The 55,901-nt window shown below is 61.7% G+C and carries 56 protein-coding genes and 1 tRNA gene (2 of these 57 only partly in view); 26 read left to right on the top strand and 31 right to left on the bottom strand.

Features of this window, described 5'->3' with window-relative positions; translation table 11 throughout:
• From FKB36_RS07040 to FKB36_RS07025, 4 genes are all read left to right on the top strand, one after another.
• Window positions 1-1,409, top strand: partial view of a DHH family phosphoesterase gene (locus tag FKB36_RS07040; protein ID WP_261597350.1) — the 3' portion only. Its footprint begins 427 nt before the window's first position; 1,409 of the gene's 1,836 nt are visible here — the last part of the coding sequence; the start codon falls outside the window, past its left edge; it ends in the stop codon at window positions 1,407-1,409.
• A gap of 231 nt (window positions 1,410-1,640) precedes the next feature.
• Window positions 1,641-2,252 (top strand): hypothetical protein, encoded by a 612-nt coding sequence (locus tag FKB36_RS07035; RefSeq protein ID WP_261597349.1) that lies wholly within the window; start codon window positions 1,641-1,643, stop codon window positions 2,250-2,252.
• A gap of 276 nt (window positions 2,253-2,528) precedes the next feature.
• Complete coding sequence (locus FKB36_RS07030; RefSeq protein WP_261597348.1) at window positions 2,529-2,780, top strand: DUF7123 family protein; 252 nt, start codon at window positions 2,529-2,531, stop codon at window positions 2,778-2,780.
• Window positions 2,781-2,809: 29 nt separating this feature from the next.
• On the top strand, window positions 2,810-2,995 hold the full coding sequence (locus tag FKB36_RS07025; protein WP_261597347.1) for a hypothetical protein: 186 nt from the start codon (window positions 2,810-2,812) through the stop codon (window positions 2,993-2,995).
• A gap of 45 nt (window positions 2,996-3,040) precedes the next feature.
• On the opposite strand, the gene FKB36_RS07020 is transcribed toward FKB36_RS07025, so the two are convergent.
• Window positions 3,041-3,640: a hypothetical protein gene (locus FKB36_RS07020; RefSeq protein ID WP_261597346.1), complete on the bottom strand. Its 600-nt coding sequence runs from the start codon at window positions 3,638-3,640 to the stop codon at window positions 3,041-3,043.
• Between the two features lie 201 nt (window positions 3,641-3,841).
• On the opposite strand from FKB36_RS07020, the gene FKB36_RS07015 reads away from it, so the two are divergent.
• On the top strand, window positions 3,842-4,072 hold the full coding sequence (locus FKB36_RS07015; RefSeq protein ID WP_261597345.1) for a hypothetical protein: 231 nt from the start codon (window positions 3,842-3,844) through the stop codon (window positions 4,070-4,072).
• 3 nt (window positions 4,073-4,075) lie between these two features.
• On the opposite strand, the gene FKB36_RS07010 is transcribed toward FKB36_RS07015, so the two are convergent.
• The 5 genes from FKB36_RS07010 to FKB36_RS06990 form a co-directional block, all read right to left on the bottom strand.
• Entirely contained in the window at window positions 4,076-4,870 is a 795-nt protein-coding gene (locus FKB36_RS07010) for a CheR family methyltransferase (RefSeq protein WP_261597344.1), read from the bottom strand.
• Window positions 4,871-4,899: 29 nt separating this feature from the next.
• A complete protein-coding gene (locus tag FKB36_RS07005) occupies window positions 4,900-5,391 on the bottom strand; it encodes a chemotaxis protein CheW (RefSeq protein ID WP_261597342.1) in 492 nt (163 codons plus the stop codon).
• Between the two features lie 12 nt (window positions 5,392-5,403).
• Complete coding sequence (locus FKB36_RS07000) at window positions 5,404-7,884, bottom strand: methyl-accepting chemotaxis protein (RefSeq protein ID WP_261597340.1); 2,481 nt, start codon at window positions 7,882-7,884, stop codon at window positions 5,404-5,406.
• Between the two features lie 3 nt (window positions 7,885-7,887).
• Complete coding sequence (locus FKB36_RS06995) at window positions 7,888-8,769, bottom strand: ParA family protein (RefSeq protein WP_261597339.1); 882 nt, start codon at window positions 8,767-8,769, stop codon at window positions 7,888-7,890.
• 205 nt (window positions 8,770-8,974) lie between these two features.
• Window positions 8,975-9,622, bottom strand: coding sequence for a M48 family metalloprotease (locus tag FKB36_RS06990; protein WP_261597338.1), 648 nt, complete (start codon window positions 9,620-9,622; stop codon window positions 8,975-8,977).
• 402 nt (window positions 9,623-10,024) lie between these two features.
• On the opposite strand from FKB36_RS06990, the gene FKB36_RS06985 reads away from it, so the two are divergent.
• On the top strand, window positions 10,025-10,384 hold the full coding sequence (locus tag FKB36_RS06985; protein ID WP_261597337.1) for a hypothetical protein: 360 nt from the start codon (window positions 10,025-10,027) through the stop codon (window positions 10,382-10,384).
• Window positions 10,385-10,482: 98 nt separating this feature from the next.
• A complete protein-coding gene (gene ade, locus FKB36_RS06980) occupies window positions 10,483-12,039 on the top strand; it encodes an adenine deaminase (RefSeq protein WP_261597336.1) in 1,557 nt (518 codons plus the stop codon).
• A 107-nt stretch (window positions 12,040-12,146) separates the two neighbouring features.
• Here the strand turns inward: ade and FKB36_RS06975 are convergent, their stop codons facing one another.
• The 3 genes from FKB36_RS06975 to FKB36_RS06965 all read right to left on the bottom strand — a co-directional run bounded on the left by FKB36_RS06975 (window position 12,147) and on the right by FKB36_RS06965 (window position 14,289).
• A complete protein-coding gene (locus FKB36_RS06975; protein WP_261597335.1) occupies window positions 12,147-13,241 on the bottom strand; it encodes a TerC family protein in 1,095 nt (364 codons plus the stop codon).
• Window positions 13,242-13,373: 132 nt separating this feature from the next.
• The gene (locus FKB36_RS06970; protein ID WP_261597334.1) at window positions 13,374-14,120 is read right to left on the bottom strand and encodes a heparan-alpha-glucosaminide N-acetyltransferase; all 747 of its coding nucleotides are present in this window, start codon (window positions 14,118-14,120) and stop codon (window positions 13,374-13,376) included.
• Between the two features lie 10 nt (window positions 14,121-14,130).
• The gene (locus FKB36_RS06965; RefSeq protein WP_261597333.1) at window positions 14,131-14,289 is read right to left on the bottom strand and encodes a hypothetical protein; all 159 of its coding nucleotides are present in this window, start codon (window positions 14,287-14,289) and stop codon (window positions 14,131-14,133) included.
• 135 nt (window positions 14,290-14,424) lie between these two features.
• Between FKB36_RS06965 and FKB36_RS06960 the strand changes: the two genes are divergently transcribed.
• Window positions 14,425-15,282: a methanogenesis marker 8 protein gene (locus FKB36_RS06960; RefSeq protein ID WP_261597332.1), complete on the top strand. Its 858-nt coding sequence runs from the start codon at window positions 14,425-14,427 to the stop codon at window positions 15,280-15,282.
• Here the strand turns inward: FKB36_RS06960 and FKB36_RS06955 are convergent, their stop codons facing one another.
• The 3 genes from FKB36_RS06955 to FKB36_RS06945 are packed head-to-tail and all read right to left on the bottom strand — an operon-like array spanning window position 15,283 to window position 17,446.
• Entirely contained in the window at window positions 15,283-15,978 is a 696-nt protein-coding gene (locus tag FKB36_RS06955) for an HAD family hydrolase (RefSeq protein WP_261597331.1), read from the bottom strand.
• Window positions 15,942-16,949 carry a hypothetical protein gene (locus tag FKB36_RS06950; protein ID WP_261597329.1) on the bottom strand — a complete coding sequence of 336 codons (1,008 nt, stop codon included), beginning with the start codon at window positions 16,947-16,949 and terminating at the stop codon, window positions 15,942-15,944. The genes FKB36_RS06955 and FKB36_RS06950 overlap by 37 nt, the downstream gene beginning before the upstream one ends.
• Window positions 16,946-17,446: a hypothetical protein gene (locus tag FKB36_RS06945; RefSeq protein ID WP_261597328.1), complete on the bottom strand. Its 501-nt coding sequence runs from the start codon at window positions 17,444-17,446 to the stop codon at window positions 16,946-16,948. The genes FKB36_RS06950 and FKB36_RS06945 overlap by 4 nt, the downstream gene beginning before the upstream one ends.
• Window positions 17,447-17,766: 320 nt before the next feature.
• On the opposite strand from FKB36_RS06945, the gene FKB36_RS06940 reads away from it, so the two are divergent.
• Complete coding sequence (locus tag FKB36_RS06940; protein ID WP_261597327.1) at window positions 17,767-18,372, top strand: helix-turn-helix domain-containing protein; 606 nt, start codon at window positions 17,767-17,769, stop codon at window positions 18,370-18,372.
• 519 nt (window positions 18,373-18,891) lie between these two features.
• A complete protein-coding gene (locus FKB36_RS06935; RefSeq protein ID WP_261597326.1) occupies window positions 18,892-22,941 on the top strand; it encodes a HEAT repeat domain-containing protein in 4,050 nt (1,349 codons plus the stop codon).
• A gap of 147 nt (window positions 22,942-23,088) precedes the next feature.
• Here the strand turns inward: FKB36_RS06935 and FKB36_RS06930 are convergent, their stop codons facing one another.
• From FKB36_RS06930 to FKB36_RS06920, 3 genes are all read right to left on the bottom strand, one after another.
• Window positions 23,089-23,898 carry a hypothetical protein gene (locus tag FKB36_RS06930; RefSeq protein ID WP_261597325.1) on the bottom strand — a complete coding sequence of 270 codons (810 nt, stop codon included), beginning with the start codon at window positions 23,896-23,898 and terminating at the stop codon, window positions 23,089-23,091.
• Window positions 23,899-24,292: 394 nt separating this feature from the next.
• Window positions 24,293-24,499 (bottom strand): hypothetical protein, encoded by a 207-nt coding sequence (locus FKB36_RS06925; RefSeq protein ID WP_261597323.1) that lies wholly within the window; start codon window positions 24,497-24,499, stop codon window positions 24,293-24,295.
• A 657-nt stretch (window positions 24,500-25,156) separates the two neighbouring features.
• Window positions 25,157-25,241 (bottom strand) — tRNA-Leu (locus FKB36_RS06920).
• A gap of 514 nt (window positions 25,242-25,755) precedes the next feature.
• Here FKB36_RS06920 and FKB36_RS06915 point away from each other — a divergent pair.
• On the top strand, window positions 25,756-26,259 hold the full coding sequence (locus FKB36_RS06915; protein ID WP_261597322.1) for a regulator of amino acid metabolism, contains ACT domain protein: 504 nt from the start codon (window positions 25,756-25,758) through the stop codon (window positions 26,257-26,259).
• Here FKB36_RS06915 and FKB36_RS06910 read toward each other — a convergent pair.
• From FKB36_RS06910 to FKB36_RS06890, 5 genes are all read right to left on the bottom strand, one after another.
• Entirely contained in the window at window positions 26,252-26,737 is a 486-nt protein-coding gene (locus FKB36_RS06910; RefSeq protein WP_261597321.1) for an HDIG domain-containing metalloprotein, read from the bottom strand. The two genes, FKB36_RS06915 and FKB36_RS06910, sit on opposite strands and share 8 nt — an antisense overlap.
• Window positions 26,730-27,251, bottom strand: a complete 522-nt coding sequence (locus FKB36_RS06905) for a transcription factor (protein WP_261597320.1) — start codon at window positions 27,249-27,251, stop codon at window positions 26,730-26,732. The genes FKB36_RS06910 and FKB36_RS06905 overlap by 8 nt, the downstream gene beginning before the upstream one ends.
• Window positions 27,252-27,365: 114 nt before the next feature.
• On the bottom strand, window positions 27,366-28,442 hold the full coding sequence (locus FKB36_RS06900; RefSeq protein WP_261597319.1) for an ATP-grasp domain-containing protein: 1,077 nt from the start codon (window positions 28,440-28,442) through the stop codon (window positions 27,366-27,368).
• Window positions 28,439-28,972, bottom strand: a complete 534-nt coding sequence (locus FKB36_RS06895; protein ID WP_261597318.1) for a tRNA (cytidine(56)-2'-O)-methyltransferase — start codon at window positions 28,970-28,972, stop codon at window positions 28,439-28,441. The genes FKB36_RS06900 and FKB36_RS06895 overlap by 4 nt, the downstream gene beginning before the upstream one ends.
• The gene (locus tag FKB36_RS06890) at window positions 28,969-29,250 is read right to left on the bottom strand and encodes a MarR family transcriptional regulator (RefSeq protein WP_261597317.1); all 282 of its coding nucleotides are present in this window, start codon (window positions 29,248-29,250) and stop codon (window positions 28,969-28,971) included. The genes FKB36_RS06895 and FKB36_RS06890 overlap by 4 nt, the downstream gene beginning before the upstream one ends.
• 120 nt (window positions 29,251-29,370) lie before the next feature.
• On the opposite strand from FKB36_RS06890, the gene FKB36_RS06885 reads away from it, so the two are divergent.
• Entirely contained in the window at window positions 29,371-29,763 is a 393-nt protein-coding gene (locus FKB36_RS06885) for a hypothetical protein (protein WP_261597316.1), read from the top strand.
• On the opposite strand, the gene FKB36_RS06880 is transcribed toward FKB36_RS06885, so the two are convergent.
• The 4 genes from FKB36_RS06880 to FKB36_RS06865 all read right to left on the bottom strand — a co-directional run bounded on the left by FKB36_RS06880 (window position 29,760) and on the right by FKB36_RS06865 (window position 33,842).
• Window positions 29,760-30,476, bottom strand: a complete 717-nt coding sequence (locus FKB36_RS06880; protein ID WP_261597543.1) for a UPF0280 family protein — start codon at window positions 30,474-30,476, stop codon at window positions 29,760-29,762. The genes FKB36_RS06885 and FKB36_RS06880 overlap by 4 nt on opposite strands.
• Window positions 30,473-30,871, bottom strand: coding sequence for a 4Fe-4S dicluster domain-containing protein (locus tag FKB36_RS06875; protein ID WP_261597315.1), 399 nt, complete (start codon window positions 30,869-30,871; stop codon window positions 30,473-30,475). Before FKB36_RS06875 ends, FKB36_RS06880 begins: the two co-directional genes overlap by 4 nt.
• Window positions 30,868-32,376 (bottom strand): homocysteine biosynthesis protein, encoded by a 1,509-nt coding sequence (locus FKB36_RS06870; RefSeq protein WP_261597314.1) that lies wholly within the window; start codon window positions 32,374-32,376, stop codon window positions 30,868-30,870. The genes FKB36_RS06875 and FKB36_RS06870 overlap by 4 nt, the downstream gene beginning before the upstream one ends.
• Window positions 32,377-32,543: 167 nt before the next feature.
• Entirely contained in the window at window positions 32,544-33,842 is a 1,299-nt protein-coding gene (locus FKB36_RS06865) for a PEGA domain-containing protein (protein WP_261597313.1), read from the bottom strand.
• A 226-nt stretch (window positions 33,843-34,068) separates the two neighbouring features.
• Between FKB36_RS06865 and FKB36_RS06860 the strand changes: the two genes are divergently transcribed.
• The 5 genes from FKB36_RS06860 (at window position 34,069) to FKB36_RS06840 (ending at window position 39,615) form a co-directional block, all read left to right on the top strand.
• Window positions 34,069-34,779: a Nif3-like dinuclear metal center hexameric protein gene (locus FKB36_RS06860; protein WP_261597312.1), complete on the top strand. Its 711-nt coding sequence runs from the start codon at window positions 34,069-34,071 to the stop codon at window positions 34,777-34,779.
• Window positions 34,776-35,093 carry an SWIM zinc finger family protein gene (locus FKB36_RS06855; RefSeq protein WP_261597311.1) on the top strand — a complete coding sequence of 106 codons (318 nt, stop codon included), beginning with the start codon at window positions 34,776-34,778 and terminating at the stop codon, window positions 35,091-35,093. Before FKB36_RS06860 ends, FKB36_RS06855 begins: the two co-directional genes overlap by 4 nt.
• A gap of 60 nt (window positions 35,094-35,153) precedes the next feature.
• Window positions 35,154-37,901, top strand: a complete 2,748-nt coding sequence (gene alaS, locus FKB36_RS06850; RefSeq protein WP_261597310.1) for an alanine--tRNA ligase — start codon at window positions 35,154-35,156, stop codon at window positions 37,899-37,901.
• Window positions 37,891-38,523 (top strand): ArsR/SmtB family transcription factor, encoded by a 633-nt coding sequence (locus FKB36_RS06845; protein WP_261597309.1) that lies wholly within the window; start codon window positions 37,891-37,893, stop codon window positions 38,521-38,523. Before alaS ends, FKB36_RS06845 begins: the two co-directional genes overlap by 11 nt.
• 492 nt (window positions 38,524-39,015) lie before the next feature.
• Window positions 39,016-39,615 (top strand): DUF2179 domain-containing protein, encoded by a 600-nt coding sequence (locus FKB36_RS06840; RefSeq protein ID WP_261597308.1) that lies wholly within the window; start codon window positions 39,016-39,018, stop codon window positions 39,613-39,615.
• A 354-nt stretch (window positions 39,616-39,969) separates the two neighbouring features.
• Here FKB36_RS06840 and FKB36_RS06835 read toward each other — a convergent pair whose 3' ends face one another.
• Together FKB36_RS06835 and FKB36_RS06830 are read right to left on the bottom strand one after the other, a co-directional pair.
• Window positions 39,970-40,686, bottom strand: a complete 717-nt coding sequence (locus FKB36_RS06835) for a metallophosphoesterase (RefSeq protein WP_261597307.1) — start codon at window positions 40,684-40,686, stop codon at window positions 39,970-39,972.
• Entirely contained in the window at window positions 40,683-43,301 is a 2,619-nt protein-coding gene (locus FKB36_RS06830) for an ATP-dependent helicase (RefSeq protein ID WP_261597306.1), read from the bottom strand. The genes FKB36_RS06835 and FKB36_RS06830 overlap by 4 nt, the downstream gene beginning before the upstream one ends.
• Window positions 43,302-43,842: 541 nt before the next feature.
• On the opposite strand from FKB36_RS06830, the gene hxlB reads away from it, so the two are divergent.
• From hxlB to FKB36_RS06815, 3 genes are read left to right on the top strand one after another with little or no spacing between them, the layout of a single operon-like run.
• The gene (hxlB, locus tag FKB36_RS06825) at window positions 43,843-44,442 is read left to right on the top strand and encodes a 6-phospho-3-hexuloisomerase (RefSeq protein ID WP_261597305.1); all 600 of its coding nucleotides are present in this window, start codon (window positions 43,843-43,845) and stop codon (window positions 44,440-44,442) included.
• Window positions 44,443-44,450: 8 nt separating this feature from the next.
• Window positions 44,451-45,557 (top strand): pyridoxal phosphate-dependent aminotransferase, encoded by a 1,107-nt coding sequence (locus FKB36_RS06820; protein WP_261597304.1) that lies wholly within the window; start codon window positions 44,451-44,453, stop codon window positions 45,555-45,557.
• A gap of 7 nt (window positions 45,558-45,564) precedes the next feature.
• Window positions 45,565-46,602 (top strand): M42 family metallopeptidase, encoded by a 1,038-nt coding sequence (locus FKB36_RS06815; RefSeq protein WP_261597303.1) that lies wholly within the window; start codon window positions 45,565-45,567, stop codon window positions 46,600-46,602.
• Window positions 46,603-47,035: 433 nt separating this feature from the next.
• On the opposite strand, the gene FKB36_RS06810 is transcribed toward FKB36_RS06815, so the two are convergent.
• Window positions 47,036-47,263 (bottom strand): ferredoxin, encoded by a 228-nt coding sequence (locus FKB36_RS06810; RefSeq protein ID WP_261597302.1) that lies wholly within the window; start codon window positions 47,261-47,263, stop codon window positions 47,036-47,038.
• 125 nt (window positions 47,264-47,388) lie between these two features.
• Between FKB36_RS06810 and sugE the strand changes: the two genes are divergently transcribed.
• Entirely contained in the window at window positions 47,389-47,718 is a 330-nt protein-coding gene (sugE, locus tag FKB36_RS06805) for a quaternary ammonium compound efflux SMR transporter SugE (RefSeq protein ID WP_261597301.1), read from the top strand.
• Window positions 47,719-47,753: 35 nt separating this feature from the next.
• On the opposite strand, the gene FKB36_RS06800 is transcribed toward sugE, so the two are convergent.
• Together FKB36_RS06800 and FKB36_RS06795 are read right to left on the bottom strand one after the other, a co-directional pair.
• Window positions 47,754-48,350, bottom strand: coding sequence for an HD domain-containing protein (locus FKB36_RS06800; RefSeq protein ID WP_261597300.1), 597 nt, complete (start codon window positions 48,348-48,350; stop codon window positions 47,754-47,756).
• Window positions 48,351-49,010: 660 nt separating this feature from the next.
• Window positions 49,011-49,748 (bottom strand): class I SAM-dependent methyltransferase, encoded by a 738-nt coding sequence (locus FKB36_RS06795; protein WP_261597299.1) that lies wholly within the window; start codon window positions 49,746-49,748, stop codon window positions 49,011-49,013.
• A 131-nt stretch (window positions 49,749-49,879) separates the two neighbouring features.
• Between FKB36_RS06795 and FKB36_RS06790 the strand changes: the two genes are divergently transcribed.
• The 5 genes from FKB36_RS06790 to tsaA all read left to right on the top strand — a co-directional run bounded on the left by FKB36_RS06790 (window position 49,880) and on the right by tsaA (window position 53,303).
• Window positions 49,880-50,317, top strand: coding sequence for a formylmethanofuran dehydrogenase subunit E family protein (locus FKB36_RS06790; protein ID WP_261597298.1), 438 nt, complete (start codon window positions 49,880-49,882; stop codon window positions 50,315-50,317).
• 6 nt (window positions 50,318-50,323) lie between these two features.
• Entirely contained in the window at window positions 50,324-51,073 is a 750-nt protein-coding gene (locus FKB36_RS06785) for a metal ABC transporter ATP-binding protein (protein ID WP_261597297.1), read from the top strand.
• Window positions 51,066-51,896, top strand: a complete 831-nt coding sequence (locus tag FKB36_RS06780; protein ID WP_261597296.1) for a metal ABC transporter permease — start codon at window positions 51,066-51,068, stop codon at window positions 51,894-51,896. The genes FKB36_RS06785 and FKB36_RS06780 overlap by 8 nt, the downstream gene beginning before the upstream one ends.
• Before the next feature lie 67 nt (window positions 51,897-51,963).
• On the top strand, window positions 51,964-52,896 hold the full coding sequence (locus FKB36_RS06775) for a metal ABC transporter substrate-binding protein (protein WP_261597295.1): 933 nt from the start codon (window positions 51,964-51,966) through the stop codon (window positions 52,894-52,896).
• 2 nt (window positions 52,897-52,898) lie between these two features.
• The gene (gene tsaA / locus FKB36_RS06770) at window positions 52,899-53,303 is read left to right on the top strand and encodes a tRNA (N6-threonylcarbamoyladenosine(37)-N6)-methyltransferase TrmO (RefSeq protein ID WP_261597293.1); all 405 of its coding nucleotides are present in this window, start codon (window positions 52,899-52,901) and stop codon (window positions 53,301-53,303) included.
• A 138-nt stretch (window positions 53,304-53,441) separates the two neighbouring features.
• Here the strand turns inward: tsaA and FKB36_RS06765 are convergent, their stop codons facing one another.
• Together FKB36_RS06765 and FKB36_RS06760 are read right to left on the bottom strand one after the other, a co-directional pair.
• Entirely contained in the window at window positions 53,442-55,337 is a 1,896-nt protein-coding gene (locus tag FKB36_RS06765; protein WP_261597292.1) for a heavy metal translocating P-type ATPase, read from the bottom strand.
• 521 nt (window positions 55,338-55,858) lie between these two features.
• Window positions 55,859-55,901, bottom strand: partial view of a class I SAM-dependent methyltransferase gene (locus FKB36_RS06760; RefSeq protein ID WP_261597291.1) — the end only. The gene runs 800 nt beyond the window's last position; only the last 43 of its 843 coding nucleotides appear in the window; its start codon lies beyond the right edge, outside the window — the gene reads right to left on this strand; the stop codon is at window positions 55,859-55,861.

The raw sequence follows: 55,901 nt of genomic DNA, 5'->3' as shown, positions 1-55,901 counted from the left end.
CCGCTGCGTTCGTCGAGGCGGGCGTCCGCGCGTATCCCGAGGTGGAACTCGGGGATATCGTCGCTCTCACGGGCGAGGTAATGCAGCGCAATAACCAGCTCCAGATCGAGGCCTCGTCCGTGACAGTCATGGAGTCGGAGGATGCGGCCCGGGTCAGGGAGCGCATCGACGCGGCGCTCGATGAGCGGGCGGAGCCGGTAGACCTCCCGTTCCTGGTGGAGAGCGAGGTTCTCGAAGCCCTGAGGCCGCAGATGCGGAAAGTGGCAAAGGAGATAAGGAAAGCCGTCCTGACCGCGCGGCCGATCATCCTCCGGCACCATGCGGATGCGGACGGTATCTGCGCCGCCGTTGCTGTCGAGCAGGCTGTGACCGCGCTGATCCGGGAGAGCGGCGGTGACTTCGACGCAGAGTACTTCCTCTTCAAGCGCTCGCCATCCAAGGCTCCTTTCTACGAGATAGAGGATATCACGCGGGATCTCGACTTCGGCCTCAAGGACAACGCCCGCTACGGGCAGAAGATGCCGATGATCCTCCTGATGGACAACGGATCGACCGAGGAAGATATGCCGTCGCTGAAGGTGACCCGGATCTTCGATCTCCCGGTGATGGTCGTCGACCACCATCACCCCGACGAGATCGTGGACGATTACCTGATCGGGCACGTCAACCCCTACCATGTGGGCGGCGATTACGGGGTCACGGCCGGGATGCTCGGGACAGAGGTCGCCCGGATGGTCAACCCGGCGGTCGAGGACCAGATCCGGCACCTGCCGGCGATCGCGGGTGTCGGCGACCGGAGTGAAGCGCCGGAGCGTGCCCGCTACCTCGCGGTTGCTGCGCCCGAATACTCGGAGGATGATTGCCGCAACATCGCGCTCGCACTCGACTACGAGCAGTTCTGGCTCCGGTTCAGCGACGGGAGAGAGATCGTCAAGGAGATCCTGAACCTCTCCGGCAACCCCGAGCGCCACGAAATGTTCGTCAACCTGCTTGTCGAAGAGGCGAATCACGCGATCGAGGAGCAGCTCGAGGCCATCATGCCTCACGTCGAGAGCCGGATGCTCGCAAACGGCGCTCATCTCTTCATGCTCGATGTGGAGCTCTTCGCTCACCGGTTCACATTCCCGCCGCCCGGGAAGACTTCCGGGGAGGTGCATGACCGGCTGGTCCGGGCGCACCCGGGAGAACCGATCGTCACGCTCGGGTTCGGGCCGGACTTTGCTGTCCTGCGTTCCCGTGGCGTCATGATGAACATACCCCGGATGGTGCGCGAGCTCCATAGCGAGATCTCCGGTGGGGGAGTGAGCGGCGGCGGCCACCTTGTCGTCGGGAGCATCAAGTTCGTGGAAGGGATGCGCGATGTGGTGCTCGAAAGCCTGATCCAGAAGATTGGTGAAGCACCAATCTGATCGCTACTTCTTTAGTTGCGGCCCGAAAGCCGGCTCAATCCGGGATTAACCGCATTCAGGGCCATCAGAAGCCGATACAGCATTGCCGCTTCATTCTCTTCTCAGAGCATCGCCGCTATGAAGCGATGCCTGCTGTCGCCACATTGCGGGGCGCATCGGGTGGGTAACCGTCGGTGCAATTTTGATGATGACCGAAATATAAAAATAGGTATATTTCCCATGTGGGCTCTCATGACAGGAAATCTACGGGCGTGGAGAGCACTCCTGGCCGTGCTGCTTCTGGGGGCAGCGGTCGTCATGCTCCCCGCAGCAGCCCAGAGCACGACAGCCACGGAACCGTTGACCTGGACGCTCGCTCCGACACCCGGCGAGACCGTGACGGAGGAGACTCCGGAGGAGATCCCCGACGACGAGACGCCCGATCTTACGCCGGACGAGAGCGAGACGCCCGAGGAGACTCTGGCCGGGATAGCGGAGGATGCGACACCCGAACTTACACCGGACGAGAACGAGACGCCCGAGGAGACTCTGGCCGGGATAACGGAGGATGAGACTCCCGAACTTACGCCGGTGGAAAACGAGACTCCCGAAGAGACTCTGGCTGTGACAGGCAACAATACGACCAACGAGACCGGTCCTCCTGTCGTAGTCGAGACGGACGAGGCAACGCCGGAGATGACGGCGGCAGATACCGCCACGACCGAGTTACCGACGTTCACGCCGATCCAGGCGGCACAGGTCAACGGGAGTGCGACACAGGCCGCCCCCCTCTCGCTCGCCGGGGCCGTCCTGGCTGTTCTCGCCGCTGCGCTCGTCGTCGTCTTCGGGCGGAACCGGAGGTGACGGCGGTATGCCGGGAGAGCAGTCGCCCGGTGCCGTTCGAGACCCGGGGGGGGCGGGGCTGCCGGGAGCACCCCACCCCCTTCCGGTTCCCGCGCTCGCGGAAACCATGCTCCGTTCTCGGGGCTGCAGCTGGTGCTCCCTGCCTGCCCGATCGGCACGACGATGCTCAATTATATGCACTGATTAGTATATCTGCTGTATTATTTTTTGGGCACAAATAGGTAGTTATAAATATTGATCTGGTCAAAAAAGACATGCTCACGAGGGAAACAGTCGATGTCGACAAAAGATCGTATTAAAGAGAAATATAGCGACACCCAGCGAAGGATCCTGTACCACCTCAAGACAGGACTGCGAGCCGGGAAATCTTACTTCAAATCCAAGTACATCGCAACCGATCTTGGTCTTTCCGCAAAAGAGGTCGGCATCAACCTTGCTATCCTCTCCGAGATCTGCGATGAGTTGGATATCCGGCGCTGGAGTTATTCGAACAGCACGACGTGGCGTGTCACCTCCCGTGCATCATAATTTTATCCTGGAACGCTCTATTCTACGATATGAAGATCATTGAGTTCGAAGCACCCATTGAATTTGTAGCCAATATCAACGAGCACAAAGACTGCCTCATGTCCCAGGACAAGAACCACGAGAACCCGGAGGTGCTCTGGTTCAACATCGATGTCCCCAAGGGACATGGCGTGCAGGCAGGCGACCGGGTCAGGGTGACCGTCGAAAAGATCTAAAAGGTTCCACAACTGCAACTGCTTTTCGCCGGGGCATCCCCGGTCTCACCCGAGAGGAGTGGAGAAGTATTCGGGGAGCGTCTCCAGGGTAATGCGGTAGGAGTCCACATCGTCCACGCTGACGATGAGGTAAAAGTCCTTTCCTCCCCTCTCGACGTTTTTGATGATGCTGCCGGGATAGTGCAGGTCGGCCCCCTCGACGACGGTTCCGCTCTCAAACTCCACAAGTGCCATCCTGAAATGCGCCGCCTGGGGTCGTACCGTCGAGGAGACACTGCAGTTAAGCCTCCACACCGCGTAGGGCACATGGAAGACCTCGGTGATGCCGCCTCGCCCCTCCTCGATGTAAGCGAACGGGATGATCTTCTGAGTGCCTTTCCATGGGGGGTCGGAACCACCGTAAAGCGTGAGGTTGCCGGGGAGACGGCAGAGGGGGTAGTCCCATACCCCGGTCGCGTAGGAGAGCCTGGTTGGTTCGAACGGCGCGCCAGGTGTCTGTGTGGGGGAGATGGTGACGGGAGGCGTCGGGTCCGGGATCTCCGGTGCCTCCGGTCCGGCCTCCGCTATGGGCGGCCGAACGAGCAGCACCAGCATGGAGACGATAACCAGGGCAGCAAGAATGCTGAAGACGTCGCCTCTATCCACAGATTAAAGTGGATGTACGGGGTAAAAAGCTCTTCGGGTTTGACCTTGCCCGGAGATCGAAGGAGAAGGTCCTTTGTGGGCTGGATTGACCAGATTTTTCAGAACCTGTCTTCATGATAGAGCGTCTAAAACGGAACCGTTAATAAGAAGCCGCGACCACAATCCTCTGATAGCATGGATGTCACTGAGGTGCGCACATGGGTGATATTTTACCTGATCTCCTTCGTGGTGCTCCTTGCGGCGACCTTCATCACAACCCAGAGCGGTAGCCAGCTCTGGATCAGCCTGATGCTCATCATCATCGTCGTCGGTGTAAATTTTTACCTGCTCTTCTCCGAATTGAAGCGTTATCAGGCCCGGAGGGCCTTCATGCATCGGATGTCGCAGTTTGAAGAGGACGAGACGGACGTGGAATCCGGCTACCTCTGGTGATGCTCAGGCAGCCTTGCGCAGTACCTTCTGCACGGCGTTGTACGGCACGAAAAGGTGCTCCACCTCTCTTGCCAGGTACTCGGTCTTTCCTATGACATAGTAACCATCGACGGCAAGTGCAGAGTGAAATAGATGCGTAAGGTCGTTCTTCTGCTTCTCGGTGAAGTAGATGGTGACGTTGCGGCAGGTGACGGCGTCGAGGTACCGGGAGATGGGGACGCCAGACATCAGGTCGTGCTCCCGGAATTTAACCAGGTTTTTGAGATGGGGGCGAACTTCGAACGTGCCGTCTTCGTGCGCGATGAAGTGCTTTCGGAGCCTCCTCTCATCGACGTTCTCGAGCGTCTTTCTGTCGTAAATCCCGGCCATGGCCTTCTGCAGAACCCCGGTATCGATATCGGTCGCGTGTATCGTTATTGTGACATTTTGATGAAGAGCCATCAGTTCGTGCGCGAGGATGGCGAGGGAATAGGGCTCCTCGCCCGTGGAGCAACCGGCACACCAGATCCTGATTGCGTTCTTGCGGCGGGCGAGATCCGGCAGTATCTCCCGGCGTATCACTTCGAAGACCTCCGGGTCACGGAAAAATTTGGTGACGTTGATGGTGAGTGCGTTCCTGAGCAGGTCGTGTTCCTGGGGATTTGCGAGAAGGTACTTATGGTAAGCCTCGAAATCTGCGGTGTTCGTCAGGCGCATCCGCGAGAGGATGCGCCGTTTGATGTAGTCCTCTTTGTAGTTCGAGCATTTGATCCGGATCAGTCTCTCGATGCTCTGCTGGAGCGATGCGAATTCGTCCATGGGATTACCTGTTTGTGCCGGGTGCTGATTCACAGAGACGTTCTAGTGAGTTGCGTGTCGCCGCCGAGTTCGTCGATTACTTTCTGGACATCGAGCCATATGATGAGGGTCTGGGCCTTCCCGTCCTCTTCATCCCCTATCTTGATGATTGCTTTGACGTAACTGCTGATAGACGACGTGATGCCGTCGCTGATACGCTCGATCTGGTCATCTCTGACCGATACGACACTGTGAACGTCGTCGACGATGATCCCTACGTTCGACCCGTTCGTCACGTCCGGCATCAACACGACGATCTTTCGGTTCTCGGCCTCCTCCGATGCAGGGAGCCCGAGAAGATCACGGAGATCGATGATGTTCGTGATCTCGCCTCGGAGGTTGATGATGCCCGCGAGGTACTCGGGAGCACGGGGGAGGGGAGTGATCGGCATCATCTCCACGATCTCTCTTGCAATCTGGATATCCAGTGCGTAGTGCTCTGCCCCGAGCTGAAATTCTACCACATCTACGGATGCTGCCATCTTCTCCTCCGTTCAGTTGATCTTGAACTGCTTCATCACCGTCTCGAGTTGTCCGGCCATGCCTGCCAGTTCGTGTGAAGCACTTCCGACTTCCTCGGTCGATGCGCTGACCTCTTCGGCGAGTGCCGCCATGTCCTCGGTGCGGTTCAGGCTCTCCTTGGTCATGTGGGTGGACTCGTCCATCTTCTGCATGACGTTGTTGGTGGAGTTCGCCTGGTCCTCGGTAGCCCTGGTTATCTCGGAGATGCCGCCGGTGACCACCGCCACGCTGTCGACGATCCGGTTCAGGCTCACGATAACCTTGTTGACGCTCTCGATGCCTGCCTGGATCTCCTGGTGAGACGCCTGCATTGAGTCGGTGGTCTTCTCGGTGCTTGCCTGGATTGTCCGGATCAGGTCCTCGATGTCCTGGCTCGCGCGCTTGGACTCTCCGGCGAGATTCCTGATCTCGCCGGCGACCACAGCGAATCCGCGGCCGTGCTCCCCGGCACGGGCGGCCTCGATCGCAGCGTTCAGCGCGAGAAGGTTGGTCTGGTTTGCGATGTCGGCGATCAGTTTGACGATGTTGTTGATCTCCCGCATCTGGTTGTTGAGGGTGCTGATCTCCCCCACGGTCTGCGTGGAGATCTCCTCAACGAGCTGCATCTTCTTCGTCGCGACTTCACCAAGCGTTGCCGCGTCGTTTCCTTCCTTCGATGCCTTCGATGCCTGATCCATGACCGACTGCGTCGTGCTTGCAATCTCCTCGATGGATGCCGAGAGGTCGTTGATATCCGTCCCAATCTCCTCGAGCTTCTCGAGCTGGCGGCGTGCGTCCTCTGACGACTGCTGCGTCGAGACGGCGACCTGCTCTGTCGCCCGGATGATCTCGTCGGTGCTCTTGCTGACCTCCTTCGTCGTCAGGTCCACCTGCCGGGCGGCTTTCGCCACATCGGCGAGGAGCGCGCGCATAGCGGTCAGGGAGGCGTTGTAGTCGTTCTTGACTGCGTGGAGGGGGTCGTCGGTTCCCGCTTCCACGAACGCCGTCAGGTCGCCCTTTGCCATGGCGGCGAGTGCGCCCCCGAGTTCCCTGGCGCTCGCTCCAAGCCTCTCGCTCTCCGTCTTTGCGGTCTCCATCAGGTCCCGGATCTGGTCTTCTCTCTCCCGCTGCTCGGTCCAGTCGTTCCAGACGTAGAAGGCCATCTCGATCGCGCCGCTCTTATCGAGGATGGGGATGGCGTTTAAGGTGAGATACTTCCTGGCGCCGTCGGGCCACTTGACCATGACGTCCGTCCGGGCGAGTTTCTTCGTCTCGTAGCAGGCGTAGAAGTCTTCACCGTTGAGGATGGTGATGTCGTAGTCGTAGAGTTTCTTTGCGAGGGTCTCTTCCCGGGTTCCCCGCCACATCCGGGCGTACTCGTCGTTGATGTCGATCCGGCTCTTGTCGGGACGAAGGGTCGCGATAGCGAGCGGGTTCTGCTTGATCATCGCATCCACCCGGTGCTCGGTATCCTTGACCTCCTCTTCCTTCTTCTTCAGGTCGGTCCAGTCGTTCCAGACGTAGAAGGCCATCTCGATCGCGCCGGCCTTATCGAGGATGGGGATGGCGTTTAAGGTGAGGTACTTCCTGACGCCGTCGGGCCACTTGACCATGACGTCGGTCCGCGCGGGTTTTTTCGTCTCGTAGCAGGCGTAGAAGTGGTCGCCGCCGACGACGGTGATGTCGTAGTCGTAGAGTTTCTTTGCGAGGGTCTCTTCCCGGGTTCCCCGCCACATCCGGGCGTATTCGTCGTTGATGTCGATCCGGCTCTTGTCCGCGCGGAGCGTCGCGATAGCGAGCGGGTTCTGCTTGATCATCGTGTCGATGCGGTACTGCATCCTCCGGATCTCGTCCTCTTCTTTCCGCTTCTCGGTGAGGTCGTTATAGACGATGAGGATACTCTCGATCGCATTCTCGTTGTCGAGCAGCGGGATGCCGTACTGCTCGAGGACATGGGTGCCCGAGGGCAGTTCGACGATGACTTCCCCGGAGACGCGCTTCTTCCCTTCGACTGCCTGCCGGAGGCCGGACCCCGTCTGTGACGTTATCTTGAAGTCTCTCAGGCTCCTGCCGAGCATCTTGTCCGTCGGGATTCCGCTCATCTCGCCGTAGGCAGCATTTACCATGGTTACCTTGAAGTCCGGATCGACGACCAGCATAGGCATCGGGTTCTCCTGAATGACCGTATCGGACCCCTTCAGCAGCATCTTGGCCTCGTCCAGCCGGCGCTTGAAGCGTTGCTTCTCCTCCTCCTTCTTATCGAGCAGCGCGTTGATCGAGGCGGCCAGCGGCCGGTAGTTCTCCGGAACGCCCGCAAGGTCGATCTGAACGGAGTCCTCGCCTTCAAGCGCTGCATGGAGTGCGGCCTCGAGCGCCTCGGGCAGCACCGCCGCCCCCTGTTCCTGCGCCTGTCCCGTCGTACCCGGCACAACCGGCCCGGTAAATAGTGCTTTCCTTCCAGGTTTGTCGATCATTGATTACACATCCTCAGCATGATTTTTGTCCCGCCCGGCAATCGCTGTTGCTATTGCCCGATATTCCCTGCCGGCATCGCTCTCGGGCGCGTAATGGGAGATTGGAAGCCCCTTTTGCTGCGTCTCATAGATTGCAGGGGAGTATGGAACTGCAAAGACCTGCTTGAACGCTTTTTTTACCTCGAACTCGAACGCCTTCAGCCGCTCCCTCTCCCGTTCCTCTTCTGCGGCGGAAGCGGGCGAGAAGATCCGCTTCAGGAAGAACGCAAGCCCGCCTGTTCCGGCAGCCGGATCGCCTGATCCTTTCCAGCGAGTCAGGATGGCAAAATCTGCGGCGACGTCTTCCCCGAGCATCTGCCTGATGTCATCAAAGATCGTGGACAGGGCTTCCATGCCTTTCAGGGCGAACGTGCCGGAATCGAGGGTGACGACAGTGTGGTCCGCTGCGACGAGGCCGTTGATGACGAACTGGCCCATGCTCGGGGGCGTGTCGATCAGTATGAAGTCGTAGGCGTCCCTTACCTGCGCGAGTGCCTCCCTGAGTATCCCCGCCCGGTCATCGATGCCGTAGAGGTAGGGCTCAACCCCTACGAGATCGAGGGTCGACGGAGCGAGATTGATCCCCGACGCCGTGGGGACGATCACGTCGGTGATAGCGACGTTGGGAAAGCCCTCAAAGATGCTCATGAAGACGTCATACATGCTCAGTTCAAGGGTTTCGGGGTTGATTCCGAGACCCGTGGTGGCATTGGCCTGTGGATCGCAGTCTACAACCAGGACGCTTTTTCCATCTTTCTGGAGGTATCCTGCAATGTTGAGACATGATGTCGTCTTTCCTGTGCCGCCTTTATGATGAGCGAACGCTATAATCGTAATGTCCAGCACCCCTCAGTATCCTTATTTGAAATAGGTGTTATTAAACTTACTTTTCTAAAACGATATATTCTGGGCGCCTTATGTTTTTTGAAATATTTTTTCGTTAGAAAGGGGGGATCAAAGGTATCTTCACCACTGTGTCTCAAGGGCTCCGAGGGGTGCGGAAGAGGGCGGCGTGTATGCCGATCGCTCCCGGGAAGTCCGGCAACAGATCTCACCGAAGGAATTCGCTTTCAGTAGAGCGTATAATGGGCCTTCTCTCTCCGTGATCGCTTGCAGCCCGGAGCCTCTGCACGCGCTCGGAGATCGATGGCCGATAATCGGACCCGGAACGAAGTGATGCCCCTCTCCGCAGGCCGAAGAGAAGGTTCTGGAGGAGGGCTCCGGGGTCCCTCGTCCGGTAGCAGCGCCTCATCGCATCGGCGGCATAGTGGTCGGCGGTAAACTCCTCATTGTCCATGCAGCGGTAGTAGGTCCGGTAGGCGAAGAAGACGGTCAGGAGGAGGAGGACGACGAAGACCGGTTTTGCAAGCGGGAGTGCTCCCGCCAGCAGGGGAGGGTGCCCGAGGAAGGCGAGGCAGAGGAGAAGCGGGAGGGCCGGGAGGGCAGAGAGGAGAGAGGAGCCCTTTCTTACGTGCCCCTCTTCGTGGAGGAGCATGAACCGGAGCGCATCGTCGCTTGCCCCTGAGAGATATCTCTCGTAGAATGAATGCCGGTAGCGGATACAGTTGAGTGCCGGTGATCCCCGTATGGAGACGGTGAGAGGGCATCTCACCAGTCTCGTCTTTCGGTCGATCAACCCCTTCTCCTGAAGTTCCCGGAATATCCGGTACAGGCGGGGATCGCTGTCGGCTCTTATCATTACCACTTAATTATAATACTTGTCATATATTAAATATTGCTCCGGATCAGATCGCCTCTTCCCCGGCAATTTTCTGATTTCGCCAGCAGTAATCCCCCGGTACTGGTCTCTCCCGGAGAAGCATTGCCCGGCCTGGTGCAGTCCCTTCTCCCGGGCAACCTCTGAGGAGAAGGGGGATGCGCCTGCACGGCCTCCATGAACCCGTGCGTATCTCACACCGCGTCCTGTGGTTTCGGGCTCCGGATTTGAAACATCTACGATCTCCGTTTTTTTCACAATATTTTAATAATAGCAACCAAAATTCTGAATGAATAGAGTGGAGGTGAATCTGGAGGGCTGGAGGGAGCCATACGGCCGTGCTTGCGCCCGGCACGGTGTGCGGATCCCCGGTCCTCCGAGCAGATGTCCGGAAAATATACGATCTTTCTGATACTGGCCGTTGCCGCCCTCACCGGGGCTGCCGGATGCCTCTCCACGTCATTTGGTGAGGTAACCTACAGCGGCGGCACCCTGCAGGTCCAGGTAGAGAACACCGGCGAGCCCGTCGAGAACGCTGTGCTCCAGATCAGGATCATGGAGGTGAGCGCGCTCGAACAGCACGAGGTCTTCTCCGAAGCGCGTTACATCGACCTCGAACGGGGAGAGAACGAATACACGATATCGGTAGACCTGCAGCCCGGTTCATACCGTGTCTACCCGACCGTATTCGTCGGCAACGAACGGAGGGGATCCGTCATCCGCGACCTGGAGGTAACAGCCTGATCCCGGCGGGACTCGCGGCGGCGCGGGGGCTTGAGCCTGCGGACGCCGTCTTCTCCGGAGCAGAGGTCTTCAACCCGTTCGCGTGTACCTGGGAGTGCGTGGACTTCGCGGTGAAGGGCGGCCGTATCGTCGGCTTCGGGGACTACCAGGGCGCGCGGGGGTACGACCTTTCGGGCGCTTACGTGGTGCCCGGATTGATCGACGCTCACGTCCACATCGAGAGTTCGCTCCTCGCACCGTCGGAGTATGCGCGGCTCGTCCTTTCGCACGGCACGACGACGGTGATCGCCGACCCCCACGAGATAGCAAACGTCTGCGGGGCTCCGGGGATCGAGTACATGCTCGCCGAAGGAACCCGGACGCCGCTCGACATCCTGGTCATGCTCCCCTCCTGTGTCCCGTCGACCCCCCTCGATGCGGGCGGCGCCGTGCTCATGGCCGCCGATCTCGCCCGGTTCCGGGGATGGGAGGGGGTCGTCGGGCTCGCCGAGGTGATGAACGTCCCCGGCGTCCTCTCCGGCGACGAAGACCTCCGGGCGAAGGTGGACCTCTTTGATGTTGTCGACGGGCATGCACCGTTCCTCTCGGGAAAGGACCTGAACGCCTACATCTATGCCGGCGTCCAGAGCGACCACGAGTGTACGACGCTGACCGAGGCGCGGGAGAAACTCCTCCGGGGGATGTATATCATGATCCGCGAGGGCTCGACGGAGCGAAACCTCCGCGAACTCCTCCCGGTCGTCGATGCCTGCACGGCGCCGCGGTGCTGCTTTGCCACCGACGACCGGCACGCCGACATGCTCGCCGGGGAGGGCCACATCGACGACTGCATCCGAAAAGCGGTCGCATACGGTCTTGAGGTCGAGCAGGCGCTCCGTATGGCCACGCTCTCCGCCGCCGGAAGGTTCGGGCTCCACGACCGGGGCGCTCTTGCACCGGGAAAGCTTGCCGACTTCTGTGTCGTCGACGATCCCGACCGCTTCAAGGTCATCCGGACGTTCAAGCGCGGTGTCGAGGTGGTCGACGCCGGATACCGGCCTCCCGCCTGCCCCGCGTCCCCCATGCACGTCCGCGTGCCGGAACCCGGCGAGATCCGGATGACCGGGCGGGGGGAGGCGCGGGTGATCGAGATCGTGCCCGGCCAGATCACGACCCGTGACCTGCGCTGTCCGGTCGATGCTGCCGCGATCCCGGACCTCGACCGCGACATCCTCAAAGCGGTCGTCACCGACCGTTACCGGGCGACCGGTTCAGGCGTCGGGCTTGTCAACGGGTTCGGCCTGAAGGAGGGGGCGATCGCCGGGTCGGTCTCCCACGACTCCCACAACATCGTTGCCGTGGGGGCGAGCGACGCCGATATCGTCCGTGCCGTCGCCGAGGTGGTCCGGCTCGGCGGGGGTCTCGTGGTGGTCTCCGGTAGCGAGATGACCGCACTCCCCCTCGAGTGCGCCGGGCTGATGTCGGCCCTTCCCTATGACGAGGTTGTGAGTCGCCTCGCGGCTATCGAGGCCCATGCCCGGCGGCTCGGGTCTATCGTGAACCCGTTCATGTACCTCTCGTTCCTCGCCCTGACGGTCATCCCCGATCTCCGGGTCACGGAGCGGGGGGTCTTTGACGTCGGGGCATTTGCGGACGTCTCGCTCTTTTCTGAGTGAGGAGAGCACCCGGTTGGGCTCTCTCTTCGCTCATGCTCAGGGTTCCAACCGTATAATATCAGGCATTGAAAAGAGAGGAAGGATGGTGACCCGCTCCGGGCCGGAGGTCACTCATCCCCTTTTCTGGTCTTCCCGGAGTCTTTTGATACAGAGCGATCCGATTCTATCGAGGTGTCATCCGCCTGGAGGCTCGCAAGGGCGGGGCAGGCCTCGGTCTGCACTTCCTCTCCATCCGGAGCCTTTCCAGTCTCCGCCGCCGGATGCCTTCCGGCACGCCGGTTCCGGATCAGGGACGCGATGATGGCCACGACCAGGATCAGGATGATGATGGCGAGCGAGATCTCCACCGGGATGTGGTAAATGTCGGCGATCAGCATCTTGACGCCGACAAAACTGAGGATGCCGGCCAGGGCGTACTTCAGGTAGTAGAACGCGTTCATGATGTGCGCCAGCGCGAAGTACATCGACCTCAGGCCGAGGATGGCGAAGGCGTTGGAGCTGAAGACGATGAACGGGTTTGTGGTGATGCCGAGGATTGCAGGGATAGAATCGACGGCGAACATGATATCGGTGGTCTCCACCACCAGCAGGACCACGACCATGGGAGTGGCCCAGGTCACCATCTTGCCGGTCGCATCGGGCTTCCTGACGAAGAACCTGTCGCCTTCATAACCCCTGGTGACCGGCATGATCTTCCGGAACGCGCGGACCAGGACGTTCTTGTCCGGTTCGACCGCTACTTCCTCCTTCTTGAGCACCATCTTGATGGCGGTGTAGATCAGGAAGGCGCCGAAGATGTAGAGCACCCAGGAGAACGTCTCCACCAGCGCCACACCCGCTATGATAAACGCAAAGCGAAAGACCAGAGCCCCCATGATGCCGTAGAACAACACCTTGTGCTGGTCCTCTGCTGGCACGCAGAATGAGGCGAAGACGATTACGAAGACGAAGAGGTTGTCGACGCTCAGCATCAGTTCCATGATGTAGCCGGTGGTGAACTCGAGCCCCGCCTGGGGCCCCATCCAGATGTATACCCCGATGTTGAAGATCACCGCGGCGGCGATGAAGGTGGCGGACTGCAGGAGCGCCTCTCTCGGTTTTATCACATGGGCCTTGCGGTTGAAGACGCCGAGGTCGAGTGCCAGGAGTGCCGCTATGCTGATGAAGAATATGATCCACGCTGTTTCTGTTGCTACTACCATGGGCTCACCCGGTCAAGGTTTTCCCGGCTTTTCGCCGGTCTTTCTGCGCTACCTCGTCTCTCTGTATTATTTCTGCTCAAGCGATTAATTCCTTCTGCCGTGCGCGCTACGATACGTGCCACCCGCACACCCTCACCCGAGCCCCATCGCCTCCGGTGCCAGCACTGCTATCGCAAGAAGGATGATGGGCTGGTGCAGGAAGTAGATGAAGAGCGAGTGCCGGCCGAGGAACGAGAGCGACCGCAAGAGTCCCGGCTCTGCAACCGTGAACGCGAACCCCCGCCGCCCGTCAGGGTAGTAGAGGCGACCGACTGCCATCCCGACCAGGACGAGACCGAACCAGGGGAGGAGCGGGACGTAGTCGAGACTTGTGAAGGATTCCGGCCGAACCCCGAGCCAGAGGAGCGGCCAGGGGCCTGAGACCAGGCTTGCCGCGTAGCCCGCGATGAGGAAAGCGATGCTTGCGGCGATGAGTTTCTCCGCATCGAACCGGGCGAAGAGCGGCGCGAGCAGGATCGCGATCCCGATGAAGTGCAGGATGCCGAAGACGATGAAGACCGACGGCAGGAAGAACCAGGTGACGGCGGTGATGATGAGGCCGTAGCCGAAGATGGTGAGGCCGCGCCGGGCGTACTTGAGCGCGAGCCCGCGCCCGTCAAGCCGCCGCGAAGAACGCGCGTAACTGATGGTGAAGGAGACCCCGACGAGGAAGATGAACGTCGATGCGGTCAGGTAGGCGAGCATCCGGAGGAACCCCCCGGAGACGTCGAGCGGCAGGACGCCGAAGAAGTTGAGATCGAAGGCTGCGTGGAAGACGATCATCGTCACGACAGCGATGCCCCGGGCGAGGTCGATCTCCCAGTAGCGCTCTCCCGGCATGCTCCCGCCGTCAGAAGAGCCTTCGCCGGACGGGGGCGCCGCAGGCGGGGCAGGTCTTCGTATCGGATATCTCCCTCTCCTGCTCTTCGGTGGGCTCGTTGTAGAGCCGGGAGAAGCCGCACTGCCGACTGCACTCGATCACGACGAACGGGCTACAGATCCTGCCCATCTCCCCTCACCCCGCCCCGCTGCTGTAAGCGTATCATGATTGCCTACAATCTCATGGCAGGGTCATCTGATAAGGGTTTACCCCCGGGGTTTGGGGTGAGGTACCATTATTCCCCTGCCCGTTCTATGTTCTTTCATGAGCGATCGTGACGAGCATATCGTAGAGGCCGCCGGCAGATGCCGGGTCGTGATCCGGGACGGCCGGGTGGTCGAGGTCGGAGCGCCGCAGATAGAGGTCTGTCCGCTGGCGCGGCGGTTCGCCTTCCCGGTCAAGGAGATGACGCCGGAGGCGATACGCGAGAACATCGAAGGACGCATCAGGTCGTTCGGGATGTGCACGCCAAAGCGCGAGGTCCTTGCCGGGCCGGACTTCGTCATCTTCGGGGCATCGGAACTCCTGAGCAGCGCCGTCCGGCGGGGCGACCTCGACGTTGCGGTGATCGCCTCTGACGGGGCGGGGACGCTGGTTGCAGCGAACCCCGCCCTCATCCAGGGTATCGGCGGCCGTATGTCGGGTCTCGTCAAAACAAGCCCGATCCCGGAGGTGATCGCGCGGATCGAGGAGAACGGAGGCGTCGTCCTTGATGCGGAGAACGCCGCGATCGACCAGGCGGCCGGCGTCGCCCTGGCGGCAGAACTCGGCCACCGCCGGATCGCCGTGACCACCGCCGTTGCCGCCGAGGCGGCGGCTATCCGGAAGCGTTTCCCTGATGCCGTGATCGTCGCCGTCCACACGACCGGGATCTCGCCGGAGGACGCCGCCCTGATGGCCCGCTCGGCCGATATCATCACCGCCTGCGCCTCGAAGCATATCCGGGATGTGGCAGCAAAGGCCGCGCTCCTGCAGGCGGGAACGTCTATTCCGGTCTTTGCAATGACGACCGCGGGGAAGGCGATCATCCTCGGCAAGATCATGGAGACCGACCAGCAGGTCATCGTCCACACAGCGCGCCTCCCGGTGCCGGGATCGCAGTCGCCCTCGCCGCTCCGGTGATCACCGGCCCGGTATGTTCAGGTGGGCGGTGAGTTCGGCGAACTCTGCGAGAACGATGTCGGCCTCGATCTCCGCCGGGCTGCTGTCGCGCCAGTCTCCGTAGGCGGCAAACGCGGTCACCATTCCGAGACGCCTCCCCGGAGCGATGTCGCGGACCAGGCTGTCGCCGACCATCATCGCCCTTGCCGGAGCCGCATCGAGCCGCCGGAGGGCGTAGACGAGTGAGTCGGGCTCCGGTTTCCGCCTGCCCGAAATATCAGGGGTCACCACCGTTTCGAAGTAATCGATGAGTCCGGTCTTCTCGAGCCGCCGGCGCGCATGGAAAGACTCCGCGTCGGTCACGACCGCGAGAGAGATCCCGGCGTCCCGGAGGCACCGGAGCGTCTCCTCGACGCGCGGGTACGGTTCGACCAGGCCGAGTTTCACGTCCTCATAGGTGCGGCAGCAGACCTCGAACGTCCGCTCCTCGTACACCCCGAGGTCTACAAGATAGTCGCGTATGTTCTCATAGTCCTCGAACCCGTGAACCCCCCGGAGAAACTGGGAAAAGAGGGCTTCAGGGTCGCCGGTTCCGATGCAGTCGACGACGCACCGGCACGCCTCCCGCTTCGCTCCGACAAAGTCGAAGAGGGTGTTGTCCATGTCGCAGAGGACCGCCTCTACCGTCTTATGCCGAGTGCCGTAAGGTGCCTGCATATCTTGAGTTCCCTCATGAATGCACGGTACGCCCCGTCGTCCCGGAAACGGACTTTGAGTTCGTCGAGTTCGTTGCCCTTCCCGCCATACTCGCCGAAGATCGCGATTTCGCTACAGTTCACGAACCCGAAGACGGCGGCAAGGTTGAAGAGCAGTCGCCGGAACGCCGGCGCCGTGCAGGCTGTTACCTCTAATCTATATGGGCGGTCGAAGTAAAAGTACTCGAGCCCCTCGGCCATGCAGAGGTCGGCCATGTAGGTGTCGGCGGTCAGGAGGACCGGGAGGGCGTACCGCTCTTCCTCGAACTTGCGCAGCGCCCGGACGATATTGTAATCGTTCTCCTCGGAGAGGTGCGTATGCGTGCCCGGGGCCGCGATCTCCGTCGCCCGGTCACGGATGGTGCTGTACTCTTTCAGCGCAAGATACGCTGCTTTGCGTGACCGCTTCGTCCGCTTGTTCTCGAGTTCCGCGATGTACTCCCGGCAGTCGGGCGCCAGCGCCGTCATCTCACCGATCGTCTTTGCCGGGTACTTGCGGTTGATGGCATACGCGATCTCGTCGCGGACGGTATCGACGATCAGGTATGAAGCGTGCTCGATCTGCGGGTTGTTCGATGCAAACCCGTGATAGAAGAGGTTCGTATCGAGACCGAAGAAGACGGCCTTCTTGAGCTGCCCATACGAAGCAAGCATCGATTCAAAAGCGGCATGGTTCACGTAGCGGGCTATCCCGCTTGCAAACATGCACTCCTGGAGATCGGCATACGATGGGAGCTCCGCGGAGACGGGTTCGTATCCGGCAACCCAGTCTTTGAAGGTCTCGCGGGACGCGGGCAGTTCGAGCGAGAATCCGGTGCCTTCGGGGCGTGCGACCAGGATCTCGCCCTCGTAGAGCGGGTAGGTGACGCGGATCTCGTCGAGGCTGTTGATGAGAACCTGCAGGTGCTCCTCCCTGATGACCGCGTCGTTCATCTTATCTCCCCCGCATCCTCCATGATATCCCGGATCTGCTGGATCTGGTGCGGGATCATCATATAGGGCTTTGCAACGTCGTCGGTGTTCTTCATGGCAAGATAATAGATGTGCCGGATATCGAGCCCCGCGACCGAGACCGCGATGAGCGCCCCGGCGACCGTGACCTTCCTGCCGGAGGTGATATCGATCGCCACGTCGAGTCCCTGCTCGATGAGGTCGCCGGCAAGCGCCCGTATCGTCTGCCCGGCCCGTACAAAGTCCGCTTCGGGCAGGATCTCCGTCTCGATCGCGGGGACGAACCCATATCCCTCCGAGATGGCTCCAATCGCCCTGGCCGCGACCGATGCTTCCTGCGCGTAGGGTTCTTCGGTGACGATAATGACCCGTTCGGGGCGCAGCTCCTTCTCATGCAGGACTGCGTGGTAAGCGTTGACGAGCGCCCATGTCGAGCGCCCGAGAAGTGTTATGTAGGCGTCGCGAGAAGCGGGTGTCACGGGGGGAATCACTGCTTCAAGACTCACCCTGATGCTATATAGGCTTTGTCGGAGCAGCCCTCCCGGTATCGGGGTTGGTAGCCGGAATTCCGAGCCCATTAATTCATTATATTTGGATTATTGGCCCTTAATCCGGCTTATCTGATGTCACATGACGGTTCATGCCCGATCATGGCGGCATTTCGCCTGCCGGGCCCCCCGAATATCCCTTTAACACAGAGGAAATCGTAAAATACTCTGAAATTTTTGGCAAATTTTTTATCATCGATATTCCTATAGTGGTATAGTAGAGCGCGAAATTATTCTGGAGAGATACGCCCATGGAGATACGAAGACTACGATCGCGAACACCGGAAGAGATCTGGGGACTGGCCGACCCGGAACAGCAGAGGAAGATGCGCCAGGACGCCATCGACGACGGCGATCTGGTCGAGATCACCCGGATGGGAAGGGATATAGGCATCATGATCCCCCTTGCGGTCTCGGCACGGGCTGCACAGAGCATGGTTCCGTTTCCGAACATTCCGCAGGAGACCGTTACGGAGAACCTCTGGGACACCCTTCATGCATTCAGGGCCAAAGCCCGCACGACGACCGAGGAGGAGTTCGAGTTTCAGGTCAGCCTCTACCAGAACGGCATTGTTCCCACCCTGACCTTCAAGGCTGCGGTCTCCCCGGGGGACGACGGCGAACCGGTCATCACCATCATGCTGCCGGACGAAAACTGGGAGACGATCGGGCGCGGCCACCATCATGCCACGGGAGACGCAATGCTCACCGTCGACGACGTTGCTTCGACCCTGAACTTCACCCCCGGCCGGATCCGGGAGTTCATCCGGGAGGAGCGGATTCCGGCGGTCAAGTGCGGGGGATCCTGGCGGATCAAGCGCTCGGAACTCGACCGGATCATGAACGAAGGATTCTGATCGGTCGCTCGTGGGTGCATTCATGCGCTGATGGGGTTGATCCGGCAGCAAGGCCGTATTCACCGGATCTCCCCGCCCATGCCGCAGGTAGCGGTTGACCGATCACGCCGCTGTAGCGATCTGTGCGGCACCATACCCGCGACCGCCGCCTGGTATGCCCTGGCGGTCCGATGCAGGCGCTGCCCGGTGGCCTCGGGGCCCGTGAAGCTAATATTCGTTCCTGAAACAGGTTATATATAATGATTCTTTTTATTTCCCGGGCAAGAGAAACAAACATATTTAATTTTTAGACGTAAAGGTTTCATTATGCGCATGGAGGGCCGACGAGCATTCCCGGACAGTCCATCCGCCGATCCGGCAGTCGGAATCTGTGATGTAGTGATGGTGCTGCCGGTATCCATGGATGGCGGTGTACCCGGTGACTATCGTGTATCTCTTCCGGCGTTACGTGCTCTGCTCTGTGCGATCTTCGGGACCGTATGCCTGTTCCTCCTGCTGCCCGGTGCGGGAGTACCGGGTATGCCGGCGGTTGAATCTGCATTTCCCATCGTTTTCCTGCCCGGGCTCTTTGGCCCGAACGGTTCTTCGCTCATCAGGCACTGGATGACGAAGAATACCGAAGAGAGTGATAGCAAGGACGACCCCAAACCCCCGGTCGCCGGTTTGTCCGCTGAGACACCCCCGCGCAGGCATGTCCCGGCCGACGATGGGACGAGCGTCCTCGAGAGAATCGAGAGGATCCCTGATGCCCTCCGACGGTTCGACGAACTCATCTCGCCGGGCGAGACGGCTACTGTTCCTCCCCCAACGGAGCCTTCTGCGAATGGCCCCGCAGGTCTCGCCTCCTCGGACGAACTCTATGCTCTCTCCCCCACGGAGGATCCTGCGGCAGAAGACCTCCCGGACTATTCTCTCCTGGATGACGGCATGCCCGGCGTTCCGGACGACCAGCCTGCACCGCACCCTGCCTCCTTCGGCGCCGATGAACTCAGGGAGATGCCGGGGTTTGAGGACGGAGATCTCGACCCCTTTTCCGGGCTTGCCGAACTCGATCTCTCTGAAGAAGATCTGGCGGTCGTGAACGCCTCCCCCCCTCCCATTTCTGAGGCTGCGGGGGGAGACGATGAACGCCCGATAGAGTCGCTCATCGATGACCTCGGGAGCGACGATGCCGGGGTTCGCGGACGTGCCGCCAGTGCCGTCGCAGAGCGTGGGGCCGATGCCGTGGAGCCCCTGGTCCGGGCGCTTGCTCTTGCGGGCGACGGGGAGCGATGGTGCTTCGCCGAAGCCCTTGCCCTGATCGGCGAGGAATCGATCCCTGCATTGATTGCTGCGCTCGGGGACGTCACGGCGCAGATCGGGGCGGCTGCCACGCTCGTGCGCATCGGGAGCCCCGCTGTGCCGCCTCTCATCGCAGCGCTTGCCGACGGCGACGGCGAGGTGCAGTTCGGCGCCCGCTACGCGCTCCGGGAGATCGGTGACGAAGCAATCCCCTTCCTCATCGAGGCCATCGATGCGCCTGAGCGGAGCATCCGAAGGTCGGCGGCCTCCGTTCTCCGGGAGCTCGGGTGGAAAGCCCCTGACGACGCCGGTGCAATACGCTACCTCATTGCCGACGAGGCGTGGCTCGACGTTGCGGATTACGGTGAGACCGCGATCGAGCCCCTCATCTGCATTCTGAAGTCCCCCGATAAGGGGGTGTGGTGGAACGCCGCCCGGACTCTCGGGGAGATCGGCGGGGCCGCGGTCGATCCCCTGGTCGAGCTTCTGCACGAAGCGGGCGACGAGATCCGCCCGCTGGCGGCCATGGCGCTCACGGAGATCGGTTCTCCTGCGGTCGAGCCGCTCGTCGGGCTCCTCTCTGTCCCTTCCCTTCGCAGGACTGCGGCGGGGGCTCTGGCGAAGATCGGCGAACCCGCGGTGGAGACGTGTATTCGCGCCCTGGACTCCACGGACGGGGAGGCGCAGGAGGCACTTTTACATGTTCTCGGTGCGCTCGGTGAGCCGGCGGTGCCGGCCCTGATCCAGTCTCTGACGTCCAGAAAGTCCCGCATTCGCTCTCAGGTCGCTGAAATTCTCAGCGGGATGAACTGGGAACCCTGGAGCGACTCCGAACGGGCCTGGTACCTGATCGCCCGGGAGGAGTGGATGGAACTTGCTCTGATGGGCTCACAGGCCGTTGAGCCGTTGATCCGGATGCTCAACGCCGATGACGCCCGTATACGCTGCGAGGCTGCAGCGACGCTCGGCGAGATCGGCGATCCGGCGGCGGTAGGGCCGCTCGTGAGTGTCCTCGCTGACGAGGACGTCGCCCCGGTGGCGGCGGATGCGCTTGTTGCCATTGGGGAACCGGCCGTGGCGCCCGTTCTCGAACTGCTTGAAGGCGGGGTCGGGGCCGCCAGGGAGAGCGCCGTCGAGGTTCTGGGCCGACTCGGGGCGTCTGAGGCGGTTCCGGCCATCGTCGAACTGGTCAGGGCCGGTGAAGACCATCTTCACCGAAAAGCCGTCGACGCCCTGATCGGGATCGGTGCGTCCGCGGTAGATGCCCTTATCCCTCTCCTCGGCGAGGAGGGCGACGGTCAGGGAGGAGCGGCGGCGGCGCTCGCCGGGATCGGTGAACCGGCCCTCAAACCGCTTGCCGGGGCACTCAGCAACGAGTCCTCGTCGATCCGCATGGGAGCCGCGAGGGTACTCGAGCAGCTCGGGTGGGTCCCCGAAGGGGGAACGGAGGAGATTGTCTACCTGATCGCGCTGCAGCGATGGGTGGAGGTCGTGGGTCTCGGCGCTCCCGCTGTCGATCTCCTGGTGGCGCGGTTCGGTGACCTTGACCCGGTGGTGCAGGCCGGAGCAATGAAGGCGCTCGTCGGCATCGGGGCTCCTGCAGTTCCCTCCCTGATCCTTCTGCTCGGCAGAAAGGCGCTCCGCGAGCCGGCGGAAGAGACGCTTGTCGGGATCGGCGAAGTTGCAGTGGAACCGCTGATCCAGGCCCTGAAGAAGACCCGGCTTCGCAAGACGGCCGCCGGAGTGCTTGTCCGGATCGGAAGTCCTGCGGCCGGCGCGCTCGTCCCGGTTCTCGGAGATCCCGAGATCGGACAGACCGTCGTCGGTGTCATTGAGGCGATGGGGATGGCGGCCTTCGAAGCGTTGATCGAGGCGCTCGGGAGCGACGACGCCCTGATCCGGCAGCGGGCGGGAGATCTGCTTGCCGGTCTTGGAGAGGCGGCTGCCGCCCCGCTCATCGGGGCACTGGGACACCCCGACGATACCCTCAGGCTCGGGGCGATCGATGCCCTCACCCGCCTCGGGGGCCCGGTCGTCGATCTGCTTGTGCAGGCGCTCAACGATGAACGCTACCCGGTACGGTTGGGCGCGGCAGAGGTTCTCGGCAGGACTGGATGGGAGCCGCAAACCGAGAGCGAGACCGTCAGCTACCTGATTGCGAAGGAACAGTGGACTTTCGTCGCCGGGATCGGGCCCGGTGCGGTCGAGCCGTTGATCCGGACGCTCAACGACCCCGACAGCGCAATCCAGATCGGTGCGGCGCGGGCGCTCGGGCTGATCGGGGCTCCCGCGGTCGAGAGGCTGATCTACGAGCTCCGCACCGAACAGGACGGCACGCAGAGAAAGGCGGTCGAGGCGCTCAAAATGATGGGTGAACCGGCGGTCCTGCCGCTCATCGAGGCTCTCCAGGACCGCGACTGGCAGATCCGCCTGGGTGCGGCGCGGGCGCTCGTCGGCATCGGGGATCCGGCAGTCGAACCACTGGTCAAGGCTCTCCGCGCTGCCCCCCCGACGATACGGGTGGGAGCGGCCGCGACGCTCGGCAAGATCGGGAACCCGGCGGCCATCGAACCGCTGATCGATGCGCTCCTGCACGACGACCAGCGCCTGGGGCGCGTCGTGGTGCGGGCGCTCGGCCTGATGGGCGAACCGGCGGTTCTGCCGCTCCTGCGGGTTCTCAGGGACGGGAACGAGGCGTCCCGGAAGGGTGCGGTGGCGGCACTTGTGCTGATCGACGAGCCCGCAGCACACCTGCTCCCCGGTGCGCTCGCCGATGAGCATTTCCGCGTCCGTTGCGGGGCTGCGGACGCCCTTGATCGCCTGGGCTGGTCGCCCGCGGCGGGGAAGGAATCGGTCGTCTACCTGATCGCAAAGGAGCGATGGGGCGATCTCGCCCGGGCAGGAGCGGCCGCGGTCGAACCGCTGCTCGCGGTGCTCGACGACCGCGACGACAGCATCCGGCGGCGTGCGGCGATGATCCTCGGTGAGATCGGCGACCCGCGTGCGACTCCGGGGCTCATGAGCCTCCTCCACGACGACTACTACAGCGTCCGGCGGGAGGCGGGAGCGGCGCTCATCGCCATAGGAACCCCGGCGGTGGAACTGGTCGTCTCCGCGCTCGACGACCCGGACGGCGATGTCCGGAAACGTGCGGCGGACGTGCTCGCCGAGATCGGGGATGTACGGGCGATTGCGCCCCTCGAGCGCATCTTTGACGATGAGGACTGGTACGCCCGGAAGGCCGCCGAGGATGCGGTGAAGCGGATCCGGGAGCGGCTTGCCGTATGACCCGACTATAGAGCATAAGTATCCCGTGGGGCCGCGCTCGTTTACCATCTTCTACCGGAGGCTTTACTTTCTCCTCTCGCAGGAGTTCCGGGAACGGGAGATCCCGGTCCTCAATTGTCGCCTTGACAGGATCCAGGGATTCTTCCCTTAGTTCTCGTCACCGTCAGGATTGTAGATATGTCCGGCGCCATCATGAGAGGCATGGTGAAGGGGTGGCGTTCCCTCTCCCAGATGCCTCATTGACCACCCGGAGTTCCCGACTATTTCACCGAGAGGCGAGGTGACGTTCTCCGGCATACCGCGCTCCGGGTGCGTGGAGTTCCAGATGATGGGGAAGGTGTCGTTCTCCGGCATACCGCTTCCGGGGTATCCGGTCTCAAGCGACTGCAGGATGTAGATCTCCCTCTGCATCTGGTTGTTTGCGCCCGTCAGCCCCGCGTTCTTGATCAGCACGAGGCCGCTCTCCTTATCGACGACGTAGCGTATGTCAAAACTCGTCCCGAGGTTTGCATAGTAATACACCTGTGCATTCCATTCCGTACCGGCGAGTTCCAGCGGCCCCTCAAGAACCATGAACTCGGGGCTGAAGGCAGGACTGTCGAGGTCGACCCAGAACGGTACGAGCCCCATCCCCGGGTCCCCCGGCAGGTATGACCACGAACCCGTGTACAGGATGCCCCCGTCGATGCCGCTCACCACCACCGAGTCGCCGGAATAGCCGCCCGCGGCGTCCCCGGCGGTGATCGTATCGGTCAGATACCCGAATACCCCGGTCCCCTCGTGATGCACCCACCGGTCCATCGGGTCGTCGGGTTCGATGGCGTAGTACGGGGTCAGCGCGGCCTGATACGTCACCTTCGTCCCGGGCTGCGCCCAGGCGGGCGGGGCCATGGCGGAGACCTGGCACACTATCAGCAACAGGCAACAGCCCGCCAGCAGTCTCATCGATGCTCTCATATGCTCGACCTCGGCCGGGTGTATCGGTATCCTGGTATATCAGGGTTGTGCAGATCGCCGGCAGGTGATGGGAAGAGTTTCTGTCTCCTTTCACTCGCAGGCGGCGGGAGCGCCCGCAATCCCGGCAGTTACCGGCGGACACGGTATCCGGCCGCCGTGAGAATATCGATACGGCATCGTCCCATTCGGTTCCGGAGAGCCCGTTCAGCGTCGGCTGCACCCGTTCCCAGAGCCGGCGGAGTTCGTCGGTGTCCGGTACATCACGCGCCCGGCCCTTCTGCCCTGCGAATCGAGGATGAGAAGACGCCATCAGCAGTAATCGGGGCAAATCTCGGGGTGCGTCAGGTGGACCGTGCACCATGCCTTCCCTATCTTCCTGTCAAATGCGATGTTCCTATGGAACGGAGCAGGAGGAACCCCCCGGGGTTTCGAACCTCAGGAAGGGGCATGCGTCTGGCGGTTCTACGATGCTGCTCGCATCCTCGAAGAGGGCGATCTTGTCCGGGTCGACCCGCACCTCCTTCACGTCCCCGCTGTAGGCGTTGCGGACGACGAAGGTGTGGTTGCCGCGCTCTTCGATGACCGTGTGGACGTCTCTCATGCTGCTCAGCAGCTGCCGCACTGGCAGCACCTACACGCCATGGCGACCGTCTCCCCGGATACGGGGCATTTGACGTGCGAACATGCTCGTTATCCAATCATAATCATCGCAGAAATAAAATACCCGCGGGAGAGTCGCCCGGATCAGATCTGCGTCATGCCCGGCCAGCCCGGGGTAAATAGGCTCCTGATTTACCGATGTTGTAGCCCTGCCCTCTCTTGCCGGGATTACCGGCTCTTCTGTCCCTTATGGGTTGCGAAGTAATGGCAGAGTCCTGGGATAATTACTGGATCGTGCCACTTTAATTTGGAGATTCCGGTGCGTGAAATGCAACGCCCCTTCGCGGCTTCGCGTTCTTCGCGTGAGGCCGTATCATCGCCTATAAACTGTCAGCTCACGCGAAGCCGCGAAGAACGCGAAGAACCGTTTGGTTGTGAGTTACTCCCCTTCGCGGCTTCGCGCTCTTCGCGTGAGGAGTAATAGAGAGCATCAACGCCTCACGCAAAAGGTGCGAAGGATGTGATAGGTGGCAGTGCGAGATTTATAGATTTAAGCGGCAACAAGCACTACCGGCAGAATCGGGGGGATTCGGTGAAGACTGATTACTGACTGATCGGTGCCGGATCTGCCCGGGAAACATCTAAAACAAAAATTGCATGCGAGGGGTGAGATTCGAACTCACGAACTCCTACGAGACCAGGCCCTCAACCTGGCGCCTTTGACCTGGCTTGGCAACCCTCGCTCCGGTCTTCTCTATACAATGCGGTGCAACCAGAAATATCTTGCTCCGCCGGGACCCGGTCTCCTGCGGGCGCGAGGCAGGGAACTGCTCCCTGGAGAGACCCTCCGGGCACTGGACTTCGCGGCAACGCGTGAGAGCGAAGTTGTCCCAAAACACCGTTACCGGGAGGGGGACACCCCCTCCCGGACCCTCCCCCGAGTGGCGATACCCAATGGGAAGCCGTTTCATCCCCCTGGCTCAGGATGTGGCTCAGATGGCGGATACCTGGGAATTAAGGGCTCTGGTTAGGGTATACCGAAGGTTCGGAGATCTTTTTGGGATGACCTCAGCATATTGCTATCTTCGCCCATGAACTTACGCGGAAGCACGCGGGAGAACGCGAAGAGAGGTCGATGGGTTGACCTCTCAAAGATTACCTCAATCGTTTTAGCGAAGTACTGGGCCTGTACCTGTACCCCAGCGTCCCGGAATCGTCTTCGATGCGTATTTATGCGCCCGGTTCCAACGATCCCGCATGTGGGCTGACATCTCACGGGAGTTTGCTGATTCGCCGTCCCAGGGCAGGGTTGTCCGTTTTCTGCTGGAGAACGGGTTCGGCATCAACGAAGAGGGGCGCATCGTCTGCAACGGCATCGAGATCCCCGCGACGCACATCGGCAGGGCGATCGAGACCGACCGGAGAGTCGTCGACGCCACCGCCCGCCGCATCCTCGAAAAACCCGAACTGCGCGAGGTCTTCATCCGTATGCGCGCCGCCCCCGATCTCACCCGGGTCGCCGAGGCCCTCGGCCTCTCGGTCATCACGCTCTACCCGAAGGACGCGCAACAGAAAGGGATCGTCGGCGCGGCGGTCGAAGTCCTCGTCGAGCACAACCTTTCCATCCGCCAGATCTTTGTCACCGACCCCTACCTCGCAGAGGCGCCCAGACTCGTAATGATCGTCGACGAACCGCGGATCCCGGCTTCGGTCTACGAGGAGATGCGGGCTCTTCCGCAGGTAAAACAGCTGGTTATATGAAGAGTTCCATCTCCTGCCCGAGCCGGCAGATCCGCTTCCTCTGCCTTCGCGGGAGGGCGGCTGCACGTTGCAGCCGCTCTTCGAGCGCGATGACGCGGGTTCCCTTCACCAGGTTATCCGCGTGAGCGACGATCTTCTCTTCGAGCGTACGGGGCATGCAGTCGCGCGGGACGAGGCCCAGAAGCGAAGCCTCGTCGGCCGTCAGCCCGGCCCCGATGTGCCGCTCGACGATGGCGGCGACTGCCTCGTCGAGACCGAACGACCGGCATATCTCCCCGCCCGCTTCGGCGTGACAGAGGTCATGCGTCACCCCGCGGCCGATGTCGTGGAGGAGGGCGCCGGTCTCGACCAGGTCGCGGTCAACAAGGGGATCGGATGCATAGGCGAGCGCAAGGTCGCGCACCGCCCGGCAGTGTGCGATGACTCCGTCGGAACACCCAGCCCGCCTGAGAAGATCGATGCAGTCTTCTTCACGCACTCCCGAGGCTCTCCTTGATTCTGTCGATTCTCTTCCTGAGAGCGACGGCGATGAGTTCGTTGTCGAAATGTTCGAGCATCTCCTCGCAGTTTGGACACTCGAAGTTCCAGTTCGCCGCGTCCGTGAAGGTGTAGATGACGCTGCAGTTCCTGCACATGTAAAAGTCGTTCTTCTCCTCGTAGGCAAGCCGGGCGTCAAGGTGCTCAAGCGCATCGCGAACCTGCTCCTCGATCACGTCGTGGATACGGTCGAGGCGGAGGTGCCAGAGGTAGGTGAGCCAGCCGGTCTCGGAGTTCTTCAGCCGCCGGTACTCGGCAAGGCGCCGCTCGTAGAGCGTGTAAAGGGTATGGCGGACGGTGTTGAGGTTGACCCCGGTAATCTCGGCAAGTTCCTCGTCACTGTGCTCACCATCTTCAGGGAACCGCCTGAGAAGTTCGATTCCCGCCTCCCCGATCATGCGCAGGACATAGGCGTTGATTGCCGGATCGTCCAGCAGTTCAGTGACGGATACCATGCTCAAATCTCTCCCATAACAGAATAAACGTATAAGAATTTATATGCCGCATCGATGGTTACCATACTCTGTTCTTAACCTTTAATTTACTTACCCTGCCTTCGAGGGGCGCGCTCATCTTCCGACCTGCTCCCGGACGGCCGCTGTGTTCCTCTCGAGATCGGCATACGCCTCCTCTTCCGTCTTGCCGCAGCCGTAGACGCTCACGACGGCCTGCCCCTCCTCGAACTCGGTTCCGGGCCAGGGGATATCGGCGATGCGGGGCGCAAGGTCCGAGAGGTCGGCGTCAAGCCGCATGTCCCGGTCGGCAAAGAGGATCCGCCGGACGGCGACCTGTCGGGGTGCAGGCATCGCCGCCGGGATCACCCCGCGGCAGGCGTCCATGTGCATGGCAAAGACACTTTTTCCGGTCGCCATCTCGACCGTGTCGAGCGTGGCCTGGAATCTGGGGTTGATCTCGATCGCCCAGGGTTTTTCTCCTGCAACAAAATCGATTCCGATCGAGCCCACGCACCCGCTTGCGGCGGCAATCCGCTCCGCCGCTGCGATCATCTCCCTGGTAAGGGGGTGGGAGAACGGCGTGACCGACCCGGCAAACCCGTGTGCGCTCTCCCCGTCGCCCCTGAGGATCTGCCGGTTGACTGCGATTGCCCGCGCGCACCGGCCGTCCGCGATGCAGGAGACACTCGACGGTATCCCGTCGACGAGGTCCTGCGCGATGTAGGGCACGTCCGGCCAGACCTCCTCCCACCGGCGGAGTTCCTCCTCTGCTCTCACGACTGCGTTCCTCCATCCGCCCGCTCCCCTGCGCGGCTTGATCATTGCCGGGTAACGGCCTTCCCCCGCAAGCGGCGGAACCGGCACGTCCAGCCCCTCGAAGAACCGCTGGATCTCCAGTTTGTCGAGAAACCGCTCCACCTTCGCGGGCGGCGTGCCGCAGAGCGGGATCGTCGTCCCGACGGCTTCGGCGCCTGATGCGACGACCAGCGCATCGACCGGGTGACGGGCGGCGAACTCAGCGATCTTCTCCGGGAGTTCGTCGAGTTCGTCAAACGTCAGGCAGTCCTCTGTGTACCAGCCGAGATCCCGGTCGCAGAAGTGGTCGACGGCGTAAACCATGTAGCCCGCCCGGTGGGCCGACTGCGCCACATGCCGCGTGGCGAACCCCGCAACCAGAACCCGGCCCTTCACCGCTCCACCGTCTTCTTACCTGCTTTTGCCGGCTCGATCCGGATCTTCGCGTCCGGGTACTCCCGGTTGAGTTCCTTCCCCTCGTAGAGGTGGTCGAGGAAGAGGGCGAGGCTCGATATCTCGGAGTGGGGCTGGGTGGTCACCGAGACGTTGTAGTCGGCGAGCCCGTAGATGTCGCCCGGCACCTTCTCCGCCCCCACCACGACGAGCACCCGCTCCTCTGCGCGGATCTCGTCGATGACGTCGGTCATCCGGAGCCCGTACATCGTGAGGTGGGCGACCTTGCCGCCGGCGGCTTTCCAGTCCAGGATGCACCGCCGCCACTTCACGTCGTTCTCGATGAAGAAGTCTCCTCCCCACCGGGAGGCCACGTCCGTTATGCTCCTGGCGACACCGGGATCGTCTGCGGCGAGGTACATCCCTCGGGCACCGAGCGCCCGCGCCGCGAGCCCGACGTGGGTCGTCACCCTTTGATCGCGTTCGGGCCGGTGGCCTATCCGGAGCACGGCCACTTCGGGCGCGCCGCTCATTCTTCGCTCCTTTTTGCCCGTATTACCCCGTTCTCGATGACGAACGGCAGGTCGTCTCTGGTGTGGCGACACTGGCACTCGATCAGCGATTCCTGGATCGAGAGATGGCGCACCGTATCTCCCGACCGCCTGATGAGAAGGTAGCGTTCAAGACGCTCAAGCGATGCCGTCACCACACCGGGCTCACATCCGGTGGCTGCTACCAGGTCTTCGACCGTACTGTCGCCGGTTTCGGGAATCCGGTGATATACGGCCCAGTCCAGATCTTCCTCACGCACACCTATTCTTTTTTCCGGGGAGACCGATATACTTATTCATGCACCGTTCCGGCTCTGTCGGCCGCTATCGGCGCAGTTTGCCGGTGCGAGAGATTGGAACTATCGAGGTGGGAACCGGGTATGGTCGATTATATGGAACTGGCGGAATTCGCCGACAGCCTCTTTGAGGCGAGCGACGATGACGACGAGCTTCTCGGGAAGATGCTGGATACGGTTGACGAAGAGACCCGGGGGGCGCTGCTCTCCTCTGACCTCCTCAACGCCTACCAGGTCTTTTACTACTACTTCCGGGAGACGCCGGACGAGTTGACGATGGAGCGGCTGCAGCTCCACGCCGCATCCGACCTCGCGCGGGGACTCGTCATCGACGAGGTTGATATCTACGAGGTGATCTTCTCGATGGAAGATGGGGAACCCGTCCTCCTCCTCACCGACGGCGAGAGCACGCTCGCACGGTTCAGCGGCCCGGAGGCATACGCAAAGATTGCCCGCTACATAGAGGAGTGTCTCTAGAGCGGCTGTTTGCCGGCGGTGATCAGCCGTTCGTCCACTCTTGCCCGGACGACCGGCGGGAGGTCCCCCCACCGGATCACCGCATCACCGATGACGGCAAGCACGCCCGAGATCTCCGTCTCTCCAAGACCGTCAAGGACGGAGGTGTCATCAGCCGTGATCCGGTTGCAGATCGCCGTCGCCCACGCGTCCGCGGCGACGACGTCGGGGGAGATGACCGTCACGGCGTCGGCGATGCCGAAACTGATCGACGGGCCCACCGTCGCCGATGAGGTGCAGATGCCGAGGACTCCCTCTCCTGGAGGGATCAGGAGCGCAAAACGCCCGCTCAGGGGTGATGTGCCTGCATAGATGCCGACCTTCACCTCGCGGTCGCTCACGAGGGCGATATCCCCGCCGTTGTCGACGAGGCCGAACGTCGCGCCGGCCCCGACCATCGCCTCCACTCCTGCCCGGGCTATAGCGCCCGCCACCGCCGCCATCGGCCCGACTCCCGCCTCCGTGGCCGCCCGGGCCATGCTCGCCGGTATCTCTGCAGGGTTCTTCGGGGTATACGGCTCGAACGTCGCCGAAAAATAGGGATCTATGGCAATCTGCCGCTCGACTTCCTGCCGGGCGATCAGCATGCCGGATTTCGCCGCCTCGGTCTGGCGGGGGTCGTCCGCGAGGATCGTCGCGATCGTCTGCCGGTACTCGAAATGTTCCCGGATCATCCCTGTTGCGAGAGAGCGCCGTGCGGGCACGCCTGGATGCACTTGCCGCAGAGGACGCAGCGCTCGGAGTTCACCCGGAGTTGCCACTCCTCGTCGAAGGAGAAGACCTCCTGGGGACAGATGCTGATGCAGGCCCCGCAGTCGATGCACTCCCCCTCGTCGCGGGCGATAGCGTTCTCCATCACATGAACCGAGACTCCGAGTTCCTCAAGGCGCTGCCGGATCTGGTCTGCGCTCCTGTCGGGGACGTCGATCAGCACCTCGCCGGCCATCGAGTCGATGTTGGCCTTCTCGACGTTGATGAGGACGCCGGTCTCCTTCACCACCCGGGCGATGACCGGTTCTCTGCCCGGATCGGCTCTTCCTTTCCGTGAGAACGTCAGCAGGAGTTTCATTGCCGCCGCCTCCCACCGAAGAGTTTCCCGAGATCGATCGCCGAGAGGATGCCGACTACCCGGTTCGTCGCGTCCACCACGGGAAGAGCGCTGATGTTGTTCTGCTCCAGTTTCTGGGCGGCGATGTCCACCGGTTCGTCGGGTATCGTCTTGATCACGTTCCGGGTCATGATATCTCTCACCTGACGGAGGCGTCCGTCGTTCACCACCGCCTTCGAGACGTCGTAGGTGGTGATGATCCCGACCAGCGTGCCATTGCCGTCGAGGACCGGGAGATGGTTCGTCTCGCCCCGGAGCAGCCGCTTTGCCGCCACCCGGATCTCCTCGTCCTCCGTGATGCTGATCACCTGCCGGTTCATGATGTCGCGGACGCGGGGGGTGACGGCAGTCTCCCGCATCGGCCTTCCACGTTTCGTCGGGTCGATCCGGCGGGTGGGAAGGGCAAGCTCCATCTTCCCCGCCTCGATCCGTGCCTTGAGTTCCTGCGCAACCGCCCGGGCCCCCCGGTAACTGGAGAGCGGCGACGTCCGGACGGTCTCACCGTCGATCTCGACCGATCCGCTCTTCAAGTCGGCATAGCTGACCCTCGCAAGCGACGGCCGGTCGCGCCGGGGCGTGCCGTAATCAATGATCTCGGTCAGGATATCCTCGTCACGCACCGCGGTGCTCCGGACGATCCCGGTATCGAGCACCGGAATCGGGACGCCGACGCCGAGATACAGCGTCACCCCGTAACCGTTCATCACCGCCGCACGCAGGAACTCCTGGTGCATCTGCTTCATGTCCCCGGTCACCATCAGTGTCCCGAATCCGCCTCCGGCGGAGTGCTGTGTCCCCTCGCCGACGATCATACCTTCCGCACCGGCAAGGAAGATCGGGACGCCGCTCCCGATGACCCGGAATTCGGGGTCGTTTACGAGCGGGGAGAGGGTCCCCGCGCCGGAGTAGGAGACGTTGCCGCACCGCGGGAGGAGGGTGCCCATGTAGGTGTTGAGCGTCCGATCGGTGGTGTTCGAGGCTGCGTTGTAGCGCTGGTAGGAGTTCCTCGGGTTGACCATGATCGCCTGGTTCATATCCTCGAGCAGCAGCTCGGTCGTGATGCTCCGGCGCGGGTAGCAGTCGGTCCCGTGGGAGGTTGCCCGCAGTTCGACGGTGCCTCCCGCGACGAGTTCCTCGAGGACGTGGGCGCCGCCGTAGACCTGGTCCCTGGACACGGCCTCCTGGGTTGCGCCCAGGTAGGCGTCGACCGCTGCAATTCCCGCGTAGGCCTCAACGTCGTTGAGCCATACATGTTCCATCCGGATGGGGGGGTCGGCGTGCCCGAAGTTGAAGAAGGCACCGGAAGAGCACATTGCCCCGAACGTCCCGGTCGTGACGACGTCGACCTCCGCCAGTGCCCCTTCCTCTCCCAGTTCGTCGACGATGCCCGGCATCTCGTCGGCGGTGACAACTCGTGCACTACCGTCGCGTATCCGGGCATTGATGAGATCGAGGGACTTTTCCATGGTCGTATATTCTCTTTCAGAATATTTATAGGTGTTGATTATTACTTTAGGTAATATCATGCCGGGATATGCGTGCATCCAGGCAGGTTCTGTCCGGTATAACCTCCGGGAGAAGCGTAGCGGGGGTCTGTTGGATTTTGCGCCAAAAAAGGATGGATTTTTTGTGTTCAGTCCCGTCTACGGAGCGCGACGGAAAGCCCGAGGATCCCGAGCGCGCCTATCACGGCGAAGGGCGCCACGCCTGCGTGGGGGGCCTCTGTCGGCACGGGCGAGAGCGAGGCCGAGGCCGAGGCGGTGCTTCCGGCGCCGACCTGAACGGTGGTCGCCCAGTCGCCGTAGCCGCTGAGCGCTACCCTGACCGCGTGGGTGCCGGTGGCAACGCCGTCGACGGTCAGCGGGGTGATGCCCTTATAGGCGTTGTCGATGTAGACCTCGGCCCCCGACGGGGAGGAGGTGACCGAGATCGAGCCGGTTGTGGTCGACTGGCCGGGCTGGAGCGTCGCGGTGACGTGGCTCGTGGTCGCGGCGCTGACGCTGACCGACGTCGTGTAGTCCTGGTAGCCGGAGAGGGCTACCCTCATCGTGTGGGAGCCGACCGGGACGTTCGATATCGTGTAGACTCCGGCCGCGGGTGTCTTACCCTGGTACCTGTTGTCGAGGAAGACATCCGCGCCTGCCGGGTAGGAGACCACGTCGATGACGCCGGCGGTCTCGGAGGGGATGGAGGTGAGGTGCGCGTTGACGTAACTGGTCACGCCGGGGCTCACGGTCACGGTCGACCTCCAGTCATAGTAGTTGGCTAGATCGAGCTCGATGTTGTGTTTCGCTGCCGAGACGCTGGAGAGCGTCAGGGGTGTCCGGCCCTTGTAGACCCCGTCCATGTAGACGTATGCACCGGAGGGGCTGGAGGTGACCTTGATCGCCCCGTACTGCTCTATCGGGGTCAGGGTGAACTGGATGTTCGACTGCTGCCCAGCCCTGACCGTCACCGTGCTCAGATCAGACCGGTAGCCCGAGCGTTCGGCTTCAAGAGTGTAGGTGCCGGGGGAGAGGCTCTGAATCGTGAGCGGTGCCGTGCCCCGGTAGTTCCCGTTCAGGTAGATCGCAGCGCCGGAGGGGCTTGACGTGACGTGGATCGAACCGGCGGTCTCGACCGGTTGCAGCGTCGCGTAGACGTCTCTGGTCTCGCCTGCTGCGGGACTCGACGGCAGGTTGGCGGAGTAGGCCTGATAGCCGCTCTTCTCGACCCGGATGGTGTTGTAGGGCGCCCCGGTGGTGTAGACCGGGACGTCGAGCGTTCCTCCGTAGGTGGTACCCTGGTACTGCCCGTCAAAGTAGACGTTGGCACCGTCGATGTTGCAGTGGATGCGGTACCACGCCTGGTCTCCTCCCATCTGTGCGGATACGGCCGGAATGCCAGCGCAGAGAACGAGGAGCGTCATTCCTATGATAAGATTCCTCAGCATGTTCAGTCTCCAAAAGATAATAATCGGATCTCGGTTTTTCAGGGAAATAATTATTTCTATTTTATCTACTCCATGTCTATTGCCCTTATAGGATAATGGCCCGTTTACTCCCGGGATATGCAAAATGTTCCTGAGTATGAAATGTATTTGACGGGGGGGGAACCGGGTCCGGGGACGGCTTCCTCATCCACCCTTTTTATTCTGTGAGGTTCATACGGGGTACCATATGGATATCCGGAGGTTTATCGCCGCGCTGGAGCAGGTCGCTCCACCTGATCTGGCCGAAGAATATGACGCCGGGAAGATCGGTCTCGTCGTCGAGGGAAAAGATGAGATCGCGACCGTCTGCACTGCGCTCGATGCCACGCAGAGGGTGGTGGAGGCTGCAGTCCGTGCCGGAGCGGATATGCTGGTCGTCCACCACCCCCCCATCTGGAACCCGATCACGGCGGTTCGGGGCCCGATCTCGCACCTTCTCCGGGTCGTCCTCTCCGCCGACATGAACCTCTACGTGATGCACACGAACTTCGACCATGCGGAGGGCGGCGTCAACGACGTCCTGGCGGCGAAACTCGGCCTTCTCCGGTGCGAGCGGATGACCGCCGGCCTCGTCGGCGACTGCTCCCTCGATGCCGGAGAGATCACCCGCCGCCTCCCTGGCGGAGGGATCCGGGTCTACGGCGAAGTGGGAACGATCCGCCGCCTCGCCGTCGTGGGCGGGAGCGGGTTTGACCCCGACCTGATCGGGGAAGCCGTCGACCTCGGGGCGGAGGCGTTCCTCTCGGCGGAACTGAAGCACAGCGTAGCCCGTGCATCGCCCATCCCCTGCCTCGAAGCCACCCATTACGCGCTCGAAGCCCCGGCCATGGAGGCTCTCGCGTCCCGCATGGGGTGGCATTATATCCCTGATCCGCCACACGTAGTGGTAGTTCCATGAGGGGTCTCTGGCAGAAGATGGAGCATGACCGGGCGCTGACGCCGGAGTTCCGCGCCTGCATCAAGCGTGTCTACGGCGAGCGAGGGAGAAAGGCGCTCGAGGCTGTCGACGCAGGGCAGGTGAAACGTTACCTGGATTTCTTCGTCGTGGTGGGTCGGAGCAGCGAGTATATCGTCGAAGAGGACTTCTGCACATGCAGCGATTTCCTTTTCCGGGGGCGCGAATGCTGGCACATTCTTGCGGTGCGCATCGCCGAGAGGACGGGATTATATGAATCCTACGACCTCTGGTATCAAGATGCATGGAAAGTATGAATATCCTGCACAAACAACTATATTCGGCACAACCCAACAGAGTTATGCTGCGTGATTTTAATGCTCGAGGATGAATATACGCTCGATTATTTCAGGTCAGAAGGGTTTGAGCGGAAGGTCTGCAAGAGTTGCGGGTCGGCCTTCTGGACCCGGGACCCCGAACAGGAGTTCTGCGGCGACGCCCCGTGCGTGACGTACAACTTCATCGGCAACCCGGTCTTCAGGCCCCATACTGTTGATGAGATGCGGGAGGCGTTTCTCTCGTTCTTCGAGCGGCACGGTCATACACGCCTCGAAAGATATCCCGTAGCCGCCCGGTGGAGAGACGATATCTACCTCACCATCGCGTCTATCGCCGATTTTCAACCGTTCGTCACGAGCGGAGTCGTTCCTCCGCCGGCAAACCCGTTGACCATCTCTCAGCCCTGCATCCGCTTGAACGACCTCGACTCGGTCGGGAGATCCGGGCGCCACCTGACGCTCTTTGAGATGATGGCACACCACGCCTTCAACACCCCGGAGGAGCAGATCTACTGGAAGGACGAGACGGTCGCTCTCTGCGACGAGTTCATCACGTCCATCGGCGGCGATCCCACCGGTGTCAGCTACAAGGAGCACCCCTGGTACGGCGGCGGGAACGCCGGGGCGTCCGTCGAGGTGCTGATCGGCGGTCTTGAGGTCGCGACGCTGGTCTTCATGAACCTCGGACGGCAGAAGACCGATCAGCCGCCCGTCGACGTGAACGGGGTGCCTTACTACCCGATGCGGCTGAACATCGTGGACACCGGCTACGGCCTTGAGCGGTTCGTCTGGGCCTCGAAGGGTTCGCCGACGATCTACGATGCGGTCTTCCCGGAGATGGTGAGCCGCCTGACGCGTTCGTCTCACCTCGAGAACCTCCTCGACAGCCCGGAGTTCACGAAGATCATGGGGCTCAGCGCCCGGTTCGCCGGGGTGATGGACATCTCCGGGACGAACCTCCATAACCTCCGGAGGAAGGTCGCGGAGGCTATCGACGTACCCGTCGACCGGCTGGAGCGGATCGTCGTTCCGATCGAGAAGGTCTACTCGATCGCCGACCACACCCGCTGCCTCGCCTATATGCTCGGGGACTGCATCGTCCCCTCGAACGTCCGCGAGGGCTACCTCGCACGGCTCGTGCTTCGCCGGACGCTCCGGATGATGAACGACCTCTCGATGGACGAGGATCTCGCCGACCTCGTGGAGGCGCAGATGCAGGCCGTGGGGGTCGAGACCTTCGGGCAGGAGGTCGATAGAGTCCGGGAGATCGTGGAGAACGAGGAGGCGAGATACGCAAGCACCCTTGAGCGCGGGACCCGGATCGTCCAGAAGATCGCCCGGAACTACAGGGCAAAGAGTTCCCGGGTTCCCCTCGATGAGGTGATCACCCTCTACGACTCGCACGGCATCCCGCCTGAGATGGTGAAGGAGGTCGCTGCCGCCGAGGGTGCCGTCGTGGAGATCCCCGACAACTTCTACTCGCTGATCGCCGATACACACTCGGAGGCGCAGAAAGAGGCGAAGGGAGATGACCCGCTCGATGCCTACCGCGAGCGTGCAGCCTCCCTCCCTCCGACGAAGAAGCTCTACTATGAACTGCCCTGCGAGGTCGAGTTCGAGGCGATGGTGCTGGATTACTTCGACGGGACAGTGGTGCTCGACCAGACGCTCTTCTATCCCGAGGGAGGAGGCCAGCCGTCCGATACCGGCACCCTGGTGGCGCCCGAGAGCATGGTGCGGGTGGAGGAGGTCGTGAAACTCGGTGAGGTGATCCTCCACCGGGTGACGGGCGGCCCCCTGAAGCGCGGTGAACGGGTGAAGGGTATGGTGGACGAGGAACGCCGGCGGTCGCTGATGCGTCACCACACGGCGACCCACGTTCTCCTGCACGCCGCAAAAGAGGTGCTCGGCGTCCATGTGCACCAGGCGGGCGCCCAGAAAGGAAGCGAGGTGTCCCGTCTGGACGTCCGGCACTACAAGCATATCACGCCTGAAGAGCTCAAGCGGATCGAGATCGAAGCGAACCGACTGGTCATGGTCGATACACCGGTCTACGTCCACCTTGAGGAGCGGACGAAGGCCGAGCAGAAGTACGGGTTCGGCCTCTACCAGGGCGGCGTCCCGCCGGGTCGTGAGATCAGGACGGTGCAGGTCGGTGCCGATGTCCAGGCGTGTGCGGGAACACACGTCCGGGCAACCGGCGAGATCGGGCCGATCCGGGTCCTCGGCGTCGAGCATATCCAGGACGGCGTCGAGCGACTGGTCTTTGCGGCCGGTGTCGCCGCCGTGTATGCCATGCAGCACCAGGCCGATCTCCTCCAGGAGTCTGCCGACGTGGTGAGCGTCCAGCCCGAGAACCTGCCGGCAACGACGGCGCGGTTCTTCTCGGAATGGAAGGAACAGAAGAAGGAGATCGAGCGTCTCCAGAAGAAAGTGGTCGACCTCGAGATGCAGAACCTCGACGGCGAGGTGGTGGACGGGGTCCGTGTCGTCGTCAGAACGCTCGATGCAACCCACAAGGAGCTCGTCGCACTCGCCACGACTGTCGCTGAAGAGGGTGGCGTGGCGCTCTTTGCATCGAGCGACGGAGCGGTGAAAGTAGTGGCGACGTCGGGCGCCCCGGCGGTGAACGCCGTCGAGATCGTGCGCGAGGTCTGCGGCATCCTCGGCGGGAAGGGCGGCGGCAAGCCGAACCTTGCACAGGGCGCGGGCACGGACGCCTCCCGGCTCGAAGAGGCGCTCGAGTACGGGCGCAACCGGATCATTGAAGCACTCCATGGCGAATGATGTCGTAGTTATCCAGCCGGGCGATGAGCAGGCACAGAAGATCGCCCGGGCGATGGCGAGCCAGACGGCAAACGCGGTCATCCAGGCTTTCGGCAGCGGGCCGCTGACGTCCTCAGAGGTTGCCCGGCGGATGAAGATCCCCATCACCACCGCTTCGTACCACATCGATAACCTTCTTGCCGCCGGACTTCTCGAGGTTATGGAGACCCGCTGGAGCGAGAAGGGCCGCGAGGTGAAGGTCTACGGGCTTGCGAACCAGGTCTTCATCATCGCGCCGCCGGTGAGCGACCTCCGGTCGGTGCTGAAGAAGTACACGACGCTCTTCGGGATCGTCGTCCTCGCAAGCATCGGGCTCTGGTCGATCCTTCCGGCGGTGCTGCCGTTCGACGGCGTTACGCCTGTCTCAAGGTCGGTGACCGGCAACGGGGATAACTACCCCGGGGAGGAGTTCTCGACGCTCCAGTCTCCCGTTCCCGATGCCGCCGGGGCGCTGCCGGTTCACGATCTCGTGATGGGCTTCTTCTTTGGCGCCTGTGCGGTGCTGCTCGCGCTCTTCATCTACGAGGCCTACTACTGGTGGCGCACATCCCCGCGCTACCGGATGGAAGAAGAGGAGGACTAAAAAAGGTCCGGGAAAAGAAGGTTTCAGGGGGTCTTTACCGCCGCCCTCCTGCAACTCCTGCCTGTGGTTGTTTTCCCGTTCCTGCTTCTACTTTTGCCCCGCACCGGGGACATCGCGTCTTCTTCGGGTTGATCTCCGCTCCGCAGCTGTAGCATTTCGGCATGGCATATCACCACACTGAGCCTGATTGGGTCCTGATACCATAAGGTTATCTCATGACAAATCCGGCAATAATCTCGGTTGCAGAGAGAAAACGATTGGGAACGTGGGTGGAACGCGGTTTATAGGGGCCTCACGGCGCTCCTCTGCTCGCGCGTATGGCGGGCGGAGATCCGGGTACCGCGCTCTACCGTGCGATCAGTGTCTCTGGTTCTCCGGTTCTCCCTGTTATTTCAGATAATATCTCCAGATATTGGTTTTATGAGACTTTCTGTGTCCGGCATATATTTGAATATGGATAATAATATATCACCCGCTCGTCAACCATAATCCATGCTCGGTGCCGTCCCAGGTATCGACCCGGAGTTCTTCTCCCTGGTCGTCGTCCCGGTCTTCATCTTCCTCGCACGTATCTGTGACGTCACCATCGGGACGATGCGGATCATCTTCGTCTCCCGCGGGATGAAACTGATCGCCCCCATCCTGGGGTTCGTCGAAGTCTTCATCTGGATCATCGCCGTCGGCCAGATCTTTCAGAACCTCACGAACCCTCTCAACTACTTCGCCTACGCGGCCGGGTTTGCCACCGGGAACTACATCGGGATGCTTGTCGAGGAGCGGCTGGCGATGGGGCTCGCGCTCATCCGGATCATCACCCAGCGCGATGCGACGAACCTCATCGACTACCTCCGTGCGGCAGGCTACGGGGTGACCGTCCTCGACGCCCAGGGGAAGGTGGGCCCGGGCAAGGTCATCTTCTCGGTGGTCAAGCGCAAAAACATGCGCGACGTGGAGGACGCCATCCATGAGTTCAACCCGAAGGCCTTCTACTCGATCGAGGACATCCGGCGGGCGGCGGAAGGGACGTTTCCGGCAACCGTGCCGGGCCCGACACCATTCTCCTTCGGAAGGGTCATCCGGAGGGGGAAGTAAGCCTTTTGTAGGTTATCGGGGTGCTACAGGACTGTTTCACACCCCTGTTTTCCCACTGTCCATGAGGGGACACTGATGTCTCACGCGAAGCCGTCAAATCTGGAGATGCAGGCTGTCTCCGTCGCACCCTGCGGTGAAGTCGCCCTTCGCGGCTTCGCGTAAGATAACCGGGATGGGCAACAATACGGCCTCACGCGAAAGACGCGAAGCCGCGAAGGGGAGTTACAGATAATTATGCCGAACTTCGCGTTCTTCGCACCTGACGGTGCTCGAACTCCTGCCCAGAGGGCCGTCGTCCTTCGCATGAAAACTCGATACGTTTTGAATGAGTGTCCCGGTCCCGGCGGCGTAATCTTATGCAAACCGCCGGATGCCCGCGAGCGGCGGGAGGACGACCACTTCGCCGTCGACCTCCACCACGGGCTGGAGGCTGCCCGCATCCACGCGGCGGAGGATGGGGGAGAGGAAGTCCCGGCTCCTTGCGTAGTTCACCACGACGCCGGGGGAGAGTGGGTTGAACGCCGGCATTACGAGGAGGTCCTTCCCGTGGGCCACGCCCCGGCCGTAGAGGAAGCAGGGGAACCGGGCAAGGTCGATCTCGATCGCCGGGTGGTCGTGCCCGATGATGAGCGTCCCGTGGTCGTCGACCGCCTGATCCCCGTGCACCACCGTGTAGCCGCCGCGATCGTAGCGCTCGACTGTCCCTCCCATGATAGCGGGGAGCATGACGTCGTGCGATCCCCGGACGAGGACGACCTCGCACTCCGCCCGGAGCGTCGCAAGGACCGTCGAGAGCGTCTCCTTCACGCCCCGGCTCACCCGGTCAAAGGCATGGAAGATGTCCCCGTCAAGGACGAAGACCTGCGGAGCGAACCGCTCCAGAATCGCCTCGAACCGCTCGAGGAGCGTCTCCTCCTCGTGGAGAGGAAAGTGGAGCCCCTGCCGGTAGAGCGCCTCGGAAAGCCCGATGTGGACGTCGGAGACGACGCAGAGGGACTGCTCCCGGACAAAGAGCGCGCCTTCATAAAAGCCGAACCGCGAGAGGAGATCGGCCTCCGTGACCACGTTCATGCCGCCGCCCCGCCTTCGATGCTGCTCATCACCCGGCGCTGGAACTCGCGGAGCATCGAGAGTTTGTCCTGCGCGTAGACCGCGTCGGAGACGCCGAGCGTCGCGATCCCGAACGCGAGCGGGCTCGGGGACGCGGCGCGGGTCATGACGACCTCGATATCGCCCGCGCCGATCCCGTCGACGATCCGCCGTATGTTCTCCGCCTCGAACCGGTCCTCGATCACCTCCCGGTAGGTCTCCCGCATCACGGCGAAACCCGGGAGGCGTTTTGCAAACGAGATCAGCATGTCGGCGCTCACCTGCTGGCGCCTGGCGCTCCTCCGCCTCCCCATGTAGTTACGGAGGATCATGAACGACCGGGCTGCGTTGATCCGAAAGACCCGTTTTATGAGCTGGGTGTCCCCGACGGCCTCTGTGAGGATCTCGCTACACTCGTCGGCCCGGATGCCCCGGAGGATGCGTGCGGGATCGACCTGCTTCTCGAGCGGGATCGAGACCAGAAACCCGGTGTCGCTGATCCCGACCGAGACGTTCGTCGTCACGTCCCGGGCGATCATGAAGGCGACGATCCGGGAGAACCCGTCATTGAACCGCAGCCCGTAGTTGGTCATGAAGTAGTAGAGCCTGCGCTGGTTTTCCCGGTCGACCTGCTCCTCGATGACGATCCTCCCGGGCGTGGGGACGGCTTTGTCGCCCATATAGAGCACCTGCTGCTCGAAGATCGCGCAGATGCTCCGGGCGCTGTTCTCGTCGATGGGATAATCGGCGAGGAGAGTCTCGACGACCTCTTCCGTTCCCGCCGTCTCCAGCGCTCGGAGCATCATCTCCTTGAACCGGAGGACGTGCAGCCCGAGGTCGAACGAGAGCGGGAGTTTCTCCGAGAACCAGCTCGGGATCGTCGGCCGGTCGGTCGTCGGGTCGACATAGAGTTTTCCGCCCCGGCGGTAGGCGAACCGGTAGCGCCGACCGCCGAGGACGAAGACGTCGCCCTTGTTCATCCGTTCCAGATACTTCTCGTCCAGGTTGCCGGCAAAGACCCCGTCACGGGTGAGGACGTCGCAGGAGAACTCGTCCGGGATCGTCCCGGAGTTGAGGAAGTAGATCATCCGGGCGTTTCTCCCCCGTTTTCGCACGGTTCCGGTCTCCTCGTCGTGCCAGATCTTCGCGTAGATCCGTCGCTCCTCGAGCCCCGCGTACTCTCCGGCGAGGTAGCGGACGACGCTCATCAGGTCTTCCTCCTCGAGGTCCCGGTAGCAGTACGACCGGCGGATCACGTCGAGCATCCGGTCGATCTGCGCTTCGCCCTCAAGTGCTATCCCGAAGACGTGCTGCGCGAGAACATCGAGGCAGTTCTCCGGGATATGGATCCTATCCACAAACCCGTTCTGCCCCTCCCGGAGCATCACCGCACACTCCACGAGTTCGTCGCGGTCGAGGACGACGATCCGCCCTTTCACCACCTCGCCGAGACGGTGGCCGGCCCGCCCGACCCGCTGGAGGAGCGCCGCGACGGACTTCGGGGACCCTACCTGGAGGACGAGGTCGACGTGGGGCATGTCGACCCCGAGTTCGAGCGACGTCGAGGTCGTCACCACCTTCACCCTCCCGGACTTGAGCCGCTCCTCGACGGAGAGCCTCCCCTCCGTCCCCATCGAGCCGTGATGGCATCCCGTGTTCTCCTCCGTATACCACTCAGGATAACGGACGCGGAGGTTGTGGAGGATCCGTTCGGCACCGTTCCGGGTGTTCGTGAAGACGAGCGTATTGCTGTGTCCCTGGACGAGACGGTGGATCGTCGAGTAGAGGTGCCGCGCGAGGTCTTCGGGGGTGGTGTCGATCAGGTCGGAAACCGGGCAGAGGAGTTTCAGGTCGAACTCCCGGGCGAACCGGGTGTCGACGATCTCCACGTCGCGTCCGGCGCCGACCAGGAATTGGCCGACCTCGGCGAGGGGTTCGATCGTCGCCGAGCAGCCTATCCGCGTAAAGCCGCCTCCCGTCTCCTTCACCAGTTCTTCGAGCCGTTCAAGGCTCACCGAGAGGTGGACGCCGCGCTTCGAGCCCGCAAGGGAGTGGATCTCGTCGACGACGACCCACCTGACCGTCCGGAGGCTCTCACGGAACTTCGGGGAGTTCAAGAGGATCGCGAGCGTCTCGGGGGTTATGTTGAGGATGTGCGGGGGTTTTCGTGCCATCTTCGCCTTATCCGCCCGCGAGACGTCCCCGTGCCGGATGGCATGGCGGAGCGGAGTGTGGTCGATCCCGCGCTCGCTGGCGACCCGAGCGATCCCGTCGAGCGGCAGGCTGAGGTTCTTATGGATGTCGTTTGCAAGCGACTTGAGCGGCGAGATGTAGAGGCAGTAGACGCTGTCTTCGAGTTCGCCTGCCCGCGCCCGGACGAAGATGTCGTCGATGATCGCGAGGAACGCAGAGAGGGTCTTTCCAGACCCGGTCGGCGAGCAGATGAGGACGTTCTTTCTCTCGTGGATGAGCGGGACCGCCATCCGCTGCGGCGGGGTGAACCGCCCGTCCAGTTCTTGTATGCACCATTCCCGTACGTTCTCGTCGAGGAGATCGAGGATCTCCTCGTTCGAATGCTTTTCCGGCCGCTTCTCCATCCTGTTACCTCTTGTCGTCCCTTGAGTCCCGCCGTGCGCCCTCCCGCATATGGATGCGGGGCGCGGCAGGTCCGCGTAATCCCTGAATTTGCCCCTAATCCTGGAGAATTTACCTGCATCGATGCTTTGGGGCATCGGATTCGTGGTATCATGCTGCAGAACTAGTTTTTGGCAGCTGTAATCCTTCAGTTGCGGCCGAAGTGCCGTGCCGAATTTTGTATGTATTTTGCAACCATAAACAATAGTCTTTTGCATCTTGGGAAGCGATCTTTCGGGGCGGGCGGATGATATCATGCGGGTTTATTGCGCTTAAATCAGGTTTTTAGTCTGTTTCAGCGGCATTGGAACCTCCGGGGCAATCGGATGCATTACCCCGACCCTTTCTCTGCAGGATGGAGTTTACTGCCGCCATTTCAGGCAATACTTGCCTCCTCTCCCGCGCCGGCCCCGCTACCCCGGGAGGAAGAGGATAGCTGCCCCCTCCCCGGGCGTCTGGGATATTCTAATGTAGGTTCTCGTGAAACCTAACAGTGGAATTACGATGACAAATCACCCGGTTAAGAACATGATGCGGTTGATGGCGACCAAGATCCGGACGATCGCGGATGTGATGTCCGACGAAGAGATCGATACGCTCCTCACCGAGATCCTGAATGCAAACCGCATCTATACCATGGGCGCCGGGCGCTCCGGGCTTGTAGCGAAATCGTTTGCCATGCGCCTGATGCACCTCGGGCTCTCCGCATTCGTCGTCGGGGAGACCGTGACCCCGGCCATGAAACCGGGAGACGTCATTATCGTCTTCTCCGGATCCGGCGCGACCAAGACGGTTGCGGATATCTCGGAGACTGCAAAGGAGATCGGCGGGAGGATCTGCCTCATCACCTCGAAGAAAGACTCGCGGATCGGGCGCATCGCCGACTGCATCGTCATCATCGAGAGCCAGCGGGACAAGGTGGCCGACGAGTCTGCGGAGTTCGAGATCCGGCAGATGATGGGCGAGCACAAGTCGTTCGCGCCGCTCGGCACCATCTTCGAGACGACCGCGATGGTCTTTGCGGACGCGATCATATCGCGGCTGATGGAGATCACCCAGTGCCGGCCCGAAGACCTCCAGTGCCGCCACGCGAACATCGAGTGAGGGGAATCATGAGCGAACACAGGTATGCCGACCGGGTCCGGTCGGTGGAGATGTCGGGCATCCGCAAGCTCTTCGAAGCCGGAGGGCCGGACGCGATCAACCTCGGCATCGGGCAGCCGGACTTCGATACGCCCGACCACATCAAGATGGCCGCGATCGCCGCCATCCGGGAGGGGAGAACCGGTTACACCCCGAACGCCGGGATCATTGAACTCCGGGAGGCTATCTGCGAGAAACTCGCGCGCGAGAACAGCCTTGCCTGCCGGCCGGAGCAGATCCTGGTCACGGCGGGAGGAAGCGAGGCGCTCCACCTCGTGATGGAGGCGCTCGTCGACCCGGGCGACCGCGTCCTCTTCACCGACCCGGGTTTTGTTTCCTACGCCGCGCTCGCGACCATTGCCGGCGGAAAGCCCGAAGGTGTCGGGCTCGATGCAACCCTGCACATCGACGTCGAGCGGGCGAAGGAGCAGATGGACGGTGCACGGATCTTCGTCCTGAACACCCCGGGAAATCCGACAGGCGCCGTTGAGAGCGAGGAGTCGATCCGCGCCCTCGTCGAGTACGCAAACGATCGTAAGGTCACGGTCGTCTCCGACGAGGTCTACGAGCACTTCGTCTACGAGAAAGAACACTTCAGCGCGGCCCGGTTCGGCGACGACGTCATCACCGTCAACGCCGCGAGCAAGACCTACGCCATGACCGGGTGGCGGGTCGGCTACCTTGCAGCGCCCGAGGACTATATCCCGGAGTTCCTCAAGGTGCACCAGTACGCCCAGGCGTGCGCGACCTCGATATCGCAGTATGCGGCGGTCGCCGCCTACACCGGCGACCAGGAGCCGGTCACGCGGATGCGGAGTGAATACCGCGCCCGGCGCGACCTCCTCTACGACGGCCTCACCGATCTCGGGTTCGATTTCCCCCGGCCGGAGGGCGCGTTCTACATGTTCGTCCCGATGGGGCGAAACCTTATCGAGAAGGCCATTGATGCGGGCGTCATCATCGTGCCGGGTTCGGCGTTCGGCTCGAGGGCCCCCGAGTACGCGCGCTTCAGCTACGCGACCTCCCCGGGGAACCTCTCCCGTGCGGTCGAGCGTCTCGGAAAACTGATGGAGTGAGAGAAAAATGGTGAAAGAGTTACTCAGGAGACTCTCGGACGCCCACGGCGTCTCGAGCGATGAAGGAAACATCAGGGAGATCATCCGGGCGGAACTTGCGGGTGTCGTTGACGAGATCCGCGAGGACACGATGGGGAACCTGATCGCCGTCAAGCGCGGCGACGACTTCTCGATCATGCTCGCCGCCCACATGGACGAGATCGGCCTGATGGTGCAGTACATCGATGAGAAGGGGTTCATCCGGGTCGTCCCCATCGGGGGATGGTTCGGACCGGTGCTCTACTGTCAGCGGGTGGTTCTACACGGGAAGAACGGCCCGGTCACGGGCGTTCTCGGCGCAAAGCCCCCGCACGTGATGAAGGAGGACGAGCGCAAGAAGGAGATCAAGATCGAGAATATGTTCGTCGACGTGGGCGCGACGAGCGAGGAGGAGGTGAAGAACCTCGGGATCGAGATCGGCACGGCGATCACCATCGACCGCGAGTACACGGAACTCGCCGGCACCCGTGTCACGGGCAAAGCGCTCGATAACCGGGTCGGCGTCGCGATGCTCATCCGGGCGCTGCAGCAGGCGAAGTCGCCTCATACGCTCTACGCCGTCTTCACCGTCCAGGAGGAGCTGGGGCTCAAGGGCGCGAAGGTGAGCGCCTATTCCTTGGACCCCGACTGCGCTATCGCGACCGATGTCACCATCCCCGGCGATCACCCCGGGATCGAGAAGAAAGACGCGAGCGTCGAGATGGGCAAGGGGCCGGTCCTCGTGATCGTCAGCGCGAGCGGGCGCGGGCTGATGGCCGACCCGAGGATGACCGCGTGGCTCCGGGAGACCGCGGAGAAGAACGAGATCCCCTGCCAGCTCGAGGTCGGAACCGGCGGCAACACCGACGCGACGATCATCCACCTGGAGCGGGGCGGCATCCCGAGCATCCCGTTCTCGATCCCGGCTCGCTATATCCACTCCCCGGTCGAGGTGGTCGATACCGCCGATATCGAGGCGGGGGTCCGGCTCCTCGTCGAGGCGTTGAAGAGCAAACCTGCGCTCTGATACAACCCTCTATTTTTGCTCCGGAGAGCCCCTTCTGTTGGAGACCGTACCGCCGCCTCCCCTGTCAGCAACAGCGCAATCGGAATACGGAAGTATCACGTTGTAACGGACAGTGGGACAATCGCCGTGGAGGTAACGACGGGGTGGGAACGCTCGCCGATGTGGCAGAACCATGCCGGTGAGTCTGAAGAATCGGTGTGCCCGGGAGGCGGGATCGTGTCCGGGGTGCGTTTCGGCCCATGTGTGCAGCTTTTTTGTGTTCGCAGGCCTTAACCGCCTTGGCCTGTGAACTTGCTGCATCATGGTGATGCACCCTCTGATTTGATCCCTCTCCCTGGCAAACTCCCCATGGACCTCGAAGGTTATAGTTCTTGTTCGGCCATGAGAATAACAATTGCCCGGCGCCGGTACACGCGCAAGCGTCCGGATCGCCTCATTCCTCGACGAAGATGACCGTGACCGGACACGAATCGGCGGCTTCTACGGCGCAGTCGGCGAGGCCGTCGGGGACCTCCCCCTCTGCGGTGTTGCCGCCGACCCGGTACTGTTCCGTGACCGAGCTCAGGTCATCGGCCGGATCCTGTTCGAAGACGTCCGGACAGAGCGTCCAGCACGACTCGCAGCTGATGCATCCCGCTCTGTCGATGGTAACTTTCACCACACTCCATACCTCCTCTGGATCTCCGGAAGGCACTCTTCCCTGTTAAACGTGACGGAAGCGGATGGCCCGTATGATTTCGGGGTGGAGAAAGTATATCGTTCTCCTGGCCAAATTAGAGAGGAATCATGCAGAATACGGCCTGGATTACTCTGTTCTTTGCCGGGCTCCTGGAGACCGGCTGGGCGATCGGCCTCAAGTATACCGAAGGGTTCACGAAGGTTGGGCCGTCGGTGGCGACCATCATCCTGATGGCCGGGAGTTTTTACCTCCTCTCGCGGTCGCTCACCACCCTCCCGATTGGGACGGCGTATGCTGTCTGGACGGGCATCGGGGCGGTCGGGACGGTCATCGCCGGGATCGTCTTCTTCGGTGAGTCAAGGAGCATTCTCCGCCTCCTCTGCATCTTCCTGATCGTAGCGGGGATCATCGGGCTGAAGGTCTGTTCGGATGCGTGAGAGGCATGGCCCGCGCGCCGGGATATCCTCTTCGATCACGCATCCGGGGGGATTCTGGCGCCTGTCTCGCCGTCCAGTGCATCGAGAAACGCGACGAGGAACGCATGCCTCTCCCGGGCGCTCTCCCGGGCGCTCTCCGTGTACATACGGTCTTTGAGGTTGAGCAGTTTGTCATAGAAGTGGCGGGTTGCATCCTCGATGCCGTGCCCTTGCTCCCCGGCCTGCATGAATGTCCTCACGATCCCGACCGCACCCATCGCGTCCAGGTTGTCCGCGTCGGAGAGCACCCGGGCTTCAAGGGTCTCGGGAGCGATGCCTGAGGAGTAGCGGTGCGCACGGATGGCGTGGACGATGCCCGGGACAAGGTCTGCCGGATAGCGGATGGACTCAAGATACGCCGCTGCCATCCGTGCCCCCTCTTCTTCGTGGGGGATGCCCGTCTCCTCCTCAAGCGGCCGGGTGATGTCGTGGAAGGTGGCTGCCGGGATGAGGACCGCCATATCCGCGCCTTCGCGGGCGCCGAGTCTCTCACAGAGGCGGACGACCCGGAGGGTGTGGTCGAATCCATGCGCCCCTGATGCCGGGAGTGCTGCCCGGACGTGGTCGAGCATTGCGGCGATCTCTTCGTTCATGAGAGATCTATGTTGTGCAAGGACTGAATACTATCCTCTGGCGGGTGCAGATATGTGCGCTGATTTGTCCGGCCGGGTGTATCACAGCCACGCTCTCCTGATATGTCCCGTGACGATCCCACCATTTCTCCGCTTCCTCGAGGCTGAAGGGACTGGCAAACAGAGAGCAGATACGCAGAGAGCCCGATGAAGACCAACGCTCTGAGCATAGTCAGGATAAGCGCGGTCATCCTCTGCGCATTTATTAAAAATCTAAAAATAAAGTGTACTTAGTAACATTTTTATTAAATTACGTAATACATGTGTGCGAGGGTATCACCCCTCAAGATGTATTCCGGATAATGGAAATCGTATCGCCTCATTCCATGTCCAGCTACTGGTGTTCCACTGCACGTTCTTCCTTTCAATAACCTTCTTTTTTCTCCCTTCTATGGCACCATTGGACGGTATACTATCGGTAGTGAAGACAAGAACCGCACCCCCGGACCAGTGCCGATTAACGTACAGGGGTCTCCACCTATGATACGCGGGGCTACCCGTCCAAGCCGATGATCCAGGTGGAATAGGTGATAATCACGGTGTTCGGGGGGTGAGCTTCAAGGCGGTATCGTTGCCCTCCCATGGGTACGTATGGATGGCTGAGATGCGATACCTATTCCATTATGGACGGCAGACATTTCCTTCGAGAGAACCGGTATTCTTTCTCATCAACTCTTCGAGACATTCTCCCGCAAACCCCACCACCAGACCCACGGAGCCCGAGGTGAACGGTGCAACCGCACGGTCGAACCCCGACTCCACCAGCATATCGCGGAACTCTGAAACGGTGGTGAATGCGGGCATATTCGCCTCGCGTTGCGCGACCATTCCCCGGACGACGTCGTCGGAAGCTCCTCTCCGCTTCATGCCCCGGCACCAGATCTCTCTCTGTAGTTCCTCCTCCCAGTCGTCCCCGGCGCGGTAGATGTCCCCGCAGATGAACCGGCCTCCCGGAGAAAGCGCTCGTAACGCCCGGCGGACGACCTGAGCCCGATCCTCTCTTGAGACGTGGTGGAGACAGAGCGAGGTGACGATCGCATCGTAGCGACCTTCCGGCCATGCATCCCGCAGGTCCTGCGCAAGAAACCGGACCCCTCCGAGTCCCGGCTTTGCCGCCGCCATCCTCAGCATCTCCGGGGAGAGGTCTATCCCGATCACCTCCGCATCGGGACACTCCTCCCGGACCATCGTGGTGAGGATCCCCGTCCCGCAGCCCAGTTCGAGAATCCGCCGCGGATGGGAAGGCATGTAATCGATGATGGTGGCAAGGAGGAGGGGTTGGCTCGGGACGATGGCCCTGATGAGACGGTCGTACTCCTCCGCCTCCATGACTCCGTGATCAGGGTCTGGTTCGGTCATCCTTGGCCCTCCAATATGATCTATTCTGATGTTCCATTGAAAAACTCCTCAATAAATGGCAAATAATGGTATTATTTCATACGTAATCTGAATAAACAATTATTAAATATTATCTCTACAGACGATACTCCATGGATGCAGAGACCCATTCCCACTGCAAATACTATAATATCGAAAACGACTTCTCCATCGCCGATCTTGCCGCCTTCCACGGCCATCTGGGTCCTTACATCGTCCTCGGGTACAGGATCGGGAAGTACGTGCGGAGCAACTTCTGCGACGACCCGTTCCGGATGAAGGCCGAGGTCCGTTGCGCCGGGGTCCCACCCCAGTCCTGCCTGGCAGACGGGGTCCAGCTCGGGAGCGGGTGCACGCTGGGGAAGCGGAACATCGAGATCATCCCCTCGGAGACCGTCAGTTGCGTCTTTAAGGCGGACGGGAGAACGATCGCCATAACGCCGCGCCCGTTCCCCCTTCCGAGGAAGGATATGGACTACGAGGCCGCAATAGAGGCTGTGGCCGAGGAGATGTACTACCGGCGCGACGACGAACTCTTCGACCTCTCCTGAAGAGCCATGACCCCGCCCGACCCCATCATCCGGCTTGAAAGCGTGTACACCGCCTACGAAGGGGCGGACCGCCCTACCCTGACGGACGTCTCTCTCGCGATAGAGAAGGGCGAGTTCGTGGTGATCGGCGGGCCGAACGGCGCCGGAAAGACCACGCTGCTTGAGACGATCAACGGGATGCTCCCCATCACCCACGGGATGGCTACCGTATGCGGGCAGGACGTGCGGAAGAACGGGGTGCAGGTCCGGTGCCGGGTCGGCTACCTCCTCCAGAGCTTCGCCTTCGATCCGCTCACCCCGTTCACGGTCGAAGAGGTTGTCCTGATGGGGCGCTTCGGGACGATCGGGCTCTTCCGGAAACCCAAAAAGGAGGACTACGAAGCGGTGCAGGGTGCCCTCTCCCTGCTCGGTATCGAGGACCTCGCCGCCCGCCCCATCGGGAAGCTCTCCGGCGGGCAGCAGCAGAAGGTGCTCATGGCCCAGAACCTGGCCCGCAACCCCGAGGTCCTCCTCCTGGACGAACCCTTCTCCAACCTGGACATGTTTGCCCGCGAGGAGATCAATCGCCTCCTCGCCGGTCTGGTCGGGGATGGGGTGACGGTGCTGATCGTCTCCCACGCCTTCGACGACCTGCCCGAGAGGGCGGTGCGGGTCGTGGTGATGCAGGAGGGGACGATCGTTGTCAACCGGGAGTGCTCCCCCGGAGAGGTCGAACAGGTCGTCCGGAACGCCGGAAGAGAGGCGCTCCATGCTTGAGTTCCTCATCCAGAACAACATCGTCTGCCATGCCGTGGAGGCGATGCTCTTTGCCTCCATCGCCTGCGCCATCTTGAGCGTCATCATCACCCAGGTCCAGATCTCCTCCATTGGGTTCACCATGGCTCATGCCGCCTTTGCCGGCGCAGCGGTGGGGATGTTCCTCTCCCTCAACCCGACCGTCTGTTCCATCGTGGCCGGGATCGGCGTCGCCTTCCTCATCGGCCCGCTCTCCGATAAGGCGCGGCTGTCTCCCGATACGTCGCTCGGGCTGCTCTTCGGCATCTGCATGGCCGTAGCCATCTTCTTCATCGCCTACATGCAGACCCTTGGACGGGGGTTCTCCACCATGGGCCTCCTCTTCGGGGATGTCATCTCCCTCTACCGCGAGGAGATCTACCTCCTCGTCGTCATCTGCATCGTGGCAGTTGCCTTTGTCCTGGTCCTCTACAAGGAGATCACTGCGATCATATTCAACAAGCGGATTGCGGAGTCGGTCGGGATCCGGGTGAAACCGGTCTACTACGCGATGCTCTTTATGATCGCGCTCACCGTTTCCCTCTGCCTCCCGATCATCGGGGGCCTCCTTCTCTACGTCTGGCTGGTCATCCCGGCAGCTATCGCGCTCCAGTTCTGCAACCGGCTCTCCTCGATGTTTGTGGTCGCCCCGGCCGTCGCCGCAGTTGTCAGCGTATCCGGAGCCCTCATCGGCCTGGAATACTCCCTCCCGGTCGCCCCCCTGACCGCCATCATCTTCTCCGTCGTCTTCATCGTTGCGGTGATCCTCTCACCCAGGCGGCGCGTCACGTTTCGAAAAACTTAAGGTGGTTGTCGCAACCATTCTCAATATGAAACTATTTCGTATCATCTTTTTCCTACTCATTTTGGGTTTGGTAGCACCAGGTGCGCATGCCCTCAGCGTCGTCTCCACGACCACCGTCCTCTGGGACCCCGCCCAGTACATCGGCGGTGAGAAGGTCGAGGTCATCTACATCGCCGATCCGACCATCTGCCCCCACATGCAGGCAGACATCATCCCGAACCGCATCCAGATGCAGAAGGAATTCATCCGCGATGCCGACCTCTTCATCGCCCACAACGGGTCGGTCGACCAGTCCTACGTGATGCCGTACGTCACCGACTTCATGGCCGCGAACAACTACGGCACGGTGTCGTGGGTGACCCTGGAGAATCCCTCCATGACCTGGAACACTCCGTCGGGGGCACAAGACCTCGCCCGTGAGGTGGCGGGATGGCTGATCGCCGCCGACCCGGCAAACCAGACCTACTACGAGACGCGGTTGAGCGAGTACCTCGCTGATATCGATGCTGCAGACCTCTCTGTGGAAGAACGGGAGGTAATTCCCGGCCAGGATGCCGTGGTGATGGTCTGGCAGCAGGATGCCGCGGTCGGGTGGCTCGGGCTGGACATGGTATCCCTCTACGCGCCGGAGTTCTACCAGGGCGGCAAGTTCACCCCGCAGAAGGTTGTCGATGACATCTACGCCAACCCCGCGAAATACCAGAATGTGCAGTATATCATCGAGAACATGCAGTCGGGCGAGCTGGCAAAGGGCCTCGAGGAGGCGCTTCGCGACAACGGGGTGCCTGTAGAGCGGGTCATCTTCACCAACTTCCCCAAGTCGCTCCCGGGCGTCGACTCGCTTTCCGATGTCATCCGCTACAACAAGGGCCTGGTCACTCCGGCACAGGCTGCGGTGGCGGAGGAGACTGTACCGGCAGCGACCGCTGCTCCGCTCCCCGCGGTGCTCTCAGTTGCGGCTATCCTGGGAGGCGGCGCCCTGTTGCTCCGCAGGCGGTAAGGATGAACGTCGACCTGAATCCCATCGGCTATGTCTCCTCGCCGTACCTGAAGAAGGAAGATGCCCCGCGTCAGGGCAGGCTGACCGAGACCGAAGCGGAGATCGTCATCGACGAGCAATATCTTCCCGGCCTGTTCAGGGTCGAGGAGAAGAAGCACCTCTTCGTGCTCTGCTGGTTCGACCGGGCCGACCGGAGTGTGCTCCGCACGACGCCCCCGCACAACCCGGTGGAACACGGCGTCTTTGCAACCCGCTCTCCAAACCGGCCGAACCCGGTCAGCCTCTCGCTCGTCGACGTCGTCGACATAACGGGCAACACGATCCGGGTCCGGGGGCTGGAAGCTCTCGACGGGACGCCGGTTCTCGATATCAAACCCTACTCGCGGGAGATCGACTGCCCGGAGTGATCGGGCGCGGCCGGGATCTCCGGCCGCCTGCGCATTAAGAGAGCAGTGCAACGTTTTTTTGCAGGTATCCCATCGGATGCGTTTCGTCAGCAGAAGGCCGCCCGATACCCCGGGGCGGCCTGAAAAATTGACGGGATCTTACTTCACCCCGATCAGCCGTGCCGAGTTAGCAATCACCGGGATCGAAGAGAGTTCGTGCAGGAGCGCTCCCGTCACCGGTGTGAGAATGTTGAAGACGGTAAGACAGACGGCAACGAGAAGAACGGCAACGGCGAAGACAAGGTTCTGCCGGATGGTCCGGAGGGCTTTCTGTGAGGTGCCGATGAGGTGCGGGAGTTTGAGGAGGTCGTCCGATAAGAGCACCACATCCGCGGTCTCGATAGCGACGTCCGTGCCGGCGTTGCCCATGGCGACACCCACATCCGCGGTCGCCAGCGCCGGGCCGTCGTTCACCCCATCGCCGACAAATGCCACCCGGTGTCCTGCTTCCTGAAACCGCTTCACGATCCCGACCTTTTCTTCCGGCATCATCTCGGCGTGAGTCTCGGATATCCCGGTCATTTCTGCGATCCTGGCGGCTGTCTCCCGGTTGTCGCCCGTTACGATGACCGTCCTGATGCCCGCCGTGTTGAGGGCGGCAACGGTCTCCTGTGCATGCTCCCGGAGCGTGTCCTCAAAGATCAGGAGACCGCTGACCACATCGTCGATCATCACGACGATGACACTCTTTCCCTCGCGGGTTCTGGCATCGATCTCCCGGAGAACGGTCCCGGGCAGGGTGATTCCCATCCTGGAGAAGAGTTTTGGGCGCCCGAGCAGGACCGTGTGCCCGCCGGTTCGGGCCTTCACGCCGAGGCCCGTCAGGAGTTCGCAGGATTCGGGGTCCATGACCCCGATCTCCTGCTCTTCAGCAGCCCGTACGACCGCCCTGCCTACCGGATGTTCGCTGAACTTCTCGGCGGATGCGGCATACCCTATCAGGCTGGTTTTGAGTACGTCGTCGAAGGGAACCGCATCGACGAGCTGCAGTTCCCCGAGCGTGAGCGTCCCGGTCTTATCGAAGATCACGGTATCGACCTGCGCCAGTGTCTCCACGGCTGCCCCCTTCTTCACAAGACTGCCCCTGAGCGCAGCATTCCCGATCGAGGCGACGAGCGCCGTCGGTGTCGCGAGGACGATCACGCACGGGCAGAAGACGATGAGCATGGTGATCGCCTGCAGGACGTTTCCGCTCCACCACCATAGCCCCACCCCCAGGATGATGGCTGCCGGCGTATACAGTTTTGCATAGCGGTCGAGCACACGCTCGACGGGCGCTTTCTCTTCCTGGGCGTCCGCAACGAGCCTGCGGATCTGGCCGAGCGTTGTCTCGGTCCCGACCCGGGTCGCACGGACCTCGATCGCTCCGTTCTCGTTGAGGGTACCGGCGAAGACGGTATCCCCTTTCTGCTTCTCCACCGGTACGCTCTCCCCGGTTATCGCCGACTGGTTGACGGCAGCCTCTCCAAACAGGATCTCCCCGTCGACAGCGATCCGCTCCCCGGAACGTACGATCAGAAGATCGCCGATAACCAGATCGTCAGGAGAGAGAGAAAGGTCTTCGCCGTTGCGCCGGACGGTCACCCGGTCGGGCAGCAGCCGGGCCAGCGCGTCAAGCGCCCGGTCGGCACGGGTGGCGACAAGATCCTCAAGGAGTCCGCCAAAGAGAAGGAGCACGGCGACAACGGCAGCGGCGGAGTACTCACCGATCGCGATTGCTGCTGCTGTGGCAAGGGAGACCGGGATGTCGGCGGTGAAATCTCCTTCGCGGATTCCCTGGATGGCGCTGTACCAGATGAATGACGACCCCACCAGAGCAGCTGCAAGGTATATCCAATCTCCATAGGCTTCCGGGGCGGTACCGGTAACGAGACCGGAAGCCTGGTACAGGACGGCAACCCCGAGGAGGATGCCGCTGACAAGCGTGAAGATTGTGCCTGGAGCGAGCAGGAATTCTCTATAGTCCCGGAGAAGAGATCGGGAGGCAGCAATCAATGGTCCAGAAGAATCGTGAGTCACATCCATTCTTGAATCACCGTACATAAAATACCGGAAAAGGGATTCTGTTGGGCAGAATGGACAAAAGAGTCCGCCTGCAACACGCCCTTCAGGTATTACATCTTTTAATCGATATCATACTTAATCTTATTTATCAACCTTAATTTTCATAACTCCGGAAGCAGAGTGGTTCATCTACCGGGAACTGCATCACCGGAGCCCCGGCTCTCTGCTGCCCGGCAGTCACGCTTCAATCGCAGGCGCGACGCCGGGCGATCGTGCCGCAGTGCCGCACAAAAAGCATCCGCTCCTGGCAGATACGGGCATGCCGTTCGATCGAGTAAGGCCTTCGAACCCTACGGCATCATCCGCGTGGCCGAAACATCCGGGAAAGACACCGCCTGCGGCCCGGTCGGCGGGAACGGGGCGTTGATGCTGCATTCCCTTCGGTCGCGGCCTTCTTAGTCTGGAAGCCGCAGTCGCCACAGGTCGGCATGATGGTCTTTTTCGCGGCCTGGCTACGAATCCGCCTTCTCCCACCAGACCTTCACCCGGGTCGAA

This window comes from Methanoculleus formosensis (genome assembly GCF_025384765.1).
GTDB classification, from domain to species: domain Archaea; phylum Halobacteriota; class Methanomicrobia; order Methanomicrobiales; family Methanoculleaceae; genus Methanoculleus; species Methanoculleus formosensis.
The sequence above is the reverse complement of the archived record's forward strand: the minus strand, read 5'-3'. Positions and strand labels throughout refer to the sequence as shown.

Coding starts and splice junctions, on each gene's coding strand:
- FKB36_RS07035 (WP_261597349.1), top strand. CDS start 1,641: ATGACAGGAAATCTACGGGCGTGGAGAGCACTCCTGGCCGTGCTGCTT.
- FKB36_RS07030 (WP_261597348.1), top strand. CDS start 2,529: ATGTCGACAAAAGATCGTATTAAAGAGAAATATAGCGACACCCAGCGA.
- FKB36_RS07025 (WP_261597347.1), top strand. CDS start 2,810: ATGAAGATCATTGAGTTCGAAGCACCCATTGAATTTGTAGCCAATATC.
- FKB36_RS07010 (WP_261597344.1), bottom strand. CDS start 4,870: ATGGACGAATTCGCATCGCTCCAGCAGAGCATCGAGAGACTGATCCGG.
- FKB36_RS07005 (WP_261597342.1), bottom strand. CDS start 5,391: ATGGCAGCATCCGTAGATGTGGTAGAATTTCAGCTCGGGGCAGAGCAC.
- FKB36_RS07000 (WP_261597340.1), bottom strand. CDS start 7,884: ATGATCGACAAACCTGGAAGGAAAGCACTATTTACCGGGCCGGTTGTG.
- FKB36_RS06990 (WP_261597338.1), bottom strand. CDS start 9,622: ATGATAAGAGCCGACAGCGATCCCCGCCTGTACCGGATATTCCGGGAA.
- FKB36_RS06985 (WP_261597337.1), top strand. CDS start 10,025: ATGTCCGGAAAATATACGATCTTTCTGATACTGGCCGTTGCCGCCCTC.
- FKB36_RS06975 (WP_261597335.1), bottom strand. CDS start 13,241: ATGGTAGTAGCAACAGAAACAGCGTGGATCATATTCTTCATCAGCATA.
- FKB36_RS06970 (WP_261597334.1), bottom strand. CDS start 14,120: ATGCCGGGAGAGCGCTACTGGGAGATCGACCTCGCCCGGGGCATCGCT.
- FKB36_RS06965 (WP_261597333.1), bottom strand. CDS start 14,289: ATGGGCAGGATCTGTAGCCCGTTCGTCGTGATCGAGTGCAGTCGGCAG.
- FKB36_RS06960 (WP_261597332.1), top strand. CDS start 14,425: ATGAGCGATCGTGACGAGCATATCGTAGAGGCCGCCGGCAGATGCCGG.
- FKB36_RS06955 (WP_261597331.1), bottom strand. CDS start 15,978: ATGCAGGCACCTTACGGCACTCGGCATAAGACGGTAGAGGCGGTCCTC.
- FKB36_RS06950 (WP_261597329.1), bottom strand. CDS start 16,949: ATGAACGACGCGGTCATCAGGGAGGAGCACCTGCAGGTTCTCATCAAC.
- FKB36_RS06940 (WP_261597327.1), top strand. CDS start 17,767: ATGGAGATACGAAGACTACGATCGCGAACACCGGAAGAGATCTGGGGA.
- FKB36_RS06935 (WP_261597326.1), top strand. CDS start 18,892: ATGCCGGCGGTTGAATCTGCATTTCCCATCGTTTTCCTGCCCGGGCTC.
- FKB36_RS06930 (WP_261597325.1), bottom strand. CDS start 23,898: ATGAGAGCATCGATGAGACTGCTGGCGGGCTGTTGCCTGTTGCTGATA.
- FKB36_RS06925 (WP_261597323.1), bottom strand. CDS start 24,499: ATGAGAGACGTCCACACGGTCATCGAAGAGCGCGGCAACCACACCTTC.
- FKB36_RS06915 (WP_261597322.1), top strand. CDS start 25,756: ATGTGGGCTGACATCTCACGGGAGTTTGCTGATTCGCCGTCCCAGGGC.
- FKB36_RS06905 (WP_261597320.1), bottom strand. CDS start 27,251: ATGGTATCCGTCACTGAACTGCTGGACGATCCGGCAATCAACGCCTAT.
- FKB36_RS06895 (WP_261597318.1), bottom strand. CDS start 28,972: ATGAGCGGCGCGCCCGAAGTGGCCGTGCTCCGGATAGGCCACCGGCCC.
- FKB36_RS06885 (WP_261597316.1), top strand. CDS start 29,371: ATGGTCGATTATATGGAACTGGCGGAATTCGCCGACAGCCTCTTTGAG.
- FKB36_RS06880 (WP_261597543.1), bottom strand. CDS start 30,476: ATGATCCGGGAACATTTCGAGTACCGGCAGACGATCGCGACGATCCTC.
- FKB36_RS06875 (WP_261597315.1), bottom strand. CDS start 30,871: ATGAAACTCCTGCTGACGTTCTCACGGAAAGGAAGAGCCGATCCGGGC.
- FKB36_RS06870 (WP_261597314.1), bottom strand. CDS start 32,376: ATGGAAAAGTCCCTCGATCTCATCAATGCCCGGATACGCGACGGTAGT.
- FKB36_RS06865 (WP_261597313.1), bottom strand. CDS start 33,842: ATGCTGAGGAATCTTATCATAGGAATGACGCTCCTCGTTCTCTGCGCT.
- FKB36_RS06860 (WP_261597312.1), top strand. CDS start 34,069: ATGGATATCCGGAGGTTTATCGCCGCGCTGGAGCAGGTCGCTCCACCT.
- FKB36_RS06855 (WP_261597311.1), top strand. CDS start 34,776: ATGAGGGGTCTCTGGCAGAAGATGGAGCATGACCGGGCGCTGACGCCG.
- alaS (WP_261597310.1), top strand. CDS start 35,154: ATGCTCGAGGATGAATATACGCTCGATTATTTCAGGTCAGAAGGGTTT.
- FKB36_RS06845 (WP_261597309.1), top strand. CDS start 37,891: ATGGCGAATGATGTCGTAGTTATCCAGCCGGGCGATGAGCAGGCACAG.
- FKB36_RS06840 (WP_261597308.1), top strand. CDS start 39,016: ATGCTCGGTGCCGTCCCAGGTATCGACCCGGAGTTCTTCTCCCTGGTC.
- FKB36_RS06835 (WP_261597307.1), bottom strand. CDS start 40,686: ATGAACGTGGTCACGGAGGCCGATCTCCTCTCGCGGTTCGGCTTTTAT.
- FKB36_RS06830 (WP_261597306.1), bottom strand. CDS start 43,301: ATGGAGAAGCGGCCGGAAAAGCATTCGAACGAGGAGATCCTCGATCTC.
- hxlB (WP_261597305.1), top strand. CDS start 43,843: ATGACAAATCACCCGGTTAAGAACATGATGCGGTTGATGGCGACCAAG.
- FKB36_RS06820 (WP_261597304.1), top strand. CDS start 44,451: ATGAGCGAACACAGGTATGCCGACCGGGTCCGGTCGGTGGAGATGTCG.
- FKB36_RS06815 (WP_261597303.1), top strand. CDS start 45,565: ATGGTGAAAGAGTTACTCAGGAGACTCTCGGACGCCCACGGCGTCTCG.
- sugE (WP_261597301.1), top strand. CDS start 47,389: ATGCAGAATACGGCCTGGATTACTCTGTTCTTTGCCGGGCTCCTGGAG.
- FKB36_RS06800 (WP_261597300.1), bottom strand. CDS start 48,350: ATGAACGAAGAGATCGCCGCAATGCTCGACCACGTCCGGGCAGCACTC.
- FKB36_RS06795 (WP_261597299.1), bottom strand. CDS start 49,748: ATGACCGAACCAGACCCTGATCACGGAGTCATGGAGGCGGAGGAGTAC.
- FKB36_RS06790 (WP_261597298.1), top strand. CDS start 49,880: ATGGATGCAGAGACCCATTCCCACTGCAAATACTATAATATCGAAAAC.
- FKB36_RS06785 (WP_261597297.1), top strand. CDS start 50,324: ATGACCCCGCCCGACCCCATCATCCGGCTTGAAAGCGTGTACACCGCC.
- FKB36_RS06780 (WP_261597296.1), top strand. CDS start 51,066: ATGCTTGAGTTCCTCATCCAGAACAACATCGTCTGCCATGCCGTGGAG.
- tsaA (WP_261597293.1), top strand. CDS start 52,899: ATGAACGTCGACCTGAATCCCATCGGCTATGTCTCCTCGCCGTACCTG.